The following is a 57,671-nucleotide window of genomic DNA, read 5'->3' as shown; positions in this document are numbered from 1 at the left end:
CAAACGTCTTGTCCAAATGTGCGGCATGCGGCACGTACAGGCGCAGCGTCAGATAAAAGGCTGCGGACGGCGCGGGAATCCAGTTGTTGCGGTATGCCGGATCGGCCGGCGCATCGGCTCCGAAATACAGGCGCAGGCCGCCGTCGGGTTCATGCAGCAGGTTGGGTGAACGGTCACCCAGCGAATATCGGTCGAGCGGATTGTCGACCAGCATGCAGTCGGCCTTGTCGTACAGCGTGACGGACCAGAATGCATCGACCTGCGGCAGCCGGCCAGGTGTGAAGTGCAGTTCGTAGGCATGCCTTCCGTCGAGCGGCGCGCCTTCGCTGTCGCAATCGGCCATGATGTACATCGCCTCCTCGACGCCCAGCGCGCCGATGTAATTGCGCGCCACCTGCGCACGGGCGAAGTAGTTGTCGCCGAACGACTGGTGCACTTCGACCGGAATGAACCAGCCGCCGCCGAGGTCGGACGGCTGCGGTGCGCCGATCTCGTCCAGCACGGTCCTGATTCCATTGCCGATCGCCTCCAGCTGCCTGCCATCCAGCGATGCCGATGAAACATCCGCTCCGATGCCGAGCGGGGCGAAGCTTGCGGCCAGCGATGCCTCATGTGCGGGCGGCGGATTGGCGCGCAGCGCGGCGGCGACCACATCGACGTAGCGCGCCGGATCGCCCGGCTGCTCCCCGGGCCGCATGCCGACATCGAAGCGGCGCTGGGCGTACGAGCCGTCCGCCGACTTCAGGGTGAATCCGTCCTGGAAGGCGTGCGCGGCCGGCAGGTCGGCGGTGCCGTCGGCCATGATGCGGCCAATGATCCACACCGCATCGGTCGGGCAGGCCATCGGGACTGCACCTTGCGGAACGTCGCCCTTCCAGCCGGGGCCGTGAAGGAAATAGCTTCCGGCTGCATTGCCGGTGGTGCGCGTGCCGATGTAGCCGAAGGGATTGGTATAGAAGTCGAGCAATCCCAGCACATAGTAGCGGCTGCCGCTGTCGGGCACGCGGAGCAGCACCGGCCCTTCCGACAGGTCGAGCCAGGCATTGGTGTAGAGCGTATCGTTGTTCGGCGTCACGACCTGGCGATGCTGAGGGCCGAGCAGTTGCCGCGTATGGATGAAGTGGTTGACCCAGCGCAGCATCGATTCCGGCGAGTCGCCGGCGTACGCACCGGAGGTATCGCGGCGCGGGCAGGTCATGGCGCGCATGCGTGCCATTTCATACAGCGGCAAGGTATAGAGAATGGCTTCGCGCAGCAGTGCGGCGTCGGCAGTATTGGCGGCACCAGTCGATGCGGACGACGGGGTCGCGGGCAGGGTCGTGCGTGTATCGGTCAGCATGCTGTCTCCTCAATCGATGCGGCGCACGGCCGGGATCACGTATTCGCCGCGGATGAAACCGGCGCTCGGATGGTAGAGCCGCAAGATCAGGTAGAACGGCCCGCTCGGCGCCGGCAGCCAGTTCGCGGTATCTGCGGGCGCCTCGTGGCTGATCGTGAGGGCGAGGCTGCCATCAGGCTCCATGCGCAGGCCGGGCGTGCGGTTGCCGATGGCGTAGCGGCCGATCGGATTGTCGACGAAATAGAAATCCGTGCCGTACAACGACACCGACCAGAAGGCTTCTGCGGGCGGCAGCATGCCGGGGCCGAAGCGGAGTTCATAACGCTGTGAGCCGTCAAGCTGACGACCGTCCGCATCATAGTCGCCCAGCGCATACACCGCCTCATCCGCCGACAGCGCGCCAAGTCCTTTCATCGCCGTTGTGGCGCGCAGCAGATAGTCGTCTCCCCATTTGCCCAGTTTCAGGCTGTAGCCCCAGCTTTTGCGGAACTGGCTGCGGGTATTGGTTTCGATCAGCTTCATGCCTTGCTGGTATGCATTGACGAGGCCCTGCACCACCACCGGCTTCAGGCTGGCCACATCAACGCCCTCCTCGATGCGGATGCCGACGCGCCGCAGCAGTGCCAGCAAACCGACTTCATGCGGGGCCGGCGGGAATTCTTTCAATGCCGCGAACAGGTTCTGGAAGAAATCGATTGCCGGGTCGTTGCCGCCGACCCAGCGCTCGACGCACAGCGGGCGGCGGCTGCCCGGATGTTCCGTGATTGCAAATCCCCATTGAAAGCTGCGGGCCGCCGCCAGATCCTGTTCGCCGTTCACGAGCACCCGTCCCAGCATCCAGACGAGCGTGGTCGGGCAGTGCACGTCGGTGGCGCCGTCATTGCTTGCAGCTTGTCCCGGCCCCAGCAGGCGAAAGCGCCCGCCTTCTGACGGTACGTTGCGCAGGCCGAGGTTGAGGAAATTGTCGGTGAACGCATCCAGCAGTTCGACCACGAAATAGCGGTCGGCATCGGGGCGGGCTGGAATGGACAATGTCACCGGTCCGTCGGCCAGGTTCACCCAGCCGCAGAAGTACAGCAGGTCGTTGGCCGGCGTGACGATGTCGCGGTCCTCGTGCGTCCACTGCCGCTCGCTGGCCGACAGTGCGTTCACCGGCGCCCTGCCGTATCCCGTGACTTCGGCGACCGAGGTTTGGAGACGGCAGGTGCGTATCGCTTCGGTGAGGGGATAGCCGTAAATGACCAGCGGGATGGCAGCGGATGCGACGTAGGCTTCCAGCGCGGAAGCGTACACCGGCGCGTCATACACCGGCGCTGCGGGATGGTTCATGCGTGTCTCCTTGGTTGTTTTCAATACCGTGCCCGGGCGTCGCGTTTGGCGGCGCCTCTCTTCAATGGCTTGTGCCCCTGGTGCAGCCGATGCACACGCGGCCGTACTGCAAAAGTAAAGCTGGTTGCGACTGCAACCCGATCCGTTAACGTGTTGCGCACGATGGCGCCGAATACGCAGGTGCAGGCTTACGGGCCGATTCAGATCGGCAAACCCACCGCGCGCTCGATGGCGCGCGTCATTTCCATCAGCAGCGGCGCAACCCGCTTTTCCAGCATGCCGCGCTTGACCTGTGTGCCCGGCATCGCGCAGTTGAACAGCAGCGGCCGGTTCAGGTGAACGATCTTGGAATACACGCCCACGCCATGCACGCCAAGTCCGGCATCGCCTTCATTGAGCGCGAAGCCGCGCTTGGGATAATTGGCGATGTTGAAGCGAACCGCGTCGATGGACGCGTTGTACTCATCGGGACGCTCGCGCTTGGCATCCGCCAGGATTCTGGTCAGGTCGTTCTTCGACAATGTCGCCAGATAGGCTCTTCCCATGGCGGTGGTCAGCACGGAGCGCGTGGCCCCGGCGCCGGGTTTTGCCGGCGTGCCTTCCTTGTGCGCGCAGGATTCCAGATACGTGACTTCGAGATGATGCGCCACGCCCATCGACACCGCGCCCTCGATCGTATCGGCGACCTGCTGCATCAGCGGGTGGGCGATGTGGCGCACCTGCAGTCCGAGCAGGTAGGGATAGCCCAGCCCCAGCACCTGCGCACCGACGAAGTACTTGTCGAGCCTCGGGTCCCAGTCGAGATAGCCGAGCTGGTAGAGCGTCCTGCACAAGCGCGATACGGTTGCGCGGGGCAGCTGCAGCCTCTCCACGAGTTCGCTGTTGCCCATCGGCCGGGGTTCGTTGACGAAGCAGCGCAGCAGCGCGAAACCTTTCGCAAGCAGTCCGCCGAATGACGGGTCTTCTTCGCGACGCTCTGCAATGTAGAGTTCCACTGGCTTGTTCATGGTCCCTCGCATCAGTTATGAGCTAGTCTGGTCTCGTAACGGGAGTGAGTCAATAATTGGAATGCATTCCCAATTGTTGGGACAAACGCATGCCTTCATGCAAGTCCGCTTCACTTGCATCAAGGAAATTTAAAGCACGTCGTTCAGGGCGCTATGCAATAAAAGCACCGCCTTGCCGATGCAATCCGGCTGATGGCAGCCCGGAGTGCGGCAAGCTGGACGTATTCGGCAGCGACGGCGCGTCCGCCGGTGCAAAAACGGCATGCGACATCCGGCATGCGATTTTGTATAGTTCCTGCATGCATAATGCGTGCATCACATTACCGATGCATGAAGCGCAGCGAGAAAAGGCAGACATGGAGACTAAGTGGATCGAGGATTTTCTTTCCGTGGCCGAGACGCTGAATTTCAGCCGCTCGGCCAAGCTGAGAAACATGACCCAGCCCGCGTTTTCGCGGCGCATCCGCGCCCTGGAAAGCTGGCTGGGCGCCGAGCTGTTCGACCGCGCCGTCTATCCGACGCGTCTCACGTCCGCCGGCGAGACGTTTCTCGTGCATGCCCGCGAAATGCTGTCACAGGCGATCCACTCCCGTTCCGTGCTGAGAGGGCAGGCGGCGGATGTGCAGTCGGTTGTCTCCTTTGCCATGCCGCATACCCTGTCGCTGACTTATTTCCCCTGGTGGCTCAATGAGGTCGAAGCCAGCGTCGGGACGATGGCGGTCAGGATGGTGGCGACGAACGTGCACGACTCGGTGATGGAATTGGTGGGCGGCAACTGCGATCTGCTGATGTGCTACCACCATGCGTTCCAGTCGGTCGAACTCGACGCCCAGCGTTACGAAGGCTTGAAGCTGGGGCTTGAATTCATCCGGCCCTACTCGAAGGCCGATGCGTCGGGCAAGCCCGTGCATCGTCTCCCCGGCACCGCCGCCAGGCCGGTGCCTTTTCTCAGCTATTCGTCGAGCGCTTCGCTCGGACGCATCGTCGACAAGATCCTGGGAGACGGCCCGGAGCAGGTGCATCTGTTCCGCCGCTTCGAGGGCGACCTGGCGGAAGGCCTGAAGATGATGGCCGTGCACGGGCACGGCGTGGCGTGGCTGCCGGAAAGCGCGGCAAGACGGGAAGTGAAGGAGGGCATTCTTGTCCTGGCGGCGGATGCGCCGGCAAATGGCGAAGCGCCCGGCGCGTCGTCCTGGTGCGGCGTCATGGATATCCGCATCTACCGCGACCGCAGCAACAGAAGGCCCGCGGTCGAGCGGATCTGGAATCATCTCTTGCGTGCGAATGCCTGAGCATCGACCACGCAGGCAAGGAGGCAAGGTTTCATATGCATATCTGCGTTCTGGGAGCCGGCGTCATCGGCGTCACGACGTCCTACTATCTGCTGGCGGCAGGCCACGAAGTCACCCTGATCGACGCGCAGGAGGGGGCAGGCCTTGGCGCAAGCTATGGGAACGGCGCGCAGCTCAGCTATTCCTATGTCGCGCCGCTGGCCGATCCCTCGGTCTGGACCAAGTGGCCGCATTACCTGTTCAGCCGCCATTCGCCGCTGACCATGAAGCCCACGCCGGACGCCGCCCAATGGACTTGGCTCATGCAGTTCCTGAAAGCGTGCAACGCCGAGCGGGCGAGGCAGACTACCGTATCTCTCCTGCAGCTTGCCTATCTCAGCCGCCGGGAAATGACGCGGCTGCGCGCCGATCCCGCGCTGGAATCGCTGGATTTCCAGCACCGCATCGCCGGAAAGCTGGTGATGTTCACCGAGCAAGCCTCTTTCGAAGCGGCACGCCGCCAGGTGGAATTCCAGGCACATCATGGCAGCCGGCAGGACGTCCTGGATGCGGATGCATGCCTTGGTCTCGAGCCGGCACTGCAGTCGTCGCAGAGAGACTGGGCGGGTGGTGTTTATACGGCGGATGAGGAGGTCGGCAACTGCGCATTGTTCTGCCAGGGTTTGCTGAATGCACTGCGATCGAAGCCTGGGTTCCGCTTCCGGGGCGGAGCGGCGGTCACCGGAGCGGACATGAGCCGCGGGCAGCTCAATGCCGTGCGAATCGGCCGCAATGAAAAGCTGGAGGCCGACGCCTTCGTATTGACGATGGGCGCGGGCAGCGCGGGTTTCGCGCGGCAGGCCGGCTTCGCGTTGCCGGTCTACCCGCTGAAGGGCTACAGCATCACGCTCGGGCTTGCCGGACTGAACGAGCATGCAGCGCCCCGGATTTCCATCACCGACGCTTCCCGGAAAATCGTGTATGCGCGTATCGGCGACGACTTGCGCGTGGCCGGCCGCGTCGAACTGGTCGGCCATGACAAGCGCATTCCGGAGCGTGCAATCGAGGAACTCAAGTCCGGCACGACGGCACTTTTCCCGCAGGCCGCAGGCCGGCTCGCCTCGGCGGCATTGTCGCCCTGGGCGGGCTTCCGGCCGGCCACGCCTACCGGCCTGCCCGTCATCGGACCGTCGCCGGTGAAGCGGCTGTACCTGAATACCGGCCACGGCGGCCTCGGCTGGACGCTGGCATGCGGGAGCGCTTCTCTTATTGCCCGGCAACTGAGTGGGGAACGTCCCGAACTGGACATGGAGGCATATCAGTTGGCATCATGATCATGCCGATCGCGGGCGGATGCGAAATAAATTAACGGGTATCAGGCGCAGGTGCGGTAAGACACTTAGAAACGAAAGACCATTTCAAGGAGATATCATGACGCTGAAGAAACTGATGGCGGTGCTGGTGGCAGGCATCAGCATGGCGGGCGTAGCAGGAGTTGCCCATGCGCAGGAAGGCGGCACGCTGAAAAAGATCAAGGATACCGGCACGATCACGCTCGGCGTGCGCGACTCCTCGATTCCGTTTTCCTATCTTGATGACAAGCAGTCCTATCAGGGCTACTCGGTCGACATCTGCATGAAAGTGGTGACGGCCGTGCAGAAGCACCTGGGCCTGACATCGCTGCAGGTGAAAATGAACCCGGTGACATCGGCGACGCGCATACCCCTGATGGCAAACGGCACCATCGATCTCGAGTGCGGATCGACCACCAATAACCTGGAACGGCAGAAGCAGGTGACGTTTGCGCCCACCACCTTTGTCACGGCCAATCGGCTGCTTGCCAAGAAATCGTCGAGCATCAAGACCCTGGACGACATGAAAGGCAAGACCCTGGTGTCCACCTCGGGCACATCGAACATCAAGCAGCTGACCGCATTGAACTCGGAACGCAATCTCGGCATGTCTATCCAGGCGGCCAAGGACCATGCCGAAGCCTTCCTGATGGTTGAAACCGGCCGGGCGGTGGCTTTCGCGATGGACGACGTGCTGCTCGCGTCGCTTGCGGCGAGCTCCAAGTCGCCGTCCGACTATGCGATCACCGAAGAAGCCTTGTCGGTCGAGCCCTACGGCATCATGCTGCGGCGCGACGATCCGGAATTCAAGAAAGTGGTGGACGCCGCCGTGGCCGGCCTGATGAAGTCGGGCGAGATCAACCGCATCTACACCAAGTGGTTCCAGTCGCCCATTCCGCCCAAGGGAGTCAACCTGAATATTCCGATGAGCGACGCCCTGAAGGCTGCGATCGCCAAGCCCACCGATTCCGGCGACCCTGCAGCCTACGAGGCAAAGTAGCTTCTTCCGCAGGCGAGGCGGGAAGCAAGCTATTTCCGCCTTGCCTGCAAACTGCCAGTTTCCTCCAGCATCAATACGATGCTGCTTCTAACGCGCAATGCGTTACGGTGGAGGCAATGCCTCCACCGGTATCCGTCATCAAGGCTTGACTACTGCATTACGACATGAAGTTGATGGTGTTCTTGCCGGTCTGGGTCGGGTTCACATCCGACTTGATGCCGTGCACGAAGGCCGCGTTGTTGCCGTTGTTGACCAGCGTGTTCTGCTCCTGGCCCAGCGACTGGGCGGCGTCGAAGTTGAGCTCGCTCTTGGCGACGCTTACCAGCGGTCCCCAGGAGCCAACGTAGCGGCCGTGGTAGGTGCCGCCGGAGACGGCTGCCATGTCTTTCTGATCGAGGTCCTTGGAAGCGGACAGGTCCTTGATGTTCAGTGCTTTCATGCTGATGCTCCTATGCGTTGAGTGGCGAAGTGATGTGTTGATGGTGCCGATGCTTTGGCTGGTGCTGCTTACGACATGAAGTTGATGGTGTTCTTGCCGGTCTGTGTCGGGTTGACGGTCGACTTGATGCCGGAGGCGAAGGCGACGTTGTTGCCGTTGTTGACCTGGGTGTTCTGTTCCTGGCCCAGCAGCTGTTCGGCGCCGAAGTTGAGCTCGTGCTTGGAGATGCTGACCAGCGGGCTGGCGAAAAGGGCGGGCATCCGGTGGAAGCCGGTGCCGCCGCGTACTGCAGTCATGGACTTTGCATCGAGTTCGGCAGCGGCAGGCAGGTCTTTGATGATCAGTGTTTTCATGGCGGTTCTCCTGAAGGACAAGGGCTTGGTTGGGAAGTCAGCGTTTGTTGCGCTTGAAGGAGATATAGCAGGGGGTGTGCCAGCACCGCGAAAGCAGGGCGAAGGTTCCGCAAGCCATTGATAGGTAAGGCGTTTTCCGACTCCAGTGAAAGTGGCGGCAGAAATTCGGCACGAACCGCCGTCAAGGTGGCGGTCTGCAGCCGACACGATGCAGTTGGATCGCCGCGCACTGTAAGGAGAAATGCGGCTCTTGCTCTAAACCTGAGGGATCAGGCACGCAGACAGGGTGATCATCCCGCTCCTGACGAAACGCATCTAAACTATAAAAATAATTTTGATGCGAATTTAATCTATAGTATATTTTGCTCGCTGCCGCTTCATAAAAAATACCTTCCCGCGGAGCAACCCCATCCTAACCATTGGAGGAGACACATGAGCAACACATCCAAGCTCACCGCAGTCGCGGCATCGCTGGCACTCGCCGGCTTTGCAGGCTCCGCGCTGGCCGATATCAATGTCGGCATCACTCTTTGCGCAACCGGTCCGGGTGCGGCGCTGGGCATTCCCGAGAAGAACACGGTTGCATTGCTGCCCACGGCCATCGGCGGCGAAAAGATCAACTACATCGTGCTGGACGACGGCACCGACGCCACCACGGCGTCGAAGAACGCGCGCAAGCTGGTGACCGAAAACAATGTCGACATCATCATCGGCTCTTCCTCCGTGCCGCCGGCGATGGCGGTTGCCGAAGTGGCGAATGAAACGAAGACGCCGCAGCTGTCCCTGTCCCCGATCGATATCGCTGGCGACAAGAACACATGGGTTTTCCGCAGCCCGCAGCACAACATGGTGATGGCGCAGGCGCTGGCCGAACACATGAAGGCGAACAACGTCAAGACGCTCGGTTTCATCGGCTACAGCGACGGCTACGGCGAAAGCTGGCTCAAGGAAATGACGAAGGCCGCCGAAGCCGCAGGCATCAAGATGTCCGCGGTGGAGCGCTTCAACCGCACCGACACCAGCGTCACCGGGCAGGCCCTGAAGCTGGCCAATGCCAAGCCCGATGCGATCCTGGTCGCGGCCTCGGGCACGCCGTCGGCACTGCCGCAGCTGACGCTGCTAGACCGCGGCTTCAAGGGACAGATCTACCAGACCCATGGCACCGCGACCAAGGAATACATCCGCGTCGGCGGCAAGGCGGTCGACGGCACCATCCTGCCCGCAGGGCCGGTGACCGTGGCCAGCCAGCTGCCTGACAGCCATCCCTCCAAGAAAGTCGGTATCGAATACAGCAAGCAGTACGAGGAAAAGTACGGACAAGGCTCGCTGTCCTCGTTCGGCGCACACATGTACGACGCTTATCTTCTGTTCGCATCGGCTGCCCCGGTGGCACTGAAGAAGGCCAAGCCGGGCACGCCGGAATTCCGCCAGGCACTGCGCGAAGCGCTGGAAACCAACAAGGAAGTGGTGGGCACGCATGGCGTCTTCAACATGAAGCCAAACGACCATTTCGGCCACGATGCGCGTGCGCGCGTGCTGGTCCAGGTTGAAAAGGGCGACTGGAAGCTGCTCAGCGACAAGTAAGGCGAGGTCGAGATGAATGGAATCATGACAAGCGCGGCGCGCTTTGCGGAACCGAAGATCTCCGTTGAGCGGCGCGCCGACGGCAGCCTGCTGGTGAGCTCGCCGATGCCGCTCGAGCCGCATGAGCGCTGCATCGGCATGTACCTCGAAAAATGGGCGTCCCAGGCGCCCGACAGGGACTTCCTGCTCGAACGCGATGCCGGCGGCGCCTGGGCCGGCGTCACTTACGGGGAGGCCATGCGCAAGGTCACGGCGATCGCGACCTGGCTGTTGAAAAGCAAGGCAAGCGCCGATCGGCCGGTGGTGGTGCTGTCGGATAATAGTGTCGAACACGGCTTGCTGATGCTGGCCTGCATGCATATCGGCGTGCCTTATTCGTCCATCTCATCCGCCTACTCCCTGGTATCGAAGGACCATGCCAAGCTCAAGAGCCTGATCGCCCGGCTCGATCCGGGCGTGATCTATGCGGCCGACTGCGGCAAGTTCGCCGGCGCGCTGGCTGCGATCGGCGGGCTTCATGATGCGACGCTTGTCAGTGCGGGGGACGGCGATTTTGCCGCCGGTGCGGTCGGGTTTTCCTCACTGCTGAAAGAAGCGGATGCGGCAGCGGTTGCAAACGCGTTTTCCCGCGTGAACGAGGAGACCATTGCGAAGATCCTGTTCACGTCCGGCTCGACCAGCGATCCCAAGGGCGTGATCAATACCCAGCGCATGCTGGTCTCGAGCCAGCAGGGCAAGGCCCAGCTCTGGCCGTTTCTCACCGAGACGCCGCCGGTGCTATTGGACTGGCTTCCCTGGAATCATACCTTCGGCAGCAACCACAACCTCCACCTGATCCTGATGCACGGCGGAACGCTCTACATTGATACGGGCAAACCCATGCCCGGCCTGTTCGATGCGAGCATCCGGAACCTGCGCGAGGTGCGCCCCACGCTGTATCTCAACGTGCCGCGCGGTTTCGACATGCTCGTGCCGGCACTGCGCGCCGACGCGGAATTGCGCCAGGCATTCTTTTCCCGCCTCCAGGTCATCTTCTATGCAGCGGCGGCGCTGCCGCAGTATCTGTGGGATGCGCTGATCGAACTGTCCAGGCAGGAGCTCGGCCACGCACTGCCGATGGTAACCGCATGGGGCTCGACCGAGACCTCGCCCCTGGCCACCGACTGCCACTACCAGGCGGAACGGTCCGGCGTGATCGGCCTGCCGATTCCCGGCGTGTCGCTGAAGCTGGTGCCCAACGGCGACAAGATGGAAGTGCGCGTCAGGGGACCGATCGTGACGCCCGGCTATTACAAGCAGCCGGACGTGACCGCCAAGGCCTTCGACGAAGAAGGCTTCTATCTGATCGGCGATGCGGTGCGCTTCGCCGATCCCGAGCGGCCGCATCTCGGGCTGGTGTTCGACGGCCGCGTGACCGAAGATTTCAAGCTGACCACCGGCACCTGGGTCAGCGTGGGCAACCTGCGGCTCAAGGCGGTGGAGAAGCTGGCGCCGGTTGCGCAGGATGTGGTGGTGGCAGGACATGACCGCGACTGCGTCTGCTTCCTGATCTTCCCCAACGCGGCGGCCTGCCGCCAGCTTGCCGGACTGCCCGCCGAGGCGCCGCTGGCCGAGGTGCTTGCCCATGAGACCGTGCGCAGCCATGTGAAGCTTGCACTGGACGAACTGCGCAAGCTGGGCGGAGGATCCTCCACGTTTGCGCAGCGCGCATTGCTCATGCATGAGCCTCCCGCGGTGGACGGCGGCGAAATCACCGACAAGGGCTATATCAACCAGGCGGCCGTGCTGAAGAACCGCGCGCATCTGGTGGAGCGCCTGTATGCGCAGGCGATCGATGGGGAATGCATCTGCCTGGGAAGCGAATGAAATAAATCACCGCGGATCGATCAACACATGAACCAATACGACATCAATTGTGCGCTGTCTTCGACTTATAGCGATATCTGGCTGGTGGCCGGCGCGCGCACGCCCTTTGCCGATTACCAGAGCGTCCTGCAGGACGTGTCGCCGACCGACCTCGGCATCTTCGCCGCGCGCGCGGTGCTGGAGAAGAGCGGTGTGCCGGGCATGGATGTCGGCGCGGTCATCGCCGGCAACATGGCCCAGTCGAGCTTCGATGCCTATTACCTGCCGCGCCACATCGGCCTGTATGCCGGCGTGCCGCTGACCGTGCCGGCCCTGATGGTGCACCGCCTGTGCGGCACCGGTTTCGAAACCATCCTGACCGCCGCCGACCAGATCGCGCTCGGCAAGACGAAGCTTGCGCTATGCGTCGGCGCGGAGTCGATGTCGCGCAACCCGGTGGCGGCTTATACCCATCGCAGCGGTTTCCGCATGGGTCAGGTAGAGTTCAAGGATTTCCTCTGGGAGGCCACGCTCGATACCGCGTCACGCACCCGCATGGGCGATACGGCCGAGAACCTCGCGAAGAAATACGGCATCGCGCGTGAAGACGTGGACCGCTTTGCGGAAGGCAGCTTTGCCCGCGCGGCAGCAGCCTGGGACAGCGGCTATTACGAAGGCGAAGTGGTGCCGGTCACCAGTCAGCAATGGACATTGGACGGCTATCAGCCGCGCGGCATCAAGCTGCCGCGCAAGGTGGAGCAGTTTGCGCGGGACGAGCATGTGAGGGTAACGCCTTATGAGGTGCTGCAGAAACTAAGGCCGGCTTTCGGCGGCGTGCAGACCGGCGGCAACAGCTCCGCCATCGTCGACGGAGCGGCCGCGGTCCTGGTAGCGTCTGGCGACTATGTACGCGCCCATGGCCTCAAGCCGCTGGCCCGCATCGCCGCCGGCAGCGTGGTGGGCGTGCCGCCGGAGATCATGGGCATCGGCCCGGCGCCGGCGATCCGCGCGGTCGCGGACAAGGCCGGCATGAGCATTCGCGACATCGGCCGCTATGAAATCAACGAGGCATTCGGCGCGCAATATCTTGCGGTTGAACGGGAGCTGGATCTCGACCGTGCCAAGGTCAATGTGCACGGCGGCGCCATTGCCATCGGCCATCCGCTGGCGGCGTCCGGCGTGCGCCTGACCCATACGGCGGCACGCCAGCTGGCGCAGGGCGATGTCCAGTTTGCCGTATCTTCCGCCTGTGCCGGCGGCGGGCAGGGCATCGCGATCCTGCTTGAAAAGGCATGAACGGTATTGGCGGGGCGGGTGCGTGAGGCTGTCCAGGCAAGTGCGTAGAAATTTTTTGACATGACCCGTGCATTGGTATTTCGCTCCCTCTCCCGCAAGCGGGAGAGGGTTGGGGTGAGGGCGGTTGTGACGAAGAGCGGTCTTGACCAATCCCCTCACCCCCGGCCCTTCTTCCGCTTGCGGGAGAAGGGAAAAAGACACGACTTGTAGAAGAACTTTTGCTGCCCTTCTTGGACAAGCTGTCCGGATGACATAATCTCGGATTGGCCCGCCGCAGGCGCAAGCCTGCGGGACGAGAGGCGGATTGCAACGAGGTTTTGAATAGGGAAGCGGCAATGGCAACGACCAGGAGCAAGGCAGCGGGTAAGGCAGGGAAAAATGCGGCGGCACCCGCACGGCCGGACAATGCTGCTCCGGAAGCGAAGGCGAGCAAGCCGCAGCGGGAAATCCGGCAGGACAGCGAGGAATTCACCACGGCGCTGTCCCTGCGCCTCGGCCAGCGCGTGCGTTCCGCCCGCGCGGCAAGGGCGATGACGATGAAGCAGCTCGCCGACGAGTCAGGCATCTCGTTGCCCTATCTGTCCAGGGTGGAAAAGGGCGACGGCAATATTTCCATAGCCGTGCTTTACCGATTGGCGACGGCGCTCAGCCTGCCCCTGGAGAACCTGCTGTCGGACAATGAACGCTATGGCGCCGACTATGCGCTGATCGTTGAACTGCTCAAGCGGCAGTCGCATGAACAGCTCAGCGAAATCCGCCAGTGGCTGGCCGACTACACCGCCAAGCATGCCGGCCCGGAGGGACAGGCGCCGGGTTCGCTGCGCATTGCCCTGATCGGCTTGCGCGGAGCGGGCAAGTCGACGCTGGGGCCGATGCTCGCCAGGCAGTTCGACGTGCCTTTCGTCGAACTCAACAGGGAAATCGAAAAGGAAGCCGGCGTCAACCTGAAGGAAATCTTCTGGCTGTACGGGCAGGCGGGTTACCGCCGGCTGGAGCGGCGCTGCCTGGAGCGGGTGATTGCCACCTATCCGCAGGTCGTGCTGGCAACGGGCGGCGGCATCGTTGCCGAGGCGGCAACCTATGAGCTGCTGCTGCATTCGTTCTACAACGTGTGGCTCAAGGCTGCTCCGGACGAACATTTCGCCCGCGTAATGGCGCAGCACGATGCGCGCATCGCCAGCCCGCAGCTGCAGAAGGAAGCGATGGAGAACATTCATTACACGCTGGAGGCGCGTGCCGAACTGTATGCGCTGGCGCATGCGACGCTCGAGACTTCCGGCAAGACCGTGCAGCAGACATTGAAGGAAATGACGCAGCTTTTCACGCGCAGGAAAGCTGCCTGAGAAAACAGAACGGAACACCGGGCGCAATGCCTGCGTGCCAAAACCGAGAAAACAGGAACATGAGCGGAATTCGCAAAGTGAAGACAGTGGCGGTGGTCGGCACCGGCGTCATCGGCGCCAGCTGGGCCGCCTATTTTCTGGCGCAGGGCCTGGACGTCAGCTGCACCGACCCTTCGTCCGGCGCAGAAGAACGGCTGCGCGCCGCCGTAGACCGGCATTGGGCCAGCCTGGAAACGCTCGGCCTGGCCGAAGGTGCTTCCCGGAACCGCCTGCGTTTCAGTGAAGATCTTGAAGCCACGCTGGCAGGCGCCGACTTCGTGCAGGAAAACGGGCCGGAAAACGAGCAGCTGAAGATCGATCTGTTCCGGCGCATGGATGCGGTATTGCCTGCCGACGTGATTCTTGCATCGAGCTCCTCGGGTCTGCTGATGAGCAAGGTGCAGTCGGCCTGCCGCCATCCCGAGCGCGTGCTGCTCGGCCATCCGTTCAATCCGCCGCACATGATTCCGCTGGTCGAAGTCATCGGCGGCGAGAAGACTTCCGCGCTGGCGGTGCAGCAGGCCATGGATTTCTACACCGCCATCGGCAAGCGTCCGATTCATCCGCGCAAGGAAGTCAAGGGTCATATCGCCAACCGGCTGCAGGCTGCCCTGTGGCGCGAAGCCTTTCACCTGGTTGAACAGGGTGTGGCGACCGTGGCCGACATCGATACCGCGATCGCCTATGGCCCCGGACTGCGCTGGGCGCTGATGGGTCCGTTCGTCAACCTGCATCTGTCGGGCGGAGAAGGCGGCATGCATCATCTGCTCAATCATCTCGGGCCGCCGATCGAGAACTGGTGGGCCGATCTCGGCGCGCCTTCGATTACGCCCGAGCTCAAGGAACAGATCGTTGCCGGCGTTGATCAGGAGCTCGGCGAGCGGCAGCAGCACATGCTGACCGCCGAACGCGACCAGCTGCTGATCGGCCTGCTGCAGGCCAAGGCCGGGGCAAGGAATCTTCCCTGAGTACACCGCATTCATCACCCGCCATCTTCGAGTTCAGCCAAAGATTCACATGGATCAACCACACATCACGGACAGCCTGTCGGTGCAAGTCGACGAAGCCGTCGCCATCGTCTCCATCAACCGTGCCGCCAAGCGCAATGCGCTGAACGACGATGCGATACACGGCCTGCACCGTTTCTTCGAATGCCTTCCCGAGCACACCAGGGCCGTCGTCGTGCAGGGCAACGGCGACCATTTCTGCGCCGGGCTCGACCTGTCGGAAGTGCGCGGGCGCAATGCCGTCGAGGCCATGCATCATTCGCGCAGCTGGCACCATGCCTTCGAGCGTATCCAGTTCGGCCGCGTGCCGGTGATCAGCGTGATGAAGGGCGCAACCGTGGGCGGCGGCATGGAGCTGGCCGCCTCGACCCATATCCGCGTTGCCGAACCCACGGCCTTCTATGCATTGCCGGAAGGCCAGCGCGGCCTCTTCGTCGGCGGCGGCGGCTCGGTGCGCATACCGCGCCTGATCGGCGTGCCGTGCATGATGGACATGATGCTGACCGGCCGCGTGCTGACCGCCGAAGAAGGCCACCGCGCCGGGATGTCGCAATACCTGGTTGGCCAGGGCGAGGGCCTGGCGAAGGCGATGGAGCTGGCGAAAAAAATCGCAGGCAATGCGCCCACTACCAACTATGCGGTGATGCATGTGCTGCCACGCATTGCGGACCAGTCGATCAACGACGGCCTGATGACGGAAGCGCTGATGGCTGCGGTGGCGCAAAGCGACCCCGCGACGCAGGATCGGCTGACGGCCTTTGTCGAGCACAAGCTCAACAAGGTGCGGCCGAGTTAACAACACCAGGAATCAGAGCGCAATGCCACGCGTACACATTCATCCCGTTCACGTCGAATTCGGCGACTGCGATCCGGCGCAGATCGCCTATTTCCCCAACTTCTTCCGCTGGTACGACGCCGCATCGCGCCACTTCTTCGAAAGCTGCGGCGTGCCGCCATGGAGGGAACTGGAGCGCAGCGTCGGCATCATCGGCACGCCGGTGGTGGAAGCCAATTCCACCTTCGTCCGTCCGACCAGCTATGGCGACAGCGTCGAGGTGCATACCTGGGTCGACGAGTGGCGGGAAAAGTCGTTCGTCATGAAATACCGGCTCATGCGCGGCGGCGTCCTGCTGGCGGAAGGGCGGGATGTGCGCATTTTCGCAATCCGCCATCCGGACGACCCCTCGCGCATCAAGGCCGTACCGGTGCCGGAGGATATACGGCGCCTGTGCGAATGACTGATTTCCCCCAATCTATTTCCTTGGCTGCCGTCCCAAAAAGCGAGGGAGCGGGAAGCAGCCAGGTCGAATCAACTTTACATATTTGCCTGGTTGAGACCAGCAGGAAAAAAGTTGCATGGCGCCTCCTATCCTTCTACCTTCTTCCGCAGTCGGGGCATAGGCAGCGACTCGTAGCGAAGGCCGGGGATGGGGGCTAGACCGTTCTTCGTCACAATCGCCCTCACCCCAACCCTCTCCCGCCTGCGGGAGAGGGAGCGAAATACAAATTCACCGGGTTTATGAAAGATTTTTTATGCCACGCTTGGCGGCCCCATGCAGACTTGAATGACGGAGAGGCTGGCATTTATTTCTCGTACGGCCTACCATCAGCTTTCGTCAGAATAATACCCGGAGAGTATGATGGAACTGCGGCATCTTCGCTATTTCGAGGTGGTCGGCAAGACGCTCAACTTTACCCGTGCGGCCGAACAGCTCCACATTGCCCAGCCGCCCCTGTCGCGCCAGATCCGCGAAATCGAGGAAGAGCTGGGAACGGAGCTGATCGACCGCAGCTCCCGGCCGATCGCCCTGACCAAGGCCGGCACCTTCTTTCTTGAGCAGTGCGTGCAGATCCTGTCGCGCCTGGACGAAGCGAAAGAGGGAACGCGCCGCATCGGTCAGGGCAAGAAACGCTGGTTCGGCATCGGCTTCGTGCCTTCCGTACTGTACGGATTCCTGCCCGAACTGATCAGGGAATACCGCTCGGCAAGCAACGACATCGAAGTGGTATTCAGCGAACTGACCACGATCCAGCAGGCCGAGGCTTTGAAGGCAGGGCGCATCGATGTCGGCTTCGGCAGGCTCTTGCTGGAAGATCCGGAAATCCGCTGCGACGTGTTCGAAGAGGAGCCGCTCGTTGCGGCGCTGCCGGTTGGCCATCCGCTGGCACGGAAGCAGCGGATTGCACTTGGACAAATCGCAAGCGAGCCGTTCATCATCTACCCTGCCAAACCCCGCCCCAGCTATGCCGATCATGTATTGAACATTTTCCGTGCCCACGGCCTCAAGCTGAACGTGGCCGTCGAGGCGAATGAAATGCAGACGGCAATCGGCTTCGTGGCTGCGGGAATCGGATCGACCCTGGTACCCGACTCGGTGCAGCGCCTCAAGCGCGACGATGTCGTTTATCGGCCGCTCGCCGGGACGGCCGCCACCTCGCCTGTCATCATGAATGTCAGGAGCGGCGATACTTCTCCAGAACTCGCGCGATTCATGGGTTTCGCGGAAAAATACAGGCCTGCCGCGCGACGCGAGTGAACGCCATGGAACCATACCTGCCGGGTATGATGCTGTCATGAATTGATATTGGACGACAGGCATGGAAGCACCTACCATTTGCCTGTCAATCCAGTCATTCTTCCAGCAATGCTCAACAGTTCCAACCAGCCTCGCATCGAGGCGCTAGAGTCCATCATCGTGGATCTTCCCACGATCCGTGAACATCGCCTGGCGATGACGACCATGAGCCGCCAGACGCTGGTGATCGTTCGCCTGCGCTGCGACGACGGCATCGAAGGCATCGGCGAAGCCACCACGATCGGCGGCCTCGCCTACGGCGACCAGAGCCCCGAATCGATCAAGCTCACGCTCGATCACTATATCAATCCGCTGATTGCCGGCATGGATGCCACCAGTGCGAATGCGGTGCTGGCCAAGGTCGATCAGTCCGTGCAGGGAAATGCGCTTGCCAAGTCGGCCCTGGAAACGGCCTTGCTGGACGCTCAAGGCAAGCGCCTGGGTGTTCCGGTGCATGCGCTGCTCGGCGGCGCGGTGCGCCACTCGCTCCCCGTTCTCTGGACGCTGGCCAGCGGCGACAGCGCGCGCGACATCGATGAAGCCAAACAGCTGCTCGAAGTGCGCCGCCACAATGTGTTCAAGCTCAAGATCGGCAAGCGCAGTCCTCAGGCCGACATCGCGCATGTCGCCGCCATCAAGAACGCCCTTGGCGACCAAGTCGAGATTACCGTCGACCTGAACCAGGCGTGGAGCGAAGCAATGGCTGCGCGATTCATTCCCGATCTGCAGGCGGCCGGCGTGATGCTCGTCGAGCAGCCGATCGCAAAGGATAACCGCCGCGGTCTTGCACGCCTCGCGCAGGCGTTCAGCATTCCCATCATGGCCGATGAAGCCGTCAGCACGCCCGCCGACATGTTCGACTATGCCAGCGACGGCGCGGCGGACATCGTCGCGCTCAAGATCGCGAAGTCCGGCGGACCGCTGGGGGTCGTCCGTACTGCGGCGGTCGCGGATGCGGCCGGAGTCGGCTGTTACGGAGGGACGCTGCTGGAAGGCACCATCGGCAGCATCGCATCCGCCCATGCATTTGCGGCTTGCCGGAAAATGGAGTGGGGCACCGAGCTGTTCGGGCCCTTGCTGCTCAAGGACGACATCGTCGTCGAGCGCGCCACGGTTGCGGATTTCGAGCTGGCAGTGCCTTCGACACCTGGCCTCGGCGTTGCCATCGACGAAGACAAGCTTGCCTATTACCGGCGCGATAAATAATGCAACCTGCAGCGCGCTTCCGGCGCGCCGGCGCATCAGATAAAAAGGAAAGAATCATGCTGTTTCTAGTTCGGATGGATGTCTTGCTGCCCCCTGATATGCCGCCGGCGATTGCCGACGATATCAAGGCGCGTGAAAAAGCCTATGCGCAGGACTTGCAGCGCAGCGGCAAGTGGGTTCACCTGTACCGGGTCGTCGGCGAGTATGCCAATTACAGCATCTTCGACGTCGAGTCCAATGACGAACTGCATGGCCTGTTGTCGTCCTTGCCATTGTTCCCCTACATGAAGATCAAGGTGACCCCGCTCGCCAAGCATCCTTCTTCCATCGTTTAACCAGTTTACGGAAACAGCAGACATGAACATGAAGCGTTCGATCATCAAGGCCGTGTTCGGCGGCATCGTACTGAGCACCGCATTCGGCGCAGCTGCGGATACCTATCCGAGCAAGCCGATCAAGTGGGTGGTGCCGTTCACGCCGGGCGGCGCCATGGATACCATGGCCCGCACGCTGGGCGAGAAGATGTCGCAGAGCATGAAGCAGCCTGTGATCATTGAAAACCGTCCCGGCGCAGGCGGCGTGGTCGGGTCGACCACCGTTGCCAAGTCCGAGCCCGACGGCTATACGATGATGATCGTATCCATCGGCCACGCGGTGAACCCCAGCCTCTACCCCAAGCTTTCCTATGATCCGATCAAGGATTTCGAACCGGTCAGCCTGGTCGGCATCGTGCCGAATGTCCTGGTGATCAACCCCGGCGTGAAGGCGAACAATGTCTCCGAACTGGTCGCACTGGCGAAGCAGCAGCCCGGCAAGCTTACATTCGCATCGGCGGGCAGCGGCACCACCATCCATCTCGCCGGAGAATTGTTCGCATCGATGGCCGACGTCGATATTCTGCACGTTCCCTACAAGGGCAGCGCGCCCGCGGTGACCGATCTCATGGGCCGCCAGGTCGACATGATGTTCGACTCGGTGTCTTCCGCCAAGCCCTACATCGATTCCGGCCGCCTTAAGCCGCTGGCCGTGACCACCACCAAGCGTTCCAGCGTCCTGCCGAACGTGCCCACCGTGGCGGAGGCCGGCATCAAGGGCTATGAGCTCAGCGGCTGGTATGCCGTATTTGTGCCGGCAAAGACGCCGCAGCCGGTCGTCAACCGCATCAATGAAGAACTGGTGAAGGCGCTGAAGCAGCCTGATGTGAAGGCGCGTTTCGCGCAGATCGGCGCCGAGCCTGTAGGCTCTTCGCCGGCAGAGCTCGCCAAGTACCTGAAATCGGAAACGGCGAAATGGTCTGAAATCGTTCGTGCCCGCAACATCAAGGCCGACTGATCCTTCCCCTGCGATGGCCATGCATTTGCATCGGCCATCGTCCTTCATCCTGATGCTGCCCGAAGCGGGAGTGCATGTGGACCCCGGTGTCCATTGCACTCCCGTTTTTGCCTGCATGCCGGATTCCTTTCGTCACTATTCCCTGCCCACATTCCACTGAACTTCCGTTCATTACCGCTATCACCTAGCAAACAGGTTTGGTAATGTAGATGACAGAACGGAAGACGCCCCGCGGTCCTCGCAAACCGCTTGCATTCGAGAAATGCGCAGTCAGGCGAGAAACCAGCGTAAGGACGATGTAGTGGAGAAATTCTGTCCGCGCGGCTTCGGCTCACGCATGTCCGAGCGGTTGTCCGGCTTGATTTGGACAGGCTGTTGATGTTCGAATAAGAACCAGACCGCATGCTCTTTTGAACCGCAGTGAGGCCGCCAACGGACTGTACTGCAACCAAGACGAACCTTGTTGTTTCCGGGTGTGATGTTCGACAAACGGCTGAAGATGATTAATAGGCCGAAGAAGCGCCCGAACATGTTCAATGAAGGGGAATAGTATGGGAAAGTCCGATTTCAACGTCGATCCCGGCGGCAATGATGTCTTCTCGCTGAAGCGGGCCATCGAGGAAAAGCTTCTGTACACCATCGGCAAGATTCCGCCCTCGGCGAATCCGCACGACTGGCTCAATGCCACGTCGCTTGCAGTCAGAGACAGGCTGGTGCAGCGCTGGGTCAAGACGACGCGCGCGTATTACAAGCGCGACGTCAAGCGAGTCTACTATTTGTCGATGGAATTTCTGATCGGGCGCAGTCTTACCAATGCCGCGCTGTCGCTCGGCATCTATGATGAGTTGAAGCAGGCGCTGGCCGCCCTGGATGTCGATATCGAAGAGGTGGCCGCCGCCGAACCCGATGCGGCGCTCGGCAACGGCGGCCTGGGCCGCCTGGCCGCCTGCTTTCTTGATGCGATGGCGACACTGGGCATTTCCGGCATGGGCTACGGCATTCGCTACGACTATGGCATGTTCAGGCAGGAAATCACCGACGGCAACCAGGTGGAGCATCCGGATTACTGGCTGGCGAGCGGACATCCCTGGGAATTTCCCCGCCCTGAAGTGCAGTTCCGCGTGCGCTTCGGCGGCCGCTGCGAGCGGCACGGCAGCCAGACCCGGTGGGTGGATACGGAAGACGTGCTGGCCATTGCCTATGACACTATCATCCCCGGATATGCCACCGAGGCCACCATCACCTTGCGGCTGTGGTCGGCCAAGGCGACGGACGAGATGGATCTTTCCGCATTCAACCGCGGCAATTATTTCGGCGCGGTCGAAAGGCGCACCACTTCCGAGACCGTGTCGCGGGTGTTGTACCCTGACGATTCCACGGTATCGGGCCGCGAGCTGCGGCTGCGGCAGGAGTATTTCTTCGTGTCGGCCAGCGTACAGGACTTGCTGCGGCGGCATATCCGGCGCTATGGAAGCGTCGCGAACCTGCATGAAAGCGTTGCCGTGCATCTCAACGACACGCATCCCGTACTGGCCATACCCGAACTCCTGCGGCTGCTGATCGACGAGCAGCAGCAGGAATGGGAGCCGGCATGGGACATGGTGCGAAAGGTGTTTTCGTACACGAACCACACGCTGATGCATGAAGCGCTGGAGACATGGCCCGTCGACATGATAGGCCGCATGCTGCCACGCCATCTCGACATCATCTTCGAAATCAATGCCCGCTTCCTCGGCAGCGTTGCGTCACAGTTCGGTGTCGACCATGACCTGATGCGCCGGCTGTCGCTGATCGACGAGAACGGCGACAGGCGGGTGCGCATGGCCTATCTCGCCGTGGTAGGCAGCCACAAGGTGAACGGGGTGTCGAAGCTGCATTCGCAGCTGATGACGAATTCCATCTTCAGCGATCTTGCCCGCGTCTATCCCGACCGGTTCAACAACAAGACCAACGGCATTTCCCCGCGCCGCTGGCTCGGCGCCGCCAACCCGCAGCTTGCCGCGCTGATCGACGAGCAGATCGGACCGCAGTGGCGGCTGGACCTCGACCGCCTGCAGGCATTGCGGCCGCTGGCGGACGATCCTTCCTTCGTCGATGCCTGCCGGCGCATCAAGCTCCACAACAAGACGCAGCTGGCGGCGTGGATGCATTCCGCTCTCGGCATGGAGGTCGATCCGCATTCGCTGTTCGATGTGCAGGTCAAGCGCATCCATGAGTACAAGCGCCAGCTGCTGAATGCGCTCCATGTCGTTACCCGGTACAACCGCATCCTTGCCGCTCCGGAGGCCGCCTGGGTGCCGCGCACCATCATTTTTTCCGGCAAGGCGGCATCGGCCTACCGGAATGCGAAGCTGATCATCAAGCTGATCAACGATATCGCGGCGAAGGTCAACCAGGACCCGCGCGTCAACGGCCTGTTGAGGGTAGTCTTCGTTCCGAATTACGGCGTCAGCGTGGCCGAGAGGATCATCCCGGCGGCGGACCTGTCGGAGCAGATCTCCCTGGCCGGAACCGAGGCTTCGGGCACGGGCAACATGAAGCTGGCGCTGAACGGCGCACTGACGATCGGTACGCTCGACGGGGCGAACATCGAGATCCGCGAGCAGGTGGGGCAGGACAACATCTTCATCTTCGGGCACACGGCCGAAGAGGTGCAGTCGATCCGGATGCGCGGATACAGGCCGCGCGACATCTACGAATCGAACAGCGAATTGCAGCTGGCGCTGGAGCAGATACGCGACGGCTATTTCTCGCCGGATGATCCCGAGCGGTTCAAGACGATATTCGATCTGCTGGTGAACTTCGGCGATCAGTATCTGCTGCTTGCCGATTACGCCAGCTACGTTGCCACGCAGGAGAGGGTGGACGACCTGTACCGCAACCAGGCGCAATGGCATGCCACTGCAATTCGCAACATCGCAGGCATGGGCGTCTTTTCCGCAGACCGCACGATCGCGGATTATGCGAAGGAAATCTGGGATACCAAGCCGCTTGTCCTGGAGCAGTAACAGCCGGCAGTGACAAGCGGCAGCGGCCGGAGATGGTAAGTAGAAGCCGCAGGATGATTCACTGCCTGCGGCTTTTTTGCTGAAATATATTGATCAATAGTTCATTCAAGCTGATTCGCTTCCCGCAGGCAGTCGGTCATCAGGCTCGCCAGCGGATTCGTATTGCCCGCTTTCCAGTGCGCGGATATCTGTCCAAGCAGGTTTTCCGAATCCAGGGGAAGCATCCGGATGCGCTGCTCAGTCGCAAGCCGCCTTGCCATGCTCAATGGAAGCAGGCCGAGCATATCGCTGCCGCTTAGCAAGGGGATTATTGCCGTGATCGATATCGTGTGGACCGCGATACGGGGCGATACGCCGTGCTTGTCCAGCAATTGCATGAATGCCTCAAGGGCGGGCGAGCCGCGCGCCGGCGCCACCCAGCTCATCGCCTCCAAGTCTTTCCACTGGAGATCGGTCCTCAGTGCGAGAGGATGTCCGCTGCTGCAGCATATGACCAGGGGATCCGTCAGCAATACGCTGGACAGGCCCGGCTGCAGCGTCTTCCTGTCCGTGACCCGGCATACGATCAGATCGACCTGCCCGGCGTCCAGCATCTCAAACAACTCGCCAGCCGTGCGTTCCACAAGATCGACGCATGCATTCGGCGCAAGCTGGCGGAAACGCAGAAGAACGTCGGGCACCAGCAGCTGCACCGCAGTCGTAACCATGCCGACGCTCAGTTCTCCGGCAAGGCCTTTCGACAGCGCGGCGACTTCGGTTTCAAGAGATTGCAGTTCCTGGAGAATCTGGGCCGCGCGCCGTGCGAGGTGATCGCCTACCGCCGTGAACTCGATCCGGTTGCCGATTCGCTCGAACAGCGGCGTGCCGATGGCGCTTTCAATTTCCCGGAGCTGCTTCGAGATGGCGGGCTGGGTGACGTGCAATGCATCGGCCACTTTCTGCACTTTGCCCAGCTGACGCAACTGCACGAGAACGCGCAGCTGGTGGACTTTAAGGTCTGCTTCGAAGAATCGCTTTGGCTGCATGGGTGATTAAATTTAATTGGGGCGCCATAACCTAATGGTTATGAAAATATGAAAATAAGTCAATGGTGGAACAGATGGTCAGCGTGTAGCCTATCACGTGTTCCTCCTTGAATGACAGGTGTGCCGTAATGAATGCCATTAAATACGCCGAGATTGAATTGCTCGCCTCACTGGCCGGTTTTTCTCCTATCCATAACGAAGCGGATATGAAACGTTATCTTGGTGACTGGAGCGGGCTCGTCGGCGGGCAACCGCTTGCTGTCCTGCGTCCGCGCACCACCAGGGAGGTTGCGGACATTGCAGCGGCTTGTCACAAGGCCGGGAAAAAGATCACGATCCAGGGAGGCCTGACCGGTCTTGCCGGCGGCGCAGTACCGGATCAGGGCGACATTGTCATTTCGCTGGAACGCATGAACAAAGTCGAGGAATTCGATCTCCAAGGTGGAACCGTCACCGTGCAGGCCGGCGCCACCTTGCAGGCAGTCGCTGATTCCGTCGAGGCGCACGACTGGTATTTTCCCCTGGATTGCGGTGCGCGCGGCAGCTGCCAGATCGGCGGCAATGTCGCCACCAATGCAGGTGGAAACCGCGTTCTGCGATACGGCACGATGAGAGAGCTCGTGCTGGGCCTCGAGGTGGTGCTCGCCGACGGCACGGTGCTTTCCATGTTGAACAAGGTCATGAAGAACAATACCGGCCTGGACCTCAAGCACCTCTTCATCGGTTCCGAAGGAACGCTGGGCATTGTCACGAAAGTGGTGCTCAAGCTGTTTCCCAAACCGCAGCGCCGGTACTCCGCCTTCTGCGCATTGGAGTCGTTCGGGAACCTGACGACGCTGCTCAAGATGGCGCGCTCTTCCATTCCTTCGCTGTCGGCCTTTGAAGTCATGTGGGATGACTATCTCGATCTCGCATCTGCCGCGCTCGGCCGGGCCAAGCCATTCGATGGCGACTATCCGGTCTACGTTCTGCTGGAAGCCGAGGGCATGGATTCTCCGGAGCAGGAGCTGGCGTTGCAAAGGCTGCTGGAGCAAGCACTGGAAGAGGGCATCGTGAGCGATGTGATTCTCCCGCATTCGAGCGAGCAGGCTGCGCAGCTATGGGAAATGCGCGATGCGATCGGCGAACTGCTCTCCGGCATGAAACCGTATATCGCGTTCGACATCGGTATTCCCGTATCCCGGATGGATGGATTCATCGAGGGAATCAAGAAGGACATGCAGGCAAGCTATCCGTCGGCCAGGCACTTGTTCTTCGGCCATCTGGGCGATGGCAATCTTCACTACGCCACGGGACCTCATCGCGATGAAGACATTGTGCCTATTGACGATTTTGTCTACACCGCCGTTGAAAAGGCGGGCGGCAGCATTTCGGGTGAGCATGGTATCGGGCGTCTGAAGAAGCCGTTTCTCAGGCATAGTCGCGGGCCGGAGGAAATTGCGCTTATGCGCATGATTAAACGGGCGGTTGACTGCAACTCAGGATTGAATGCGGGGAGAGTTTTCGACTCAAGCGAATGAAAAAATCCTTTGCAATTAGCTTATGTGATTACGCTCCCTTCTCCCGCAGGCGGGGCGCAGGCAGGGTTTCGCAAACTACTGGTTTGCGCTGCCGTAGCCGACTTGGCTTGCAGGCCGAGTCGTGGGGCGCGGAGCGAGGGTTGGGGATGAGGGAGCTCGTCAAGACCGTAGGTGGCTTTGCTATCCCCCTCACCCCCAACCCCTCTCCCGCTTGCGGGAGAGGGGAATCTGATCCGTATGTGGTTAGTCGCTTGTGTCGCGTCGTCATTCATCTTGAGCGTCCGGAATGATGGCAGTGCCGGTCATGGTGAACGCGATGCATTGTTCGATACGAACGTTTAATGCCACGTTGAGAGGCTATGGCTGCTTCACACTTTTTATTGCATCAGCTCGTCGAGAACACCGAAGCTGCTGAAAAGAATCGGGCAGTTCCAAAAAGCAGTGCCCCGTTCCAGAAGAACTTCAGCGATGTCGTCATTGAACTGATTGTACAGAAACGAATGACGGGGGCGTCGTACGGTTTCATCGCGCGGGATCTAAACCGCAAGGGCTTGAATGGACGCTACGGCGCGCGCTGGTATAGCGCCAGTGTACGCGCATGCCTGATACGAAATGAAATAACAGCGTAGTACGGCTCATTGCAGCACGGCAGCCCGCACTGAAGAATGGACGCTTTCTTCGATCAACAAGGCATCTTCGACGCGGCGCAAGGACATCGCTAGACAAACTGGATCACGTCTTTATGTCAAAGCTTGCATATCTGATCTTCATCACTACAAACCTGGAGGAGGCAACATGAAACGACGCAGCTTTATTGCGATGGCTGGCCTGACTGCAGCACTGCCTGCAAGTGTACTGGCGCAAACCGATGAAACCAATCGCATCATGGTAGGTTTTGCGCCCGGCGGCAGCACCGATGTCGTCGCCAGAACGCTGGCACAGAACCTTAAGTATGGATCAGGCATAACGCTCGTGGAGAATCGTGCCGGAGCCGCCGGCCGGCTCGCGGTCGACTTCGTCAAGCGCGCGTCCGGAAACGGACGCACGATCCTGATGACGCCGGGTTCCATGATGATCATCTACCCGCATGTGTACAAGAAGCTCACCTACAATCCGGCCACGGATTTCAAGCCGGTCACGTCCCTGGTGACGATACCCTACGCGATCACCGTCGGACCTTCGGTCCCTGAAAAAGTGAAGACGCTGGCCGACTTCGTCCAGTGGTGCCAAGCCAATCCCAAGGAGGCTGCCTATGGCAGTCCCGGAGCCGGCACTGCACCGCATTTCCTGGGCACGATGCTCGCCCGCAGCGGCGGTTTTGATTACCTGCATATCGGCTATCGTGGCGGGGCGCTGGCCGTACAGGACATGATGGGCGGCCAGATCGCCTCCAGCATCAACGTGATCAGCGAGGTGTTGCCCTATGCGCGTTCCGGCAAGGTACGGATTCTTGCCATCTCGTCCCCGCAGCGCTCGAAGTTCCTGCCGGACGTTCCGACATTCGCCGAAGCAGGCATGAAGGAACTGGAGTCGGAGGAGTGGTTCGGTGTCTTCCTGCCTGCAGAGGCGTCAGGCGATCTGGTCGCCAAACTCGGCGCCGCGGTCAAGGAAGCGTTCAGCCGCCCCGGCGTCGCCGAGACCGTGGAAAAACTTGGATTCATCGTCAAGACGTCGACGCCGGCCGAGTTCGATGCCAGGGTCAAGGCCGATATCAAGCGCTGGGGCCCGATCGTGAAGTCAACCGGCTTTACCCTGGACGAATAAATCAACAGGCGGACGGCAAGGGTAGCGCTGGCATGCGAGTTGTCGTGTCCCGGACCTGCGTCTGCCTGTTCCTTCAAGCGCTTTCCATCCCCGTTCGGTCGCCTGGACAATCTGCAAATCCGGCCGGCATTTTTCCGACTCAAGGAACAAGGCGCGGAAAGATGTTCCCGCTGCGTTATACTTGTGCCACTTTAGGTGCCTTGCTCCGGATTTACGGGGCGGGTGAAACGGGAAGCCGGTGACTCTGCACAGTCAGATATTCCGGCGCAGCCCCCGCTGCTGTAAGCCTGACGACTCCGGAAACACCACTGTGCGCATGCATGGGAAGGCCGGAGGAGGACGACGGCGAGCCAGAAGACCGGCCTGAAGCATATGCCGCGCCAATCCCCGGGGTGATGGGATGGGTTCAATCGTTGCTTGCCGCGAGGCGGGCACGCGTGAGCTTTTTCTCCCGGTCCGGTTCGGCTGCCGTTCAGTCCACCGTCCGAAGAAAATGCCGATCCGCTCAACAACCTCGCCTTTCTTTCGCTACCTGCTGTGCGTCGTACTCTGCGCTGCCTCCATGCAGGGCCGGGCTGCGACCCTGTTCGGCGTCGTCACCGAACGCGCCGCTCCAGCCGCCGTCGAGGCTGCGCACCGGCATCTGGCAAGCCGGCCCGGCGACCGCATCGTGCTGCGCACCCCCGCGCAACTCATGGCGGCCAGCGACAAGCAGCTCGGCCAATGGATAGGGGAGGCCGACACCGTCCTTGCCGTGGCCGTCTTCGGCGATCCTGCCCGCCGGCTCAAGGATACGCTGTCCCGCCATGCGCGGCCGCGTACCGCCGTGCTTGCAATGAATGGAGAAGCCAGCCTCAATCTCATGAGCCGCAACCTCGGCGCCGACCGCTCCGGAAGCTTGAGCGACTTCCCCGCCGAGACCTTGTCCCGGCTGGCGCAGGAAAAGCCGCCGGCCGCAGCACTGGAGGCTGCCATGGCCCATCCGACGGCACGCCGGTGGCTTGCCGCCCGGCAGACGTGGCAAGCCTGGGGCAGCGAAAACACCGCCGCGCTTTTTGCCCATCTGCTCGATCCGAACCGCGCGCTTCCCGCACCGAAGCCGGAACCCGCCTTGCGCATGCGCGTCGGCAGCAGGGAACTGAGCGACGCAGCCGCATGGGGCAAGGCTGCGACACTGGGCCTTGCCGCCAAGCCTGCGGTCGTCGTGCTGGACCTCGCCAACATGGATGCCGGCACGCCCGCATCCCTTTGCCAGCGCATCGAGCAGCGCGGCCTGCCCTGCGTGCAGATACTGACCCGCTGGGGAACCGCTTCGCGCGATGCGCTGGAACGTCTGCCCGAGCTGGTGGCCCCGGCGCGGCCGGCCGCGCTGGTCGTGCTGCAGGACTTCGTGGTCGGTGCCGCCGAAGGACGAGAAGCCGTCATCGACGCATTCAGGAAACTGGACGTGCCGGTTTTCAAGGCAATCCGTCTGACCGAGCGCGGCGCAACCCAGTGGCGGCTGTCGCCGGATGGATTGCCGGCCGACTCGGTGCAGTACCGTGTCGCCTTGCCCGAGCTGCAGGGAATCGGGCAACCCATCGTGGTCTCGGCACAGGGGCGCAGCCAGACAGACCGCACGACCGGCATCGAAACGCGTCCGCCGGTGGCGCTGGACGCGCAAGTCGATCTTCTCTCGGCGCGGGTTCATCGCTGGCTGAGCCTGCGCGGCAAAGCCAACCGGGACAAGCGTATCGCCATCATCTATTACAACCACCCGCCCGGGCGGCAGAACATCGGCGCCGACAACCTCGACGTGCCGGCCTCGCTGTTCGACATGCTGCATGCGCTCAAGGCGGCCGGTTATACCACCGGCGATCTGCCGGCCTCGTCGGAAGCCTTGCTCGACCGCATCATGGCGCATGGCGTGAACCTGCCGGAAGACCGCACCGCGCTGCGCGAACTCAGCGCTTCCGTAGAGGGAGTCGACGCTGCCGACTACGCGCGCTGGTTTGCGAAGCTGCCGCCCCGCGTACGCGGCGAGATGACGGACGGGCCGCTCGGGCGGCTGCATGCGGAAGTGCTTGAAGCGGCGGCGGCCAGCGAACGTCCCGCCGGGCGCAAGCGCGTCGACGCCGTCATGAAGGAGTTGCGCCACCTGGTTGAAGGCGCGGACCATCCGAAACGGCAGCAGGCAATGCACGACCTGGAAGCGCTGGAAAAGGGATATCTTGCCTGTCTCGAAGACAACTCCCGGCGGCCCTGCACCGCGCTTGCACCGACGGTGCGCCGCCTGACCGCTTACGGCATCGAAGGCCTCCGAGGGTGGGGCGCCGCGCCGGGCAAGGTCATGGTGGAAGGCGGGAGGCTGCTGGTGCCGGGCATCGCCTTCGGCAACATCTTCATCGGCCCGCAGCCGCCGCGCGGCTGGGAAGTGGATGAGGAACTGCTGCATGCCAACACCAGCATCACGCCGCCGCATCAATACCTGGCGTTCTACCACTGGCTGCGCGACCGCTTCAAGGCCGATGCGCTGGTGCACCTCGGCCGGCATTCCACCTATGAATTCCTGCCGGGCAAAGCCGTCGGACTGGCGGCCGACGACTATCCCAGCCTGATTGCCGCCGACTTGCCCGGCATCTATCCCTACATCGTCGACGGCGTCGGCGAAGGCACGCAGGCCAAGCGGCGCGGTTTGGCGGTGATGGTCGACCACCTGACGCCGCCGCTGGCGTCGACGCCGCTCTATGACCAGCTGCTGGCCCTGCGCCAGATCGTCGAAAGCTTCGAAGCCGCATCCAGCGAATCGCTCAAGGCTCAAGCGGCCCGCACCATGCGCGAACAGGTAGTGGCGCTGAATCTGAAAGCCGAACTCGAAGCCTCGATGGCCGATGTGCTCGAAGTGCGCGGCATCGGTTTCGAGGCGGCCGACGACGATCTGCTGGCCCATGAAATCGGCCACTACCTGACCAAGCTGCAGGAAAAGTTCATGCCCTACGGCCTGCACATCTTCGGTCGCCAGTGGAGCCAGCCTTCGCTGGACCTGATGCTCGATTCGATGAAGAAGGGCGGCATCGACGATCCCGAGGTCGCCCGCAAGCTGGCCGATTCGCCGCGCCTCGAAATGACGGGCCTGCTGGCCGGCCTGGAAGGCAGATACATTTCGCCGGGCAAAGGCAATGATCCGCTGCGCTCGCCGGAGGCGCTGCCGACGGGCCGCAACTTCCATGCCGTCGACGGCGACATCCTGCCGACCCGGGTCGGTTACCGTCTCGGCGAGTCGCTGGCCGGCAAGGCTGCGGCCCGTGACAAGTCGGCGCCGGGATCGGAGGGCATCATTCTCTGGGCATCGGACGCGGTGCGTGACGAAGGCGTCATGGTTGCGTTCGCATTGTCCCTGATGGGAACCGAGCCGGTATGGAATGCACGCGGCATCGTCACCGATGTCCGTCTCAAGCCAGGCGCGGAGCGGCGCGATGTGATCGTCACCACCTCGGGTCTGTTCCGCGATCTTTATCCCAATCTGATCCATCTGATCGACCGTGCCGGGCGCCTTGCCTTGGCGGCGTCCGCCGCCGGCCTGCTTGAACAGCGCCCGGAACTGAAAGAAGCGCTTGCTGCCGCGCTGGGGCCGGTGCCGACGGCCGAATGGGGCCGCGAAGCCGTCAGTGAAAACCGCGTGGCCCGCGAATGGCTGGACCGGCTCGCCGATCTCGAGCAGTCCGGATTGCCGGTTGCCGAGGCCGGCCGCTCCGCTGCCCTGCGCATCTTCGGCGACGCGCCCGGTGCATACGGCACCGGCGTCAACCGACTGACGGAACGTTCCGGCGCATGGCGCGAACGCGATGAGATCGGGCGCGCCTACAGCAGGCGCATGGGCCATGCCTATGGCCTAGCGGACAGCGGCGAAGCCAGCCACGCGGCCTTCGATACCGTGCTCGGACGCATCACGCGCACCTACCATGGCCGGGCCAGCAATCTCTACGGACTGCTCGACAACAACGATGCGTTCGACTATCTCGGCGGATTGTCGCTGGCGATCGAAGGACGTACCGGACGCCCGCCGGAAGCGCTGATCCTGCAGCATGCCGAACCCGGGCGCGCCGATATCGAACCGCTGGCCACCGCGCTGCTTGGTGAACTTCGCGGACGCTTCCTCAACCCCGCCTGGCTCAAGCCATTGATGAGCCACGGCTACGCAGGCGCACGCACGATGGGAACCGAATTTCTCGAAAACCTGTGGGGCTGGCAAGTCACCCGTCCCGACCTGGTCAAGAACTGGGCCTGGGACGAGGTAAAAGCGGTCTACTTCGAGGATGCAAGAAAGCTCGGCCTGCCGCAATTCCTCGGCCAGGGCCAGAACGCCCATGTCAAGGCGCAGATGCTTGCCATCTTCATGGTGGCCGCGGAAAAGGGCTTCTGGAAAACCGATGCCGCCACCATCAGGCAGATGGGCGGAGAGCTTGCTCGCCTGGTCGAAAAGAACGGCCTGCCCGGCAGCGGCCACACCGCGCCCGACCATCCGATGTGGCAATGGCTGGCGCCGCAGCTCGATGCCGGTGATGCCCAGGCGCTCGGCGTCACCCTGGGCAAGGCGCGCGGAGATGTGTCTGCACCGGCGCCCGTTCCGGCAGCGGGCAGGGCAGCAACGGCAAACAGCACGCCGATACCTGCCCAAGCCGCTGCGGCATCGCCCGCGGCCGGGGCTGCTGCTGAAGCTGCAGCCGCCGCCGAGCCGGAAACGGCCGCCGAACCTGCTCCGCGCTACTACGAACTGACAGAAATCGAAGCCCCGGCAAACAATCCCGCTGCCAGCATCATTAATGTGCTCGGCCTTCTCATCGCAGGCTTCGCTCTGTTTGCCGTCGGCATGTGGCGCGGAATGAAATCCATCTCACCTACAAGGAGTTTCCAATGAATGAGTTGCTGTCTTTTGCGTGGCTGCACGACGCGGTCACCTGGCTGCTGGCGCCGGCGCTGGCCGCGCTGCTGCTGGCCTGCGCGTTTGCGCTGATCGAAGCCGGCATCGCGGTCGGCGAGCGTCTTCACGGTCTCGCCAAGCTCAAGGCCGCCGGCGACGTGCCGGGCGTGCAGCGCATCGCGCGCCACCGGCTCGAACGGGCCGACCTGCTTGCCCGCATTCCCCCCATGCTCGGCCTGATGGCCACCATCATTCCGCTCGGGCCCGGACTGGCTGCGCTGGGCAAGGGCGATCCTGCGCAACTGGCCAGTGCGGTCACCGTCGCCTTCGATGCGACGGTGCTCGGTCTCGTCGCCGGCATTGCCGGCCTGATCGTCGGCAAGCTGCGCCGCCGCTGGTATGAAGAGACACTGGAAGCCATGGAGGAAATGGAGGCAATGGCATGAGCGACCGTCAGCCGCGCAAACGCCTGCGCCTCTATTCCCGGCTCGATGCCCGCTTCGACGACCATGATGAAGATCCGCGCGCAAGCCTGGTCAATCTCGTCGACGTCATGCTCGTGTTCGCCTGCGGCTTGCTTGCCGCGCTGGCGGCCGGCACGCAAAGCGCGCTGAAGGTGCCGAAGCCGGTAGACAAGGGCCGTGAAATCGAGCGGCCCGTCAGCGGCATTACCCGGAACGGCAGCGGCTATGACCGTGTCGGTGAAGTGTTTCGGGACCCGAAAACCGGCAAGCTGGTATTGATCGAACCTGCGGCCGACAGCCGGCAAAAACAATAATGGCCGATTGCCGCAAGCTTCGATGCGAAGGCAGCCCGGTACGGGCGCTTGAGCAATTCGCATCTTGCATGCGCTCATTGGCATGATTGAAACTTAGAATTTTTTCTGTTCTGGTGCCCGCGGCTGATTCACCAGCCGCAGTTAAACGGGAAACACAAGGCCTGCTTCGCAACATCCAGTCTGCGAACAGGCCAACGTGTGCTGCCCCCGCAACGGTAAGCAAGCCTCATCCACGGATGAATTCCGCGTCGATAAACCACTGTGCATGTCGCATGGGAAGGTAACGCGGAAACGGCCTGCCAGCCCGGATACCGGCCAGGACAAGTGGAAGCGCAGGATTGGCATGGCTGACCGCTCTGATCATTCAGAATGCAGACGGGCTCCATCCGAATGCCTTCCGTTGGATTTCGGCATGCGGGGAAGCATGCCGGAGACTTTCACTTTTCCTTTCAAATGAAAAACCGCCCGCATTGCGGCATGCCGGCTGCACCGGCTGCATTTCGCCCATGGCTGTCCTTTCCGTCCGCACGCTCATTCGCTTGGCAAAACAGCGCATCACATGAGAGCGATTCCATTTCCCGTACATTGACGCGTTCGAAGATCCTGCTGGCAGGCCCCTTGATCGCGGCCGGATGGATGGCGCTGCCTGCCATCGCGCAGAACGCCGCAGAGACCGTGCTGCCCGCTGTCGTCGTCAGCGGGGAACGTGAAAAGGGCTTGCGCCTGGATGTGCCATCGTCGGCAGCCTCCCGCCTGGACCTGACTCCGCGCGAGGTTCCCGCCAGCGTCAGCAGCCTCGAACGTGAAGACATCGTTGAACGCAGCCTGCACCGGGCACAGGACGTGGCAATCAGGCTACCCGGCGTCACCGAGTCGCCGGCACCCGGCAATGGCGGAACCAGCCTGGTCGCGCGCGGTTTTGCAGGACATAACTCGGTCGCTCAACTGGTGGACGGCACGCGGCTGATCGTTGCCGCCGGCACGATCACCTATCCTTTCTCGACATGGCCGCTGGAATCGGTAGAGGTACTGAGCGGCCCCGCGTCAGTGCTGTATGGCGATGGTTCGATAGGCGCTGCGGTGAACTATGTGACCAAGAAGCCGCTGTTCGAGCGCACCCAGCGCGAGGCTATGCTGGGTGTCGGCAGCTATGGCGCCATTCAGGCCGGGATCGGTCTGCGCGGTCCCGTCAACGACGCCGTCGCCTATTCACTGTACATCGACAGCGACAAGACCGGCGGCTATCGCAGCGAACAGTCGCATGAACGGCAGAATCTTTCCGCTGCCGTCGCAGTGCGCCCCGGCAGGGACTTGAAGCTCACTTTCATGCTGGATGCCGGGCACAACGAAGATTCCCGCTACTTCGGCGTGCCGCTGGTCAATGGCCGGCTCGATGACAGGCTGCGCAGAACTGGTTTCAATGTCGATGATGCCATTGTCAAATACAACGACCGGGTCTGGCGCGGTCGCATCGAATATCAGGTCGACAGCAACATCAAGCTGCGCAACGAAACCTATTACCTGACCAGCAAGCGGCACTGGCGCAATGCCGAGTCCTACGCCTACATCCCCGCCACAGGTCGCGTGAGCCGTAGCGACTACCTTGAAATCCTTCATGACCAGGAGCAGGCCGGCAATCGCTTCGATGCAAGCATCGACGGACACATTGCCGGCTTGAAGAACCGCCTCGTCGTGGGGCTGGACTGGTACAAGACGCGGCTGGTCCACACGAACAATGCGCCGTACGGCGGCGCAAGTATCGTAGATCCGTTCAGCGGCTTCGAGCAGGGTCGGTTCATCAGTCCTGTACCCACCACGCCGGGCCGCAGGGCGGAACTGGAAACCAAGGCATTCTTTGCCGAAGACGTGCTCGACATGACGCAAAGCTGGAAGCTGGTCGCAGGCCTGCGCCAGGAGCGAATGGATCTCGACAACCGCGACCTGCGCACGCAGGCTAATCTGTCCAGGGACTACGATCCCACGACGGGCCGTCTTGGCGTGGTCTGGTCTGCGTCGGATGCCTTGTCGCTCTATGGGCAGTATGGCACCGGCACCGATCCCTTGAGCGGATCGCTCTCCCTGCCGAATAACGGCAATGTTTTCAACCTGGCCAAGGGAAAGCAGGTCGAAGTCGGCGCAAAGGGCAGCCTGCCCCTGATCAAGGGCGAGTGGACGTTTGCCGTGTATGGAATCAAGAAGCGCAACCTGCTGTCGCGCGATCCTGGCAATCCTGCCGTTACCTTGCAGATCGGCCAGCAATCTTCGAAGGGCATCGAGTTCGGCCTGGCTGCCGAACCGGTGAAGGGCGTGACCATCGCGGCCAATGCGGCATGGCTGCGGGCGCGCTATGACGAGTTCAGGGATGCTGCCGGCATGTCGTACGCAGGCAACAAGGTAACCGGCGTGCCGGAACGCACGGCAAACATCTGGGCCGCCTACCGCTTCCTCCCGGGCTGGCAGATCGGCGCGGGAGCGCGCTATGTCGGCGAACGCCAGAGCAACAATGCCAACACGGCCAGCCTGCCTTCCTACACGGTGCTCGATGCCATCTTGAATGTCGAGGTGAAGGGAAACACCGTGGTGTCGCTTGGCATCCGCAATCTTGCCAACCGCGACTACGTGCTGTCAGGGTCCGGCAGCGTTCGCTGGCTGCTCGGCGAGCCGCGCACCGCTCAACTGAGCGTAAGAACAGAGTTCTGATGAACACGCATCGCAGATGATGAAAAAAACGCTGATTTTCATTCACAAGTGGCTCGGCATTACTCTGGCCTTGCCGTTTCTGGTGTGGTTCGTCAGCGGCATCGTGCTGTATTACGTGCCGTTTCCGAACCTGACGCAGGAGGAGCGCCTGTCCGCACTGCCGCCCTTGCAGGTCGGGCAGAAGGATTGCTGCCTGACCGCGCAGCAGGCAGCGTCGCAGGCGAAGGTCGCATTTGCCGAAGCTCGTTTCGGCATGCACGGCAGGCAGCCGGTATGGCGTCTCCTGACCAAAAAGCCCGATCAGCAATGGCGTACCATCGATGCCCGCACGGGCAGCATGCTGCCTCCGCTTTCAGAGCCGGAAGCCGTCAGGCTCGCGGAAGCATACAGCCAGCGCCGCGCGTTGCATGCCGAGGTGCTGGACCGCGACCAATGGACGGTGACGCAAGGGCTGAATCCGTATCGACCTTTGGTAAAGGTGACGCTGGACGGGCCAGGCGGACTGGAATTGTATGTATCGCCCGGCGCCGCCGAAGTGGTGCGCGACACCCGGCGCAGCGAACGGTTCTGGAACTGGATAGGCGCAGTGCCGCACTGGATCTATTTCACCGAACTGCGGCGCCGGCCCGACACCTGGCATCATGTGGTCGTATGGCTGGCCTTGCCTGGCACCCTGCTTGCGCTGACCGGCGTCGCCATCGGCATATGGCACCTGTTCCTGAACCGTTCGCGCTGGATCCCGTACCGCAAATTCTGGATGCGCTGGCATCACATGCTCGGCCTTGCAGCGGGTGTCGTCACGGTGACCTGGATTTTCTCGGGCTTGCTGTCGATGAACCCGTTCGGCATCTTTTCCTCCCGGTCAGCGACCGCCGGCGAGCGGGTGCAGTGGTCGGGTCCGGATGCCGTTGCCGTCCTCAATCCCGCCGCGGCACTGCAGCTTGCTCCGCACATGCAGGCCAGGGAGATCGATCTCATCCGCTTCAACGGCGGAGTGTGGTATCGCCTGCGCGGCGCCCCGGACTTTGGGAATGCATCAGCGGCGGGAACGCCGGGCCATGTCCTGGTTCGGGCAGACGTGCCCGGTGCCCAGCCGCTGAGCGCATTTCCGGAGCAGGCGATACGCAGCACGCTTTCCGGGCTGCGCAAGAATGAAATCAATGACATTCCGGTGATAACGCGGCTCGATGATTACGATGATCTTTATTACACTCAGCAGAGCGGCAGCGGCGCACGATACACGCGGCCCTTGCCGGTGCTGCGTGCCGAATGGGTCGACGGCATCGTAATGTATGCCGACCCGGCGGCGGCACGCATCATGCTGCGCGCCGATGCTTCCAATCGATGGCAGCGCTTGTTGTACAACGGCCTGCACAGTTTCGACTTTGCGCCGCTGGTCGCGTCTCCGCTGCTGCGCGGGAGTTTGATCGTGCTGCTCTCATTACTCGGAATTGTTTTGTCGACGACGTCGATTGTGATTGCCTGGTGTGCCTTGAGTCCAAGGAACGGCAAGAAGAAGAGACATGCCTGATCAGACGTCTCGCTTGCCCAGGGAATGAGAAGAGCAGGTGAGCGTCATGCCCGGATACCGCATCATCAAATGCCGCAGGAGCGCGGAGCCGATGCCACGGCGTCGGAACTGAGGCTTTACGAAGACCATGTTAATGCATAGAACTTGGTCTGATTTGACGAAGTCAAGCGCTGCGACCTGCTCGTTGTTCACGGAGGCATAGAAAGCCGCCTCGATGCGGTCAGAACACGAAGCCCTCACTCTCTCCTGAATCTGCAGAACGGCCAAGGCAGCGCTCCTTGCGTAAAATGTTTCGCCGTGCATGGCAGCACCGGGCATCCCCCGGCGGTAAATCACCGATGCAGCAGTGCAGGGAAGTAGGTTTTCAAGAAGAACGCCAGCGTGATGCAGCTGGTGGCAAGCAGCGTAAGGGCGCGAATGATCTCCGGCCGCGCGCGACGCCCTATGCGGGCGCCGCCATATCCGCCGATGATTGCACCCACCAGCATGACCAGCGTCTCGGGCCAGCGCACCGCATTGGCCGCGATGAAGGCGAGCACCGCCACTACATTGGCTGCACTGACCAGCAGCGTACGCGGCGCATTGAGCTGCTTGAGATTGGTGTTGTCGAGCAGGCCCCAGACGGCAATCATCATGATGCCGACCGCACCGCCGAAGTAGCCGCCATAGATGCCGAGCGCGAACTGGACGGCCAGCACCGCATGCGCATGAATGTTCCACCGCGCGCGCAACGCCTCGCCGATGCGCCGTCCGAATGCGAGAGCAATTGAAGCAACCAGCAGCAGCCATGGCAGCACGTATGTGAATGCTGCCGAGGACGTTCGCAGCAGCAGCAGCGCTCCGACCAGGCCGCCGCACAGCGTCGCTGCGAGCAGCGCACGCAGCGATACCGAGCCGACGGGCCGCAGGCCGTCTCGATATGCCCATGCGCTGGCCAGCCCGCCAGGAAACAGCGCTACCGTGCTGGAAGTGTTCGCCTGAACCGGAGGCACGCCCGCTGCAATCAGCGCCGGCAGGCTCACGAACGAGCCGCCCCCGGCCAAGGCATTCATTCCGCCAGCGACCATTCCTGCCGAAAAAACGAGAATCATCGTGTCCATGCATGCGATGTTAGTGGGCAAGCCGTCTCTGCACAATCTGGCATTTCCAATGCTAGACTTTGGAAATTCCGAAAGCAGGAAACCACGGCCATGCGTTTCGACCTGACAGATCTGCGACTATTCCTGACCGTAGTTGAATGCGGCAGCCTGACGCAGGGCGCCCGCACGATACACCTGGCGGTGGCATCGGTCAGCGAACGCATTGCCGGCATGGAGGCAGCGCTGGGCGCACCGTTGCTGGAACGAAATCGCCGCGGCGTGCGCGCCACCGCTGCAGGCGAGGCCTTGGTCCGGCATGCCCGCTCCATTCTGGGTCAGGTAGAACAGATGCGCGGAGAAATGCGCACCTATGCAAGCGGCCTGAAAGGCCGCGTGAGGCTGCTGTCCAATACCGCCGCCATGGCGGACTTCCTGCCGCCGCAGCTATGCCGATTCCTTGCAGCGCATCGCGACCTGTCGATCGATCTCGAAGAGCGCCCCAGTGCGGACATCGTTCAGGCGCTCGCGGACAGACGCGCCGATTTGGGGATCGTCGCGGACATCACGGATTTCGGCACGCTGCAAACACGCCTGATCGCCAGCGACCAGCTTGTCGTGGTCGCCAGTCGGTCTCACCAGGTGGCTCGGCAATCGAACGTGGCTTTTGCAGATCTCCTCGACGAGCCGATCGTGGGAATGGCGGACACCGCGCTCGAAACGCATCTCGCGGAACGCGCATCCCGCCTGGGCCGCCAGCTTGACTACCGCATCCAGTTGCGCAACACCGAACACGTGGCCATGCACGTCGAAGCAGGCATCGGCATTTCAATTCTTTCAGATGGGATGGCGAAAACGCTGCGCCGGGATCTGGCGATCCTGCCGCTGTCGGATGCCTGGGCGACAAGGCGGCTGTATCTGTGCGCGCGCGACTTCTCCGCATTGACCCCGCACGCCGACCTGCTTGCGCGGCAGTTGCTGCAGCATGCAGCCTAGCCGTTCTTTCGTGTGCGGGATTCAGGCTGCCGGAGGGAATAGATTTTCGGACTTGGGCTGTGCGGAAACGCCCGCGCAATTTCGCAAGGATCTTTCTCCATCCGTGTCAAAGTATGGCCGCCTCGATCGTCGTCTAGAATGGAGCAGCTCATCCGATACGCTCCAATCACATCACCGCAACGGCTGAAAGGCGTCACATGGCAGACAATGAAACAGTAAAAGGGCCCGCATCCTACTTTCCATCCATTGAGAAAAAGTATGGATACCCCATCGCCCACTGGATGGAAGTTCTTCGGAAAGCTGGTCCGCTCAAGCACATGGAACTCGTCAACCAGCTCAAGGTGGATCACCAGTTGGGGCATGGGCACGCCAATGCCCTGGTTGCCTGGTTTCTGGCCGGGAAATAACGGGCAAGCCGCCTGCCGCCTCTCATCTCGATCGTTAAGCAGCTCAGGAAATGCAAATGGATGTTATCGCTGTCAAAGAGCATTGCGGCCGTTACCCCGGCGCATCCGCCAAGCTGTTCGGTCCGCCCAGCAATGTACTCGTCTACTATGCAGGCGGTAAAAAGTTTGCCTACTTCAAGACCAGCGACCCTGAAAAGTGGCGCTTCAGTATTCGAACCACGCCTGAACGTTTCCTGGAGCTGACCGATATGCCCGGCATCAAGCCGGCGCGTTATCTGGCCAGGTTCCATTGGGTCACCATCGTGGATGTCAGCGCAGTCCCGACGGACTATCTTGCGGAACTCATTGCGTGGTCTTATACCAGGGCGACTGTGCGGCGAGGAACGGCTGCAGCGCGGCAGCTCGGGTGAGCAGCATAGGGTAGAAGTGAGGGAATCGCCGGTGCGGCTGGCACCCGGTGACGGGGCGGATGAAGCGTGGCGCGAACAGGGTGCCAAGGGGAAGTAAACTCCGAGTGACTTTGCGGTCTCATTCCCCCCTGGCCTTCCTTTGATTCGAAAAGAGGAGAGCATGAATGGCGCAAAAGCGCCATTCCCTCAAGGCACCGCCTCATTCCCTGTCTCAGGATCGCAGTATCAGCGCCGCATGATTCCCGTGCGGTTGCCGTCAGTGATCACATAGACCGATTCGCCGACGGTATGCTGGGTGGTCGGACGATCGATGATGAATCGGCCCTCGGAACCGTCATTGAACTGAACCGTAAGTGCTTGCGGCCCGCCGCTGGCGGTAGTCACGACGGCGCTGTTGCCGGAGCTGCTGCCGACGAGCGCCTGGTCGACTACGGCGACGGTCTCGACGGCCGTCACCTTGCCGGTTTTGAGTCCGCTCTGGCTGGATGCGGCAGTCGTCGCGGTGGATGAAGTCGGAGAGGAGGATGCGCATCCCGCCAGAACAGCAGTTCCCAAGGCGCAGATGGCTAGCGGTTTGATGATTCCAAGTTTCATACTATTTCCTTTGAGTCGTTTTTAGTCGGCCAGTCAGGAGTTGATTTCTGTCACTGGTACATCTGCAAGGCAGACGTGTGACTTCAATGGCATGCTCAAGTTCAGCTGGGTGACGCCGCAGCTTAAGCATATGACGGCAATTACGAGGAAAAAAGACCGTTTTCAAGCGATTGCTTAATAAAACCCGCCGCAGATTCGCTGCATGGAAACGGCGTCATGCGGAAGCATGATCAAATTGAACGCGCAATGAATAGTGCTGTCTTTCAATGTAATTCCTCAACCTTCACACCTCACTTTTCACCGGGGAGCAATCATGCGTACGTCCCTTTTTCCTTCAATACTGGCCGGAATGCTGTTGTTAAGCGCCTGCGCTGAGAAGGCGCTGCTTCCCGTCGAAGCAGGGATGGGGAACCAGCCGCAGCTTCCGGCGCCGGTGAAAGGTTTGGTCCCGACAGTCAACATCGCGCCGGCGCAAGGATGGCCGGAAGGCGCGATGCCGAAGCCGGCTCCGGGGCTCGCAGTCAAGGCATTCGCCAGCGGTCTTGACCATCCTCGCTGGCTGTACGCGCTGCCCAACGGCGATATCCTGGTGGCCGAATCGAACAAGCCGGCCGATGCCGAAGGTGCGCGCTCCGGAATCGTGGGCTGGATCATGAAAAAAGTCATGAAGCGCGCCGGCGCAGGCGTGCCGAGCGCGAACCGCATCACGCTGCTGCGCGATGCCGACGGCGATGGAAAGCCGGAAGTGCGCACCGCCTTTCTCGAAGGATTGAACTCGCCTTTCGGCATGGCGCTGGTCGGCGATTCCCTCTACGTGGCCAACACCGATGCCGTGGTGCGGTTTCCCTACAAGACAGGGGCGACACAGATCAGGGAGCCCGGCGTCAAGATAGCGGACCTGCCGGCCGGCCGGATCAACCATCACTGGACCAAGAACGTAATTGCAAGCCGCGACGGTTCCCGTCTCTACGTCACCGTCGGTTCGAACAGCAATGTCGGCGAAGTCGGCATGGACAACGAGGTGAACCGGGCTGCTATTCTCGAAATCGATCCGGCGACGGGCAGGACGCGCCTGTTCGCCTCTGGCCTGCGCAACCCCAACGGACTGGCCTGGCAGCCGGTAACCGGTGCGCTCTGGACCACGGTCAATGAGCGCGACGAAATCGGCAGCGATCTGGTGCCGGATTACATGACCTCGGTCAGGGACGGCGGTTTCTACGGCTGGCCTTACAGCTATTACGGCCAGAACGTGGACGAGAGGATAAAGCCCCCGCGACCGGACCTCGTGGCATCGGCGATCGTGCCGGACTATGCGCTCGGTGCGCACACGGCTTCATTCGGGCTCGTCTTCTATGAAGGAAAGCAGCTGCCTCGGCAGTATGCGGGCGGTGCCTTCATCGCACAGCACGGTTCCTGGAACCGCAAGCCGCACAGCGGCTACAAGGTCATCTTCGTACCGTTCCAGAACGGGAAGCCGTCCGGACCGGCACAGGATGTTCTTACCGGATTCCTGTCGGAAGACGGCAAGGCATTCGGGCGCCCGATCGGCGCCGCAGTCGACCGTACCGGTGCGCTTCTGATATCCGATGATGTGGGGAACATCGTCTGGCGCGTGACGTCGGCTCCCTGAGCAAACTGTTTGGGCAAGCTGTTTTAACCGCTGACGAGAGCAGCGCATGTCAACTGCTTCCGCAGAGTGTGGCGCGCCGGCTTTGTGCGAACGCAAATATGCAAGCAATCTCTTGAAAAATTTCCTTTTGTAAATGTAAAATTCGCCTGCAGTTCATTATTTAGAGGAGGGCTCAACTTGCGACAGCGCGAGTTCAGCCCTTTTCGCTTTTCAGGACGTCCTGATTTCTCCAGAGCGCTTCATCTTCAAGCTCCGAATTCGGAAAGCAGTTCAACCTGTCGCGAAAATACCTCCCCCGGTCAACAGGCTTTCCGCTTAAATTCATCAGCCAAAAACTGATTAACATTAAGGTTAAATTGTATACAAAAAAAGTATACGTATGTATCATGGCCGGAGCCGCTGCTCGGTGAAGGGCAGGGATATTGAATGGAGATAGGGATGAGAATTACTTTATTGAGCTGCCTGCTCGCGGGATTGTTTGCATCGAACGCCGCTCTCGCAAATGCCGATCTGGCGAAGTCGAAGAACTGCATGGCTTGCCATGCCGTTGCCAACAAGGTTGTCGGGCCGTCCTTCAAGGATGTCGCCGCCAAGTACGCTGGACAAAAGGGCAGCGAGGAAAAACTCGTTCAGAAAGTGATCAAGGGCGGCGCGGGCGCATGGGGTCCGGTTCCCATGCCGGCGAATCCTCAAGTCAGCGAAGCGGAAGCACAGACACTGGTGAAGTGGATCCTTGCCACGAAATAGCTTTTTCCTTCATCGCTCGCTTGAAAGCCTTCGGCATCAGTAGAGCCGGAGGCAGACTTGCGGCGACCTGCGCAGGTTTCAGCTAACCGACCCGGGCTCCTGCTCGCGGTTATGGGGCGGACGATGCTCCGCAATCAGGGAGTGGGCCAGGCTCATCCGTTCGCTCGCATCATCGACTCGTACAAAGCTCCAGCGATTGAAGATCCCGGCCGTCTCCTTCCCGGTATGGTGTGCGACTTCAAGAAAGCAATTCTGGCCATGCCCGATGTAAACCAGCTCGCGGTCCTGAAACAGGAAATACACGCCCGGACACGTTCCGCGTACGCCCGCGGATGTCCTGGCCAGTTGCGTGATATTGATGTTCATTGTCGTCGCCGGAATGAATTCTCCTGGGTAGCCCGCATCACTGCAGGGTGGCCGCATGCTGGCGGTACCAGACTGCAAACTGGCTGCCGACTACCGGCTGGCAGACATGGAAACCCTGAGCCTGATGGCATCCGTGCAGGCGCAGATACTGCAGGGTCGAATCGGATTCGATGCCTTCGGCGACGATTTCCAGCTGCAGCGTGCGGCCCAGCGCAATGATGGCTTCGATGACCGCCTGGCTTGCCGTGTCATGCTGGAGCCGATGCACGAAAGACTTGTCGACCTTGATCTTGTCCAGCGGCAGACGGCTCAGGTAGTTCAGGCTGGAATAGCCGGTGCCGAAATCGTCGAGCGAGATCTTGATGCCCTTGCTGCGCAGTTCGTTCAGCACCGTGATGGCATGGTCGATATCTTCCATGACGGCGGTTTCGGTCAGTTCGATCTGCATCCCGTTGCAGGCGATGCAATGTCCCAGAATCGTTTCCTGCAGATAGCTTGCAAAGTCCTTCTTGCGGAACTGCAGCGGCGACACGTTGACCGCGATGGGGATGGCCGGCAAGCCCTCCCTGATCCAGGATGAATGCTGTTCGCACGCCTGCGCAAACACCCACTCGCCAAGCCGGCCGATCAGGCCGGTGGCCTCGGCCACATGAATGAAGCGGTCCGGGCCCATGCCGTTGCCCGGCCAGCGCAGCAGAGCTTCCACGCTGACTACCTGGCCGCTCTGCATGTCTATCAGAGGCTGGTAATACAGAGAGAATTCATTCTTCTTGAGGGCGTTCTTGATGCCTTCCTCGATCAGTGACTGCATGTAGACGCGTTCGGCAAGCGACGAGGTGTAGAACTGGATGGTGTTGCGGCCCATCTGCTTGGCGATATACATGGCCGCATCCGCGTGGCCGATCAGGAGGTCGATATCATCACCGTCCCTGGGGTAGATGCTGATGCCGATGGAGCATGATAGCGACGCCTCAACCGAGCCGACATGGTAAGGGCTGCTGACGGCCTCCATCAGATGCTGGGCGACTTTCTCGCCCGCCGGTGCATCATGATGATGAGGAACGAGCGCAAGAAACTCGTCTCCCCCCAGCCTGAATACGATGTCCTCGCCGCGCATGCTGCGTCTCAGTCGGTTGGCGACCTGGCGCAGCACCATGTCGCCTACTTCATGTCCATGGATGTCATTGATCGGCTTGAAGCGGTCGAGGTCGATGAACAAGACCGAGACCTCCTGCCCCGACCGGTTCGCGGCGGCAAAGGTATGGCGGGCATATTCGTAGAGCAGCGAGCGATTGGGCAGGCCGGTCAGGGGATCGTGCAGCGCCGCCTGCCGGATTCTCTCCTCCGCCTGTCGCCGTTCGCTGTAGTCATGGCATATGACCATGATTTCCCGGACCGACTGGCTGCCGTCGGTAATGGGCACGCAAGTCACCCTCAGGTGGCGCAGGCCGGTCTCGGTCGGGAAATCAAAATCGTCGGCCTGCAGTGCGGCCGAGGCCAGCGTTGCCGCGAGCAGCGGCTGCCACAGGGCCACGATGGATTGTCCCGGCGCGTTCCTGGCATGGTGGCCGATCAGGTCCTTTTCGCTCAGGCCGATGTTATGGGCGGCGGCGAGGTTCACGTACTGGATCCTCTGGTCGGGATCATAGATGACGATCATGTCGGGGATATGGTCGAAGGCCAGGCGCAGCCGCTGTTCGCTGACCCGCAGGGCGGTCTCCGCCATCAGGCGCTTGGTAATGTCCTCCACCGTCAGCACGGCGAGCGGCTGCGGCAGCTGCGGCGTGCTGATCAGCCTTCCGGAAATGCTGGCGATCCACGACCGCCCCGTGTCGCGGCGATGAACGACCAGTTCTGCATTCGAGACCGTCTCATTGCGCATCAACCTGGAAACCGGCCAGTCTTCCACGGGAACCGATTCGCCGTCGAGCGTGGTCGCCTCGAACGTGGCTGCAAGATCGATCGGCTCCGAGCGGATATCGGTTTTGTCCCGGTATCCGAACAGTTGCATGGCGGCAGGATTGGCTTCCAGCAGCTTGCCGTCATGGGAGAAAACAATGACCCCCTCGCTCAGGCTGTCGAGCACTGCCCGCAGGCGGGCCCGGCTTTGCTCTCCCTGGTCCTGAGCCCGTATGCGGACATCGATGTTCTTGATGATGGAGATGAAGTAACTTGGCAAGCCCCAGACATCGCGGACCAGCGATACGCTGAGATGGCCCCAGACCACTTCGCCGTTTTTCTTGATATAGCGCTTTTCGAGCGAGTAGGAAACTCTTTTTCCGGCCAGCAGTTCCTGGACGAGATGCAGATCGGGCGCCAGATCTTCCGGATAGGTCAGTTCCTGGAAGGTCTTGGATTGCAGCTCCTCCGCGGTGTAGCCGAGCATCTGGCATAGAAAAGGGTTGATGCGCAGCCATTTCCCATCCAGCGTGATATGAGCGATGCCGATCGCCGCAAGGTCGAAGGTGGTTTGGTAAATCCGCGTGACTTCGTCGAGCTTCGCCTCGGTTTGCGCCAGCGCGTCCTGAGCCGATACCAGCGCGGAAAAATTGTCATCCAGCAGTTTTTCAAGCTTGGCAATCTGCTGTTGCAATGCCTGGAGACTGGTACCCATCGTTAGTACCTCTAATCTGGATAAAACAAGCAAGGTCAGCGGAGCTGAACCTGCTGCTAGTTTGATGATGGGTAATCATGATGATCCCATTGCCGTGCAAGCGTTCAGCATTGCCCTGATAACAGGATGATTTTCGCACCAGATGCGGTCATGTTTATAGTTGACTTATTGTAGTCTTCGATTTATTGCAAACAGTCTGCGGAATGCGCCGCTTCAAGTCGTTCCGGCAAGCTGTAAAGGCAGGGGCGGGATTGCCGACAGGCCACGCACTGTAGCGGCAAGCGGTGGAAGCAAAAGAGCGAGGTTCAACGCCTGCAAGCCGGCAGAAAGCCGTCTTTCATCCTATCCACGCGCAATGACGAATATGCCGGCAACGATCAATGCGCTGCCGGCCAGCTTGGCCGGCGTCAATGCTTCATGAAGCAGTGCCCAGGAAAGCAGCAGGGCAATGACGACGCTGCCCTTGTCGATCAGGGCGACAGTCGAGACATCTCCCAGTTTGATGGCCCGGTAATAGAAAATCCACGAGCCGGCTGTTGTCACTGCAGATGCCGCCAGCCAGCCGATGTTGCGCCACCCGATGGATTGCAGTTCGGAAGCCGGCACGACGGCGCCGGCAAACATCAGCACGAACAAGAAGACGAAGCAGGTCCGTATGGCGAGGCCGAGGTCGCCGGAAATTCCGGACAGGCCGAGTTTGGCGATGACCGACGTGGCACCGGCAAAGGCCATCGAAATAAATGCGTAAACGATCCAGCGTTCCATGGTGCAAGCATCCTTGTGATGTAATTTTCTTGAAGAAATTGGTGAAACCCGGCCGGGCTGGAAGCCCATCAGTCCAGTATCCGGGGATCGTCGAATTCTTCCATAAACGCTGCCAAGCTCGTTTCTGTTGAATCAATCAAGGAAAACACTCCCTGGCGAAAGCAGGTTTCCAATGGATATCCACAACATTTTTCACGCCTGCTTATGTGCGCCGTGAACATTGCGTCGAGTCCATGTCTGCCTAGAATGGGATGACGTCGAGATACATTGGAACCAAGCCTTGCCGAGCTTATGGAACGAGCGCAAACGGCCGGCTCCAGACGAAACGGGTGTTCGGGAACAAAGAAGAAATTTAATGGAGACAACATGAAAGAACCAAGAGCCACATTCCGGAAGTCTTATCCTGCCTTCATGGCAATCGCGCTGACCGCGTGCGGCGGAGGCGGCGGTGGAGATTCGGGATCGGCGGGGTTGCCCAATACGACGACGGTGCTGCCGCTCGCCTGCGCGCAGCTTGCCAATACCGCCATTCCGGCATCGTCGATCGGCCTGCCGACTTCGGGTGGGACCGTCACGGCTGCCACGGTCGTTGCGGCGAGCGGAACGGGAGCTGCCGCTGTTCCGGAACACTGCCTGGTCACAGCCAGTATTGCGCCGGTGGACAAGAGTGCGCCCAATATCCTGTTCAGAGTGGCGCTTCCCACCGCATGGAATTCAAAAGCCGTCATGTTCGGCGGCGGCGGATTCGATGGAAGCATTCCAAGCGTCACCGGCAATGTGCCCGCAGGCCCGACCGACAAGGCAACGCCGCTCGGCCGCGGCTATGCGACATTCGCGAGCGACTCGGGGCACCAGGCGAATGCCTTCGGCTCCCAGGACGGATCGTTTGCGCTGAACGAGGAATCCGCGCGCAACTTCGGCGGCGACGCGCTCAAGAAAACGCGCGACGCGGCGATGTATCTGATCAAGGCAAGGTACGCGGTAGACAAGGTGCAGAAGGCCTATTTCGCCGGCGGCTCGACCGGCGGACGCGAGGCGCTGGCCGCCATCACCCGCTGGCCCGCCGACTGGGACGGCGCCATCGCATGGTATCCCGCCTGGAACGATGCTGCCGCATTGCTCGGCGGCCACCGGATGAACCGCGCGCTGGCAAAGCCGGGCGCCTATCCGAATACCGCCAAGCGCGATCTGCTCTACAAGGCATCCATTGCGGCATGCGACAATCTGGACGGCGTAGCCGACGACCTGATCAGCAACCAGCAGCGATGCAACGCAACCTTCGATCCGGCGACCGCGGTCTTCAACGGCAGGCCGCTGCGCTGCGAAGGCGGAGTCGATGCCGGCGATACCTGCCTGTCGGACGCGCAGATCGCCGCCCTGAAAACCATCAATACCGACACCCGGTTCAACTTCTCGCTCGCCAGCGGAGAAACGCACTATCCGGGTTATAACGTATGGGGCGCCGACCTCGGCATCACGACCAATCCTTCGCCGTTGCAGCCTACCGTCACCTTCCTCGCACTGGGAACGACGCAGCCTGCAATGCCGATGCCGAGAACGGCTCCCTACATCAGCGTGCTGGTCGATCAGTGGATCAAGTATTCGGTCACCCGCGATGCCAACTATGATTCCCTGTCTCTCGACCCGGAGAATCCCGGACCGTTTGCAGGCCGCATCAGCGAGCTCAGCACCCTGCTCGATACGAAAGTCGACCTGAACGCCTTCGCCGCCAAGGGCGGGAAACTGCTCCTCGCGCACGGCTTGTCCGATGTGCTGGTCAGCACCCGCGCGACCGAAGAGTATTACCAGCGGCTGCAAAGCCAGATGGGCCCGTCGGAAGTCAGCAAGTTCGCACGCTACTATGAAGTCGCGGGCTACGGGCATGCCGTCAGCACAAGCTTCAACGCGTCCTGGGATTCGCTCACTGCCCTGGAAAGCTGGGCTGAAAAAGGTGCGGCTCCGGCCAACGAAGTCGTGGCTGATACCGCCGGCGTTCCGGGACGTACGCGGCCGCTGTGCGACTATCCGAAGTGGCCGAAGTACAATGGCACCGGCGACGTGAACCGCGCCGCTTCCTATACCTGCTCTACTTGACCTGGGCAGACGAAAGGCGGCAGCGGACATGTTCCCTGCCGCCTTTCACCTTAGTGGTATCTTATTAATCAGTCGTCATCAATCGCCATGGTTCGGCGAAGAGAATTTGAATGAGCAACCAGAAAGACATCGTTATTGCCAGCGCCGTCCGCACGGCGATCGGCACCTTCGGCGGATCCCTCAAGGATTTTTCCGGTCCGGACCTCGCGACCATTGTCGTCAGGGAAGCATTCGAGCGTGCCGGCGTGGAGCCGTCATCCGCGCAGCACATCGTGATCGGCAACGTCATACAGTGCGACCCGAAGGACATGTATGTATCGCGCGTGGCCGGCCTGAATGCCGGCATGGCCAAGCAATCCGCCGCGCTGACGCTGAACCGCCTGTGCGGCTCGGGCCTGCAGGCCATCGTCACTGCCGCAAACGCCATCCAGCTTGGCGATGCCGACATCGCCGTCGGCGGCGGCGTCGAAACCATGAGCCGGGCGCCCTACCTCATGCAGACAGGGCGCTGGGGCAACCGCATGGGCGATGCCAAGCTCCTGGACATGCTGCTGGGTGCTCTCCAGGACCCGTTCGGCGCGGGGCACATGGGCGTGACCGCGGAAAACGTCGCGGACCATTACAAGATTTCCCGTGAAGACCAGGATGCTTTCGCCGCCGAAAGCCAGCGCAAGGCGCTGGCGGCAATCGAGGCAGGATATTTCAAGTCGCAGATCGTCCCTGTGGAAATCAAGTCGCGGAACGGAACGGTCAGTTTCGATACCGATGAACACCCGAAGGCGGGTACGACGGCCGCCGGCCTTGCGCAGTTGAAGCCGGCATTCAGAAAGGAAAACGGGACCGTTACGGCGGGCAATGCCTCCGGTCTGAACGACGGTGCGGCCGCGTGCATCCTGATGAGCGCCGAGGCGGCATCCCGCGCCAACGTCACACCGCTGGCACGTCTGGTTTCCTATGGAGTGGCCGGTGTGGAACCTTCCATGATGGGTCTCGGGCCGGTGCCTGCTGTCCAGCTTGCCCTCAAGCGAGCCGGTCTTTCATTGGACGATATGGACGTCATTGAATCCAATGAAGCCTTTGCCGCACAGTCGCTGGGGGTGTGCCGCGGGCTGGACCTGGATCCCGCCAAGACCAATCCGAACGGCGGGGCGATTGCGCTGGGACATCCGCTGGGCGCCAGCGGAACCGTCATTACCGTCAAGTGCGTCCATGAACTGATCCGCACCGGGAAGCGCTACGGTCTGGTCACCATGTGCATCGGCGGCGGGCAGGGTATCGCAGCCGTGCTCGAGCGCCTGTAGCGCATGAAGACACCTGTTCGGCTGCAGCGGCAGCCGTTGCAGCCGAACAGGCTTTCCATCATTCTTCCAAGCCTGCCCATGCTTCGATTCTTCGGAGGCGATGTGCGGCTTTCATCTGACGAGACTCCACAGACGAAGCGCCACATGAATCTCCAGGGCACGGTTGGGGCTGGTCCAATGACCCAGCAGCTCGTCGACATTGGCCAGGCGCTGCCGCACCGTATTGACATGGATGTTCAGGCTGGTCGCGGTTGACTTGGCATTCTGGTTGCTGTCCAGATAGGTCAGCAGCGTTTCCGCTATCTGCGTGCTGCGCTTGAGGTCATGCGCAATGACCGGTCCGATGCATCCATCGATGAAGGCCTGCAGGCTTTCCTGATCGTGCGACTCGAACAGCACGGAGTACAGCGCCATCTGATTCTGGTCCACGACCTGGCCGTTGATTCCTATCCGCTGAAGGATGGTGAGTCCGCGGCGCAATGAACCGTACACGGTCCTGACCGCCTCTATCGTATTGACCGGTCTTGAAAGAATGCCGCGGTAAGCGCCGTTGAATTCGCGCTTTGCCAGTGCCGAGAATTCCTTGACCAGGTCGTGCGCCGCCGTTGCGGGGCACAGGATGACGAGGGCGCCTTCCATTTCGTCGAGAACCAGTTCGGAAAAGCGGCCCTCGGCGCGCAGCCGGCGCGCAACCGTTACCGGCTTGGGCATTTCCGTATCCAGGAGAATCATGGAAAAGGGGTGCGACAGATCAAGACCCAGCCGCCTGGCACGTTCCAAGATCGATCCCTTCTCTTCCAGGTGCGTGGCGACAAGTGCCCGCAGCAAACCCGAGACTTCCCGGTTCTTGCTCGCTTCCATGCGTTCCTGAGACAGGAGCACGACGGCCATCACGCTGGCGCTTCTCTCGAAGGTGCGAATCGAAATGTCGTCCAGATCTCCGTGGCGGTACAGCAGCACCGCGCCGAGCACGTCGCTGCCGCCAATGACGGCGGCAACCCTGCACACTTCGCCGTTCATGTCGCAGGCAATCACCGAGCGTCCTCCCTGCCGGCTTTCCCTGATGGCCTGCGTCACGGAAGCGCTGGGTGCGCCGTGCGGCGCATAGGCATCGCCGGATGTGCCGGTGTATTCCGGCGAAGCTGCCCTGCCGATGACCTGGAAGCCCTCGTCCAGGACGACAACGCAGCCATCCAGCAGCTGGGCGACGGTTTGCGCAAGGGTGACGAGCGACGCGCCTTTTGCGAGCTGGGAGGTCAGCTGCTCGTGCGCCTCCGCTGCCTTCTGCACATCGCGTACCGTGCGTTCGAGCTCGGCGCGGGCATGGTCCGCCTTCTCGAGCGCGATCTTGGCCTGTTCGAAAGCCTTTGCATTGTTGATCGCCACGGCGGCGTGCGTCGCCAGCGTGCTGAGAATGGCGATGCTGAGCGCGGTATGGTTGCGCTGGTAGCGGTCGGCGACGAACAGCAGGCCAATGACATTGTCATCGAAAAGCAGCGGCACGCCGGCCATCGCTGCCACGCCTTCGTTCCGGAATGTGCTGTCGAGCACCGGGTCGTGTGCAAAGCGGTTGTCGAGCAGATAGTTTGTCGTATAGAAGGGCAGGCGTGTCGACATCACCATCCCGGCAATGCCTTGCTTTCTGTGCGTGCTCATCCTTGTCGTATTGATGGAGATCGCGCCGTCGGTGACGAGTACGCGGAATTCCTCCGCCTCCGCGTCATATACCGTGAGCCATGCCAGGTGGGAACCCAGAAGCGTTCTTGCCCGTGTCACGATGGCATTGAGCAGGCTCGTCAGATCGAGGCGGCTGGAGAGGTCCTTGGCGGAATCAACCATCGCAAGCAGGCCTTGCTCGCTGGACTGATGCTGCTCGAGCTGGCGCTTGATGGCGATGGCCATTCTTATCGTCTCCAGCGCATCCAGCTTTCCCGCCGTCTCGTTCGGCAGCCTCTCCACCGAAGCAAGGTGCGCATTGAACTCCTCGATCGATGCGTCGCGATAAAGCAGACCGACGAGATCGACGGCAACTCTTTCAGCTACATGGTTCTTGTCCATGATTACCTGCTTGTCTCTATTCAAATTATGTATGGATGCTGCGTCGCTCTGTCATGGCGAACAGGCAGATCTGCTGTCGTCGACTTTACGTCAATGCGCAGTCAGCGACGATGTGGCATTGCCACATTATAAGGCGGGAAAGATGTTGGTTATCACATAGATTCCGCGCTTGAGCTTTGAGAGACTGAACGCCGTTGATCGACGTGGAATGTGCTGGGCACGTTGAAAGTCATGCAACAAATCGTAGCCCGCATGTGGGGCTGCTCTGGCGGTGCCGCGGCTTCGGCCGGATGTGCTGCAAACAAGGACAAATCAAGGAGGCAATGAAATGACAAGGTACCTGGAAGGCAGGGTCGCCATCGTGACAGGCGCTGGCAGCGGATTGGGACGTGCGCATGCATTCGCGCTTGCGAAGCAGGGGGCCAAGGTGGTGGTCAACGACATCAACGGCCGGCATCAGGGTGCGCCCGGCCGCGAAGTCGCCGATCAGATCGTCCGTGAGGGCGGGGCCGCAATCGCGGACGGCGGCGACGTCAGGGACATGGAGCAAATGGAAGCGATGGTGTCGCGCGCCGTCGGAGAGTGGGGCCGGGTCGATATCCTGGTCAACAATGCCGGCGTGCTGCGTGACAAGAGCTTTTCCAAAATGACCATCGAGGATTTTCGTTTCGTCATTGATGTGCATCTGATGGGGGCGGTGAATTGCACCAAGGCCGTGTGGGAGCACATGCGTGCGCAGCGCTATGGGCGCATCGTCATGACCTCATCGTCATCCGGCCTTTACGGAAATTTCGGGCAATCGAATTACGGTGCCGCGAAGATGGCCCTGGTAGGGCTGATGCAGACGCTTTCGCTCGAAGGCGAAAAATATGGCATCCGCGTCAACTGCCTGGCGCCCAGCGCGGCAACGGCCATGACCGAGGGCGTGCTCTCGCCCAAAGACCTCGAAGGACTCAGCCCTGAAGCCGTCAGCCCGGGCGTGGTCGCGCTCGTCGCCGAGCAGGCGCCGACGCGCATGATCCTTCTGGCCGGTGCCGGCAGCTTCGAGGCCGCCAACATCACGATGACCCAGGGCATCCATCTGGGCAATGCCAGCGATCCCGTGACGCAGATTCTGCAGCGGCTCGGAGAAATCAGGGACCGCAGGGATGAAGTCGTTCCCGGCGCCGGCTGGGACCAGTACCGGCTGGAGCTTTCCAAGGCGGGTCTCCTGCTGGAAGAGGCCTGAAACGCGCATTGCGCAATCAGGCTTATGCCGTGCATTTGCATGAAATGACGCAGTGGTTATGAGACATCATGGCGCCGGAATTATGTAGTTCTGCACATGGAAATTCCGGCGTCCATCCACGACACTGGTGTTAACGGACCTCGTCATCGAAGCCTTAATCTGCCGGCTCTACCAGGCGCTCGCATTAAAGAACTGTAACGCCAGCCCGGAAAATCCGGTGCGGAACACTTATCCATTCCGGCCTTGACGGCCGCTTTCTGGTTCCTTGCGATATGAAATCGGACAACATTCCAGACTATCCAAAAAGCCCGACGATGGGCCAGATGATGAGCCAGCCGCTGCTGGTCTCAAGCATCATCGAGCATGCCGACCGCCATTTCGGCGACAAGGAAATCGTATCGCGGCGCGTCGAAGGCGACATTCATCGCTATACCTACCGCGATTGCCACCAGCGCGCGCGCCGAATGGCCAATGCGCTTGCCACGCTCGGCGTCAAGATGGGAGATCGTGTAGCCACGCTGGCATGGAACGGATACCGGCACATGGAGCTCTATTACGCGATCTCGGGCAGCGGAGCGGTGCTGCATACGATGAACCCTCGCCTGCATGCGGACCAGATTGCGTACATGGTCGACCATGCCGAAGACAGCTATGTCTTCTTCGACCTGACGTTCCTCGGCTTGATAGAAACGCTGGCGGCAAGCTGCAAATCCGTGAAAGGCTTCATTGCCATGGCCGACCGGGGAAGCATGCCTGCCTCATTCAGGATTCCCAACCTGATGTGCTATGAGGATCTCATCGAGAGCAGTTCAGACCGGTATGCATGGCCTGCATTCGACGAGAACTCCGCGTCCACTCTCTGCTATACCTCGGGAACGACAGGCAATCCCAAGGGCGTGCTGTACTCGCACCGTTCCACGCTGCTGCATGCCTACGCATCCTGCCTTCCCGATGCGCTCAATGTCTCGGGGCGGGAAGTCCTGATGCCGGTCGTGCCCATGTTCCACGTCAATGCCTGGGGCTTCCCATACTCCGCTGCGCTAACCGGCGCAAAGCTGGTGCTGCCGGGGCCCATGCTGGACGGCTCTTCGCTGCATGACTTGATCGTGCGGGAGGACGTCACTGTTTCCGCCGGCGTGCCTACCGTATGGCTGGGCCTGCTCAACCATGTGGAGAGGAACGCGCTGGAGTTCGGAAAACTGCGCCGGATCATCATCGGCGGCTCCGCGTGTCCGCCGGCAATGATGAAGACGTTCCGCGACAAGTACGGTGTCGAGCTGCTGCATACCTGGGGCATGACGGAGATGTCCCCGCTGGGCACCGTCTGCACGCTGCAGAGCCAGCATCTGCGCCTGACGCAGGCTGAGCAGGATCAGGTGCTGGAAAAGCAGGGCCATGCGATCTTCGGCGTCGACATGAAAATCGTCGACGACGAGGGGGCCGAGCTTCCATGGGACGGCAAGTCCTGCGGCCACCTGCTTGTGCGCGGACCATGGGTGGTCAGGAATTATTTCAAGGCCGAAGGCAGCAGCGCACTGCAGGACGGCTGGTTTCCCACCGGGGACGTCGCCACCATCAGTCCGGAAGGCTACATGCAGATCACCGACCGCAGCAAGGACGTGATCAAGTCGGGAGGCGAGTGGATCGGCTCCATCGAGCTCGAGAATGTCGCCATGGCGCACCCGGCAGTACAGCAGGCGGCCTGCATCGGCGTGTTTCATCCGAAATGGGATGAGCGTCCCCTGCTTGTCGTGGTCAAGAAAGCGGATGCCGCCCTCACCAGGGATGAACTGATCAATTCCTACCAGGGGAAAGTCGCCAAATGGTGGACTCCCGACGACGTCGTGTTCGTGGACGCCTTGCCGGTCGGCGCCACAGGCAAGATCCTGAAGAACGAAATCCGCAATCAACTCAGGCATCACAAGCTACCAACCGCATAAGCGGTATAGACGGCATAGCGCCCAACTATTTCAACAAGGAGACATCGCATGACATTCCAAATCCGCCCCATGATCATGGCCGCCGCAATTGCTGCTGCATTCGCCGCGCCGATGGCTGCCCATGCCGACAATGTGAAGGTTGCTTTCATCGACCCGCTGTCCGGCCCCTTCGCTCCTGTGGGACAAAACATCCTGAAAAGCTGGCAGTACGTCGCCGACATGGCCAACAAGGAAAAATGGGCCGGCAGCCATACGCTGGAGGTCATCGGCTTCGACAACAAGGGCAGCCCCCAGGAGTCGCTGACCGTTCTGAAAGCCGCCATCGACCAGGGCTACCGCTACATCATCCAGGGTAACGGTTCGGGCGTGGCGCTGGCATTGGTGGATGCGGTCAACAAGCATAACGAGCGCAATCCCGGCAAGGAAGTCATCTACCTGAACTATGCCGCCGTCGATCCCGATCTCACCAACAGCAAGTGCAGCTTCTGGCATTTCCGCCTCGATGCCAATTCCGACATGAAGATGGAAGCCATGACCTCGCTGATGGAGAAGGAAAAGGACCTCAAGAAGGTTTACATCATCGGCCAGAACTATGCATTCGGTCATCAGGTCACGAAAGCGGCCAAGGATTACCTGAAGCGCAAGCGCCCGGATGTGCAGATCGTCGGCGACGACCTGCATCCGATCGGACAGGTCAAGGACTTCTCTCCCTACGTCGCCAAGATCAAGGCCTCGGGAGCCGACACTGTCATCACCGGCAATTGGGGCGCCGATCTCGCGCTGCTGATCAAGGCCGCCAAGGAAGCCGGCCTGACCGCCAACTTCTACACCTACTATGCCGCCACCACCGGCGTGCCTACCGCGATGGGCGCATCCGGCGAGGGCCGTGTCAAGGTGATCACTTACTGGAATCCGAATGGCCCCTCCGCCACCGGCCAGAATATCGTCGACGGTTTCAAGAAGAAGTACAACGACGACTATACCGCCATGGCGACCTACACCGGCATCAGCATGCTCTCCAAGGCATTCAAGGACACCAATTCGGTAGAGCCGCTGAAAGTGGCCCGCGCCATGGAAGGGATGAAGATCACCAGCCTCAACGGCGATGTGGAAATGCGCAAGGCAGACCATCAGGTGCAGCAGCCCCTGTACATCGCCACCTGGAGCAAGGTGAACGGCAAGGAAGTGAAGTACGACCAGGAAAACACCGGCTACGGCTGGAAGACCGACAGGAAGATAGATACCTATGTCGCCTCGCAGCCGTCGTCCTGCCAGATGAAGCGCCCCGACTAGCCGCTGCCATACCCGGCCGAATTGCCGCCCCAAGCGGGAGAGGGCAGTTCGGCCTTCACGCTGGTTCACCCGTATAGGGGTGTTCCAATGAAATGATTGCAATCTTCATCCTAGAGGTAAGGCGTGGAATTTGTCGCTATCACTTTGCTTAACGGCCTGAGCTACGGGCTCCTGCTGTTCATGCTGTCTTCCGGTCTGACGCTGATTTTCAGCATGATGGGCGTGCTCAACTTCGCGCACGCCAGCTTCTACATGCTCGGCGCCTATTTCGCCTATGCCGTCAGCACCAAGATCGGCTTCTGGCCCGCGCTGGTCATCGCGCCGCTCCTGGTCGGCATCATCGGCGCCGTCGTCGAGCGCTACGGCCTGCGCTCGGTTCACAAGTACGGCCACATCCCCGAACTGCTGTTCACCTTCGGCCTGTCCTACGTGCTGGTCGAGCTGGTGCAGCTGGTCTGGGGCAGGGCGGCCGTGCCTTACCCGATTCCCGCCGAACTCGACGGACCCCTGTTCACCCTGTTCACCACCACCTTCCCGATGTACCGCGGCTTCATGATGCTGGTGGCCATCCTGATGCTCGTCGCCATCTTCCTGGTGCTGACCAAGAC

47 protein-coding genes and 2 riboswitches (1 of these 49 running past the window's edge) are annotated in these 57,671 nt (G+C 61.3%); of the genes, 34 read left to right on the top strand and 13 right to left on the bottom strand.

From position 1 onward, the window contains the following. The 3 genes from IGW03_RS23500 to IGW03_RS23490 form a co-directional block, all read right to left on the bottom strand. Positions 1 to 1,339, bottom strand: the 5' portion of a protein-coding gene (locus tag IGW03_RS23500; protein WP_194724965.1) for a DUF1254 domain-containing protein. The gene continues 29 nt to the left of window position 1, outside the view; only the first 1,339 of its 1,368 coding nucleotides appear in the window; it begins with the start codon at positions 1,337 to 1,339; the stop codon falls past the left edge of the window. A gap of 9 nt (positions 1,340 to 1,348) precedes the next feature. After that, positions 1,349 to 2,668, bottom strand: a complete 1,320-nt coding sequence (locus IGW03_RS23495) for a DUF1254 domain-containing protein (RefSeq protein ID WP_194724964.1) — start codon at positions 2,666 to 2,668, stop codon at positions 1,349 to 1,351. 200 nt (positions 2,669 to 2,868) lie between these two features. Then, positions 2,869 to 3,675, bottom strand: coding sequence for an IclR family transcriptional regulator (locus IGW03_RS23490; RefSeq protein ID WP_194724963.1), 807 nt, complete (start codon positions 3,673 to 3,675; stop codon positions 2,869 to 2,871). 356 nt (positions 3,676 to 4,031) lie between these two features. Here IGW03_RS23490 and IGW03_RS23485 point away from each other — a divergent pair, with 356 nt between their 5' ends. The 3 genes from IGW03_RS23485 (at position 4,032) to IGW03_RS23475 (ending at position 7,298) form a co-directional block, all read left to right on the top strand. Then, the gene (locus tag IGW03_RS23485; RefSeq protein ID WP_194724962.1) at positions 4,032 to 4,967 is read left to right on the top strand and encodes a LysR family transcriptional regulator; all 936 of its coding nucleotides are present in this window, start codon (positions 4,032 to 4,034) and stop codon (positions 4,965 to 4,967) included. 35 nt (positions 4,968 to 5,002) lie between these two features. Then, positions 5,003 to 6,280 carry a D-amino acid dehydrogenase gene (locus IGW03_RS23480; protein WP_194724961.1) on the top strand — a complete coding sequence of 426 codons (1,278 nt, stop codon included), beginning with the start codon at positions 5,003 to 5,005 and terminating at the stop codon, positions 6,278 to 6,280. A gap of 97 nt (positions 6,281 to 6,377) precedes the next feature. Continuing rightward, a complete protein-coding gene (locus tag IGW03_RS23475) occupies positions 6,378 to 7,298 on the top strand; it encodes a transporter substrate-binding domain-containing protein (RefSeq protein WP_194724960.1) in 921 nt (306 codons plus the stop codon). Between the two features lie 157 nt (positions 7,299 to 7,455). Here IGW03_RS23475 and IGW03_RS23470 read toward each other — a convergent pair whose 3' ends face one another. Next, positions 7,456 to 7,737 (bottom strand): hypothetical protein, encoded by a 282-nt coding sequence (locus tag IGW03_RS23470; RefSeq protein ID WP_194724959.1) that lies wholly within the window; start codon positions 7,735 to 7,737, stop codon positions 7,456 to 7,458. 68 nt (positions 7,738 to 7,805) lie between these two features. Next, complete coding sequence (locus tag IGW03_RS23465; protein WP_194724958.1) at positions 7,806 to 8,090, bottom strand: hypothetical protein; 285 nt, start codon at positions 8,088 to 8,090, stop codon at positions 7,806 to 7,808. A 432-nt stretch (positions 8,091 to 8,522) separates the two neighbouring features. Here IGW03_RS23465 and IGW03_RS23460 point away from each other — a divergent pair, with 432 nt between their 5' ends. The 12 genes from IGW03_RS23460 to IGW03_RS23405 all read left to right on the top strand — a co-directional run bounded on the left by IGW03_RS23460 (position 8,523) and on the right by IGW03_RS23405 (position 23,326). Next, a complete protein-coding gene (locus IGW03_RS23460; RefSeq protein ID WP_194724957.1) occupies positions 8,523 to 9,674 on the top strand; it encodes an ABC transporter substrate-binding protein in 1,152 nt (383 codons plus the stop codon). Between the two features lie 24 nt (positions 9,675 to 9,698). After that, complete coding sequence (locus tag IGW03_RS23455) at positions 9,699 to 11,540, top strand: feruloyl-CoA synthase (protein WP_228535994.1); 1,842 nt, start codon at positions 9,699 to 9,701, stop codon at positions 11,538 to 11,540. Between the two features lie 27 nt (positions 11,541 to 11,567). After that, entirely contained in the window at positions 11,568 to 12,815 is a 1,248-nt protein-coding gene (locus tag IGW03_RS23450; RefSeq protein ID WP_194724955.1) for a thiolase family protein, read from the top strand. Between the two features lie 335 nt (positions 12,816 to 13,150). Next, positions 13,151 to 14,158, top strand: coding sequence for a helix-turn-helix transcriptional regulator (locus IGW03_RS23445; protein ID WP_194724954.1), 1,008 nt, complete (start codon positions 13,151 to 13,153; stop codon positions 14,156 to 14,158). Positions 14,159 to 14,217: 59 nt separating this feature from the next. Beyond that, entirely contained in the window at positions 14,218 to 15,165 is a 948-nt protein-coding gene (locus tag IGW03_RS23440; RefSeq protein ID WP_194724953.1) for a 3-hydroxyacyl-CoA dehydrogenase NAD-binding domain-containing protein, read from the top strand. A 49-nt stretch (positions 15,166 to 15,214) separates the two neighbouring features. Further along, complete coding sequence (locus IGW03_RS23435; RefSeq protein ID WP_194724952.1) at positions 15,215 to 16,000, top strand: crotonase/enoyl-CoA hydratase family protein; 786 nt, start codon at positions 15,215 to 15,217, stop codon at positions 15,998 to 16,000. 22 nt (positions 16,001 to 16,022) lie between these two features. After that, positions 16,023 to 16,442, top strand: a complete 420-nt coding sequence (locus tag IGW03_RS23430) for an acyl-CoA thioesterase (protein WP_194724951.1) — start codon at positions 16,023 to 16,025, stop codon at positions 16,440 to 16,442. 402 nt (positions 16,443 to 16,844) lie between these two features. Next, positions 16,845 to 17,741: a LysR family transcriptional regulator gene (locus tag IGW03_RS23425; protein ID WP_194724981.1), complete on the top strand. Its 897-nt coding sequence runs from the start codon at positions 16,845 to 16,847 to the stop codon at positions 17,739 to 17,741. A gap of 108 nt (positions 17,742 to 17,849) precedes the next feature. Next, on the top strand, positions 17,850 to 18,986 hold the full coding sequence (locus IGW03_RS23420) for a muconate/chloromuconate family cycloisomerase (RefSeq protein WP_194724980.1): 1,137 nt from the start codon (positions 17,850 to 17,852) through the stop codon (positions 18,984 to 18,986). 56 nt (positions 18,987 to 19,042) lie between these two features. Beyond that, positions 19,043 to 19,321, top strand: a complete 279-nt coding sequence (gene catC / locus IGW03_RS23415) for a muconolactone Delta-isomerase (protein ID WP_194724950.1) — start codon at positions 19,043 to 19,045, stop codon at positions 19,319 to 19,321. A gap of 22 nt (positions 19,322 to 19,343) precedes the next feature. Continuing rightward, positions 19,344 to 20,318 (top strand): Bug family tripartite tricarboxylate transporter substrate binding protein, encoded by a 975-nt coding sequence (locus IGW03_RS23410; protein WP_438943673.1) that lies wholly within the window; start codon positions 19,344 to 19,346, stop codon positions 20,316 to 20,318. Between the two features lie 551 nt (positions 20,319 to 20,869). Continuing rightward, positions 20,870 to 23,326 (top strand): glycogen/starch/alpha-glucan phosphorylase, encoded by a 2,457-nt coding sequence (locus tag IGW03_RS23405; RefSeq protein ID WP_194724948.1) that lies wholly within the window; start codon positions 20,870 to 20,872, stop codon positions 23,324 to 23,326. A gap of 101 nt (positions 23,327 to 23,427) precedes the next feature. On the opposite strand, the gene IGW03_RS23400 is transcribed toward IGW03_RS23405, so the two are convergent. Further along, entirely contained in the window at positions 23,428 to 24,351 is a 924-nt protein-coding gene (locus IGW03_RS23400) for a LysR family transcriptional regulator (RefSeq protein ID WP_194724947.1), read from the bottom strand. A 128-nt stretch (positions 24,352 to 24,479) separates the two neighbouring features. On the opposite strand from IGW03_RS23400, the gene IGW03_RS23395 reads away from it, so the two are divergent. The 8 genes from IGW03_RS23395 to IGW03_RS23360 all read left to right on the top strand — a co-directional run bounded on the left by IGW03_RS23395 (position 24,480) and on the right by IGW03_RS23360 (position 37,544). Then, positions 24,480 to 25,871: an FAD-binding oxidoreductase gene (locus IGW03_RS23395; protein ID WP_194724946.1), complete on the top strand. Its 1,392-nt coding sequence runs from the start codon at positions 24,480 to 24,482 to the stop codon at positions 25,869 to 25,871. A gap of 359 nt (positions 25,872 to 26,230) precedes the next feature. Continuing rightward, positions 26,231 to 26,500 carry a recombinase family protein gene (locus IGW03_RS23390; protein ID WP_194724945.1) on the top strand — a complete coding sequence of 90 codons (270 nt, stop codon included), beginning with the start codon at positions 26,231 to 26,233 and terminating at the stop codon, positions 26,498 to 26,500. Between the two features lie 166 nt (positions 26,501 to 26,666). After that, the gene (locus tag IGW03_RS23385) at positions 26,667 to 27,635 is read left to right on the top strand and encodes a Bug family tripartite tricarboxylate transporter substrate binding protein (protein ID WP_194724944.1); all 969 of its coding nucleotides are present in this window, start codon (positions 26,667 to 26,669) and stop codon (positions 27,633 to 27,635) included. Positions 27,636 to 27,811: 176 nt separating this feature from the next. Continuing rightward, a riboswitch (cobalamin riboswitch) is annotated at positions 27,812 to 28,016 on the top strand. Between the two features lie 112 nt (positions 28,017 to 28,128). Beyond that, on the top strand, positions 28,129 to 32,532 hold the full coding sequence (locus tag IGW03_RS23380) for a cobaltochelatase subunit CobN (RefSeq protein ID WP_194724943.1): 4,404 nt from the start codon (positions 28,129 to 28,131) through the stop codon (positions 32,530 to 32,532). Further along, complete coding sequence (locus IGW03_RS23375) at positions 32,529 to 32,981, top strand: MotA/TolQ/ExbB proton channel family protein (RefSeq protein WP_194724942.1); 453 nt, start codon at positions 32,529 to 32,531, stop codon at positions 32,979 to 32,981. The genes IGW03_RS23380 and IGW03_RS23375 overlap by 4 nt, the downstream gene beginning before the upstream one ends. Then, positions 32,978 to 33,313, top strand: a complete 336-nt coding sequence (locus IGW03_RS23370) for a hypothetical protein (RefSeq protein ID WP_194724941.1) — start codon at positions 32,978 to 32,980, stop codon at positions 33,311 to 33,313. Before IGW03_RS23375 ends, IGW03_RS23370 begins: the two co-directional genes overlap by 4 nt. A 94-nt stretch (positions 33,314 to 33,407) precedes the next feature. Then, positions 33,408 to 33,647, top strand: a riboswitch (cobalamin riboswitch). Between the two features lie 251 nt (positions 33,648 to 33,898). Next, positions 33,899 to 36,013 (top strand): TonB-dependent receptor, encoded by a 2,115-nt coding sequence (locus tag IGW03_RS23365; protein WP_228535992.1) that lies wholly within the window; start codon positions 33,899 to 33,901, stop codon positions 36,011 to 36,013. Positions 36,014 to 36,029: 16 nt separating this feature from the next. Further along, positions 36,030 to 37,544 (top strand): PepSY domain-containing protein, encoded by a 1,515-nt coding sequence (locus IGW03_RS23360; RefSeq protein ID WP_228535990.1) that lies wholly within the window; start codon positions 36,030 to 36,032, stop codon positions 37,542 to 37,544. Here the strand turns inward: IGW03_RS23360 and IGW03_RS23355 are convergent, their stop codons facing one another. Both IGW03_RS23355 and IGW03_RS23350 read right to left on the bottom strand, forming a co-directional pair. After that, the gene (locus tag IGW03_RS23355) at positions 37,545 to 37,811 is read right to left on the bottom strand and encodes a GNAT family N-acetyltransferase (protein WP_194724940.1); all 267 of its coding nucleotides are present in this window, start codon (positions 37,809 to 37,811) and stop codon (positions 37,545 to 37,547) included. A 65-nt stretch (positions 37,812 to 37,876) separates the two neighbouring features. Then, positions 37,877 to 38,644 (bottom strand): sulfite exporter TauE/SafE family protein, encoded by a 768-nt coding sequence (locus tag IGW03_RS23350; RefSeq protein ID WP_194724977.1) that lies wholly within the window; start codon positions 38,642 to 38,644, stop codon positions 37,877 to 37,879. Positions 38,645 to 38,734: 90 nt separating this feature from the next. Between IGW03_RS23350 and IGW03_RS23345 the strand changes: the two genes are divergently transcribed. From IGW03_RS23345 to IGW03_RS23335, 3 genes are all read left to right on the top strand, one after another. After that, complete coding sequence (locus IGW03_RS23345; protein WP_194724939.1) at positions 38,735 to 39,616, top strand: LysR family transcriptional regulator; 882 nt, start codon at positions 38,735 to 38,737, stop codon at positions 39,614 to 39,616. Positions 39,617 to 39,813: 197 nt separating this feature from the next. Beyond that, on the top strand, positions 39,814 to 40,023 hold the full coding sequence (locus IGW03_RS23340) for a DUF4287 domain-containing protein (protein ID WP_194724938.1): 210 nt from the start codon (positions 39,814 to 39,816) through the stop codon (positions 40,021 to 40,023). Positions 40,024 to 40,079: 56 nt separating this feature from the next. Then, positions 40,080 to 40,433, top strand: a complete 354-nt coding sequence (locus tag IGW03_RS23335) for an MmcQ/YjbR family DNA-binding protein (protein ID WP_194724937.1) — start codon at positions 40,080 to 40,082, stop codon at positions 40,431 to 40,433. A gap of 225 nt (positions 40,434 to 40,658) precedes the next feature. Here IGW03_RS23335 and IGW03_RS23330 read toward each other — a convergent pair whose 3' ends face one another. Continuing rightward, positions 40,659 to 41,027, bottom strand: coding sequence for a hypothetical protein (locus IGW03_RS23330; protein ID WP_194724936.1), 369 nt, complete (start codon positions 41,025 to 41,027; stop codon positions 40,659 to 40,661). A 313-nt stretch (positions 41,028 to 41,340) separates the two neighbouring features. Here IGW03_RS23330 and IGW03_RS23325 point away from each other — a divergent pair, with 313 nt between their 5' ends. Together IGW03_RS23325 and IGW03_RS23320 are read left to right on the top strand one after the other, a co-directional pair. After that, on the top strand, positions 41,341 to 42,657 hold the full coding sequence (locus tag IGW03_RS23325) for a PQQ-dependent sugar dehydrogenase (protein ID WP_194724935.1): 1,317 nt from the start codon (positions 41,341 to 41,343) through the stop codon (positions 42,655 to 42,657). A gap of 438 nt (positions 42,658 to 43,095) precedes the next feature. Beyond that, entirely contained in the window at positions 43,096 to 43,404 is a 309-nt protein-coding gene (locus tag IGW03_RS23320; RefSeq protein ID WP_194724934.1) for a c-type cytochrome, read from the top strand. A 78-nt stretch (positions 43,405 to 43,482) separates the two neighbouring features. On the opposite strand, the gene IGW03_RS23315 is transcribed toward IGW03_RS23320, so the two are convergent. From IGW03_RS23315 to IGW03_RS23305, 3 genes are all read right to left on the bottom strand, one after another. Next, positions 43,483 to 43,770: a hypothetical protein gene (locus tag IGW03_RS23315; RefSeq protein ID WP_194724933.1), complete on the bottom strand. Its 288-nt coding sequence runs from the start codon at positions 43,768 to 43,770 to the stop codon at positions 43,483 to 43,485. A gap of 37 nt (positions 43,771 to 43,807) precedes the next feature. Then, positions 43,808 to 46,384 (bottom strand): sensor domain-containing protein, encoded by a 2,577-nt coding sequence (locus tag IGW03_RS23310; protein ID WP_194724932.1) that lies wholly within the window; start codon positions 46,382 to 46,384, stop codon positions 43,808 to 43,810. Positions 46,385 to 46,726: 342 nt separating this feature from the next. Continuing rightward, positions 46,727 to 47,149, bottom strand: a complete 423-nt coding sequence (locus IGW03_RS23305; protein ID WP_194724931.1) for an EamA family transporter — start codon at positions 47,147 to 47,149, stop codon at positions 46,727 to 46,729. Positions 47,150 to 47,515: 366 nt separating this feature from the next. Here IGW03_RS23305 and IGW03_RS23300 point away from each other — a divergent pair, with 366 nt between their 5' ends. Both IGW03_RS23300 and IGW03_RS23295 read left to right on the top strand, forming a co-directional pair. After that, on the top strand, positions 47,516 to 49,243 hold the full coding sequence (locus tag IGW03_RS23300; protein ID WP_228535988.1) for a tannase/feruloyl esterase family alpha/beta hydrolase: 1,728 nt from the start codon (positions 47,516 to 47,518) through the stop codon (positions 49,241 to 49,243). Positions 49,244 to 49,353: 110 nt separating this feature from the next. After that, entirely contained in the window at positions 49,354 to 50,544 is a 1,191-nt protein-coding gene (locus tag IGW03_RS23295) for an acetyl-CoA C-acyltransferase family protein (RefSeq protein WP_194724930.1), read from the top strand. Between the two features lie 111 nt (positions 50,545 to 50,655). Here the strand turns inward: IGW03_RS23295 and IGW03_RS23290 are convergent, their stop codons facing one another. Next, the gene (locus IGW03_RS23290) at positions 50,656 to 52,602 is read right to left on the bottom strand and encodes a helix-turn-helix domain-containing protein (protein ID WP_194724929.1); all 1,947 of its coding nucleotides are present in this window, start codon (positions 52,600 to 52,602) and stop codon (positions 50,656 to 50,658) included. 328 nt (positions 52,603 to 52,930) lie between these two features. On the opposite strand from IGW03_RS23290, the gene IGW03_RS23285 reads away from it, so the two are divergent. From IGW03_RS23285 to IGW03_RS23270, 4 genes are all read left to right on the top strand, one after another. Continuing rightward, positions 52,931 to 53,830 carry an SDR family NAD(P)-dependent oxidoreductase gene (locus IGW03_RS23285; RefSeq protein ID WP_194724928.1) on the top strand — a complete coding sequence of 300 codons (900 nt, stop codon included), beginning with the start codon at positions 52,931 to 52,933 and terminating at the stop codon, positions 53,828 to 53,830. A 272-nt stretch (positions 53,831 to 54,102) separates the two neighbouring features. Beyond that, on the top strand, positions 54,103 to 55,770 hold the full coding sequence (locus IGW03_RS23280) for a 3-(methylthio)propionyl-CoA ligase (RefSeq protein ID WP_228535986.1): 1,668 nt from the start codon (positions 54,103 to 54,105) through the stop codon (positions 55,768 to 55,770). Between the two features lie 48 nt (positions 55,771 to 55,818). Continuing rightward, entirely contained in the window at positions 55,819 to 57,063 is a 1,245-nt protein-coding gene (locus IGW03_RS23275; protein WP_194724927.1) for a branched-chain amino acid ABC transporter substrate-binding protein, read from the top strand. Between the two features lie 123 nt (positions 57,064 to 57,186). Beyond that, positions 57,187 to 57,671, top strand: a 485-nt coding sequence (locus tag IGW03_RS23270) for a branched-chain amino acid ABC transporter permease (protein WP_194724926.1), incomplete at its 3' end; no start/stop codon positions are given.

This window comes from Noviherbaspirillum malthae (assembly GCF_015352985.1).
Classification (GTDB): Bacteria; Pseudomonadota; Gammaproteobacteria; order Burkholderiales; family Burkholderiaceae_D; genus Noviherbaspirillum; species Noviherbaspirillum malthae.
This window is presented reverse-complemented; position numbering and strand designations above follow the sequence as displayed.

Bases quoted from the DNA above. Each gene is read 5' to 3' on its own strand.
- IGW03_RS23495 (WP_194724964.1), bottom strand. From the start codon at position 2,668: ATGAACCATCCCGCAGCGCCGGTGTATGACGCGCCGGTGTACGCTTCC.
- IGW03_RS23475 (WP_194724960.1), top strand. From the start codon at position 6,378: ATGACGCTGAAGAAACTGATGGCGGTGCTGGTGGCAGGCATCAGCATG.
- IGW03_RS23480 (WP_194724961.1), top strand. From the start codon at position 5,003: ATGCATATCTGCGTTCTGGGAGCCGGCGTCATCGGCGTCACGACGTCC.
- IGW03_RS23325 (WP_194724935.1), top strand. From the start codon at position 41,341: ATGCGTACGTCCCTTTTTCCTTCAATACTGGCCGGAATGCTGTTGTTA.
- IGW03_RS23335 (WP_194724937.1), top strand. From the start codon at position 40,080: ATGGATGTTATCGCTGTCAAAGAGCATTGCGGCCGTTACCCCGGCGCA.
- IGW03_RS23380 (WP_194724943.1), top strand. From the start codon at position 28,129: ATGCCGATCCGCTCAACAACCTCGCCTTTCTTTCGCTACCTGCTGTGC.
- IGW03_RS23350 (WP_194724977.1), bottom strand. From the start codon at position 38,644: ATGGACACGATGATTCTCGTTTTTTCGGCAGGAATGGTCGCTGGCGGA.
- IGW03_RS23435 (WP_194724952.1), top strand. From the start codon at position 15,215: ATGGATCAACCACACATCACGGACAGCCTGTCGGTGCAAGTCGACGAA.
- IGW03_RS23275 (WP_194724927.1), top strand. From the start codon at position 55,819: ATGACATTCCAAATCCGCCCCATGATCATGGCCGCCGCAATTGCTGCT.
- IGW03_RS23320 (WP_194724934.1), top strand. From the start codon at position 43,096: ATGAGAATTACTTTATTGAGCTGCCTGCTCGCGGGATTGTTTGCATCG.
- IGW03_RS23280 (WP_228535986.1), top strand. From the start codon at position 54,103: ATGAAATCGGACAACATTCCAGACTATCCAAAAAGCCCGACGATGGGC.
- IGW03_RS23395 (WP_194724946.1), top strand. From the start codon at position 24,480: ATGAATGCCATTAAATACGCCGAGATTGAATTGCTCGCCTCACTGGCC.
- IGW03_RS23330 (WP_194724936.1), bottom strand. From the start codon at position 41,027: ATGAAACTTGGAATCATCAAACCGCTAGCCATCTGCGCCTTGGGAACT.
- IGW03_RS23375 (WP_194724942.1), top strand. From the start codon at position 32,529: ATGAATGAGTTGCTGTCTTTTGCGTGGCTGCACGACGCGGTCACCTGG.
- IGW03_RS23485 (WP_194724962.1), top strand. From the start codon at position 4,032: ATGGAGACTAAGTGGATCGAGGATTTTCTTTCCGTGGCCGAGACGCTG.
- IGW03_RS23290 (WP_194724929.1), bottom strand. From the start codon at position 52,602: ATGGACAAGAACCATGTAGCTGAAAGAGTTGCCGTCGATCTCGTCGGT.
- IGW03_RS23490 (WP_194724963.1), bottom strand. From the start codon at position 3,675: ATGAACAAGCCAGTGGAACTCTACATTGCAGAGCGTCGCGAAGAAGAC.
- IGW03_RS23450 (WP_194724955.1), top strand. From the start codon at position 11,568: ATGAACCAATACGACATCAATTGTGCGCTGTCTTCGACTTATAGCGAT.
- IGW03_RS23460 (WP_194724957.1), top strand. From the start codon at position 8,523: ATGAGCAACACATCCAAGCTCACCGCAGTCGCGGCATCGCTGGCACTC.
- IGW03_RS23400 (WP_194724947.1), bottom strand. From the start codon at position 24,351: ATGCAGCCAAAGCGATTCTTCGAAGCAGACCTTAAAGTCCACCAGCTG.
- IGW03_RS23440 (WP_194724953.1), top strand. From the start codon at position 14,218: ATGAGCGGAATTCGCAAAGTGAAGACAGTGGCGGTGGTCGGCACCGGC.
- IGW03_RS23405 (WP_194724948.1), top strand. From the start codon at position 20,870: ATGGGAAAGTCCGATTTCAACGTCGATCCCGGCGGCAATGATGTCTTC.
- IGW03_RS23310 (WP_194724932.1), bottom strand. From the start codon at position 46,384: ATGGGTACCAGTCTCCAGGCATTGCAACAGCAGATTGCCAAGCTTGAA.
- IGW03_RS23300 (WP_228535988.1), top strand. From the start codon at position 47,516: ATGAAAGAACCAAGAGCCACATTCCGGAAGTCTTATCCTGCCTTCATG.
- IGW03_RS23385 (WP_194724944.1), top strand. From the start codon at position 26,667: ATGAAACGACGCAGCTTTATTGCGATGGCTGGCCTGACTGCAGCACTG.
- IGW03_RS23340 (WP_194724938.1), top strand. From the start codon at position 39,814: ATGGCAGACAATGAAACAGTAAAAGGGCCCGCATCCTACTTTCCATCC.
- IGW03_RS23345 (WP_194724939.1), top strand. From the start codon at position 38,735: ATGCGTTTCGACCTGACAGATCTGCGACTATTCCTGACCGTAGTTGAA.
- IGW03_RS23305 (WP_194724931.1), bottom strand. From the start codon at position 47,149: ATGGAACGCTGGATCGTTTACGCATTTATTTCGATGGCCTTTGCCGGT.
- IGW03_RS23285 (WP_194724928.1), top strand. From the start codon at position 52,931: ATGACAAGGTACCTGGAAGGCAGGGTCGCCATCGTGACAGGCGCTGGC.
- IGW03_RS23430 (WP_194724951.1), top strand. From the start codon at position 16,023: ATGCCACGCGTACACATTCATCCCGTTCACGTCGAATTCGGCGACTGC.
- IGW03_RS23360 (WP_228535990.1), top strand. From the start codon at position 36,030: ATGATGAAAAAAACGCTGATTTTCATTCACAAGTGGCTCGGCATTACT.
- IGW03_RS23295 (WP_194724930.1), top strand. From the start codon at position 49,354: ATGAGCAACCAGAAAGACATCGTTATTGCCAGCGCCGTCCGCACGGCG.
- IGW03_RS23390 (WP_194724945.1), top strand. From the start codon at position 26,231: ATGGCTGCTTCACACTTTTTATTGCATCAGCTCGTCGAGAACACCGAA.
- IGW03_RS23455 (WP_228535994.1), top strand. From the start codon at position 9,699: ATGACAAGCGCGGCGCGCTTTGCGGAACCGAAGATCTCCGTTGAGCGG.
- IGW03_RS23445 (WP_194724954.1), top strand. From the start codon at position 13,151: ATGGCAACGACCAGGAGCAAGGCAGCGGGTAAGGCAGGGAAAAATGCG.
- catC (WP_194724950.1), top strand. From the start codon at position 19,043: ATGCTGTTTCTAGTTCGGATGGATGTCTTGCTGCCCCCTGATATGCCG.
- IGW03_RS23315 (WP_194724933.1), bottom strand. From the start codon at position 43,770: ATGAACATCAATATCACGCAACTGGCCAGGACATCCGCGGGCGTACGC.
- IGW03_RS23470 (WP_194724959.1), bottom strand. From the start codon at position 7,737: ATGAAAGCACTGAACATCAAGGACCTGTCCGCTTCCAAGGACCTCGAT.
- IGW03_RS23410 (WP_438943673.1), top strand. From the start codon at position 19,344: ATGAACATGAAGCGTTCGATCATCAAGGCCGTGTTCGGCGGCATCGTA.
- IGW03_RS23425 (WP_194724981.1), top strand. From the start codon at position 16,845: ATGGAACTGCGGCATCTTCGCTATTTCGAGGTGGTCGGCAAGACGCTC.
- IGW03_RS23420 (WP_194724980.1), top strand. From the start codon at position 17,850: ATGCTCAACAGTTCCAACCAGCCTCGCATCGAGGCGCTAGAGTCCATC.
- IGW03_RS23465 (WP_194724958.1), bottom strand. From the start codon at position 8,090: ATGAAAACACTGATCATCAAAGACCTGCCTGCCGCTGCCGAACTCGAT.
- IGW03_RS23370 (WP_194724941.1), top strand. From the start codon at position 32,978: ATGAGCGACCGTCAGCCGCGCAAACGCCTGCGCCTCTATTCCCGGCTC.